The 51,319-nt window shown below is 67.9% G+C and carries 53 protein-coding genes and 1 pseudogene; 34 read left to right on the plus strand and 20 right to left on the minus strand.

The window, feature by feature from the left end:
* From CFP71_RS38525 to CFP71_RS38550, 7 genes are all read left to right on the plus strand, one after another.
* The coding region (locus CFP71_RS38525; protein WP_143267244.1) for a DNA polymerase Y family protein at nucleotides 1-1,565 on the plus strand (1,565 nt) is incomplete at its 5' end.
* A 2-nt stretch (nucleotides 1,566-1,567) separates the two neighbouring features.
* Complete coding sequence (locus CFP71_RS44445) at nucleotides 1,568-1,720, plus strand: hypothetical protein (RefSeq protein ID WP_167406425.1); 153 nt, start codon at nucleotides 1,568-1,570, stop codon at nucleotides 1,718-1,720.
* Between the two features lie 3 nt (nucleotides 1,721-1,723).
* Nucleotides 1,724-5,077: an error-prone DNA polymerase gene (locus CFP71_RS38530; protein WP_093938831.1), complete on the plus strand. Its 3,354-nt coding sequence runs from the start codon at nucleotides 1,724-1,726 to the stop codon at nucleotides 5,075-5,077.
* A 106-nt stretch (nucleotides 5,078-5,183) separates the two neighbouring features.
* The gene (locus CFP71_RS38535; protein ID WP_093938832.1) at nucleotides 5,184-5,693 is read left to right on the plus strand and encodes a hemerythrin domain-containing protein; all 510 of its coding nucleotides are present in this window, start codon (nucleotides 5,184-5,186) and stop codon (nucleotides 5,691-5,693) included.
* Between the two features lie 68 nt (nucleotides 5,694-5,761).
* On the plus strand, nucleotides 5,762-6,244 hold the full coding sequence (locus CFP71_RS38540) for a VOC family protein (RefSeq protein ID WP_093938833.1): 483 nt from the start codon (nucleotides 5,762-5,764) through the stop codon (nucleotides 6,242-6,244).
* A 139-nt stretch (nucleotides 6,245-6,383) separates the two neighbouring features.
* A complete protein-coding gene (locus CFP71_RS38545; protein ID WP_167406426.1) occupies nucleotides 6,384-7,451 on the plus strand; it encodes a reverse transcriptase family protein in 1,068 nt (355 codons plus the stop codon).
* 22 nt (nucleotides 7,452-7,473) lie between these two features.
* On the plus strand, nucleotides 7,474-8,061 hold the full coding sequence (locus CFP71_RS38550; protein WP_093938834.1) for a pentapeptide repeat-containing protein: 588 nt from the start codon (nucleotides 7,474-7,476) through the stop codon (nucleotides 8,059-8,061).
* A gap of 70 nt (nucleotides 8,062-8,131) precedes the next feature.
* Here CFP71_RS38550 and CFP71_RS38555 read toward each other — a convergent pair whose 3' ends face one another.
* Nucleotides 8,132-10,870 (minus strand): TNT domain-containing protein, encoded by a 2,739-nt coding sequence (locus tag CFP71_RS38555; RefSeq protein WP_167406427.1) that lies wholly within the window; start codon nucleotides 10,868-10,870, stop codon nucleotides 8,132-8,134.
* A gap of 153 nt (nucleotides 10,871-11,023) precedes the next feature.
* Between CFP71_RS38555 and CFP71_RS38560 the strand changes: the two genes are divergently transcribed.
* On the plus strand, nucleotides 11,024-11,323 hold the full coding sequence (locus tag CFP71_RS38560; protein WP_007032100.1) for a DUF3017 domain-containing protein: 300 nt from the start codon (nucleotides 11,024-11,026) through the stop codon (nucleotides 11,321-11,323).
* 4 nt (nucleotides 11,324-11,327) lie between these two features.
* Here the strand turns inward: CFP71_RS38560 and CFP71_RS38565 are convergent, their stop codons facing one another.
* Nucleotides 11,328-12,500, minus strand: a complete 1,173-nt coding sequence (locus CFP71_RS38565; protein WP_093938836.1) for an MFS transporter — start codon at nucleotides 12,498-12,500, stop codon at nucleotides 11,328-11,330.
* A 195-nt stretch (nucleotides 12,501-12,695) separates the two neighbouring features.
* Entirely contained in the window at nucleotides 12,696-13,013 is a 318-nt protein-coding gene (locus CFP71_RS38570; protein ID WP_093938837.1) for an ArsR/SmtB family transcription factor, read from the minus strand.
* 223 nt (nucleotides 13,014-13,236) lie between these two features.
* Here CFP71_RS38570 and CFP71_RS38575 point away from each other — a divergent pair, with 223 nt between their 5' ends.
* Nucleotides 13,237-14,406, plus strand: coding sequence for an MFS transporter (locus tag CFP71_RS38575; protein WP_093938838.1), 1,170 nt, complete (start codon nucleotides 13,237-13,239; stop codon nucleotides 14,404-14,406).
* 3 nt (nucleotides 14,407-14,409) lie between these two features.
* On the opposite strand, the gene CFP71_RS38580 is transcribed toward CFP71_RS38575, so the two are convergent.
* The gene (locus CFP71_RS38580) at nucleotides 14,410-14,598 is read right to left on the minus strand and encodes a DUF1918 domain-containing protein (RefSeq protein ID WP_093938839.1); all 189 of its coding nucleotides are present in this window, start codon (nucleotides 14,596-14,598) and stop codon (nucleotides 14,410-14,412) included.
* 103 nt (nucleotides 14,599-14,701) lie between these two features.
* Between CFP71_RS38580 and CFP71_RS38585 the strand changes: the two genes are divergently transcribed.
* From CFP71_RS38585 to CFP71_RS38600, 4 genes are all read left to right on the plus strand, one after another.
* Nucleotides 14,702-15,220, plus strand: a complete 519-nt coding sequence (locus tag CFP71_RS38585) for a TrmH family RNA methyltransferase (protein ID WP_244199993.1) — start codon at nucleotides 14,702-14,704, stop codon at nucleotides 15,218-15,220.
* A gap of 22 nt (nucleotides 15,221-15,242) precedes the next feature.
* A complete protein-coding gene (locus CFP71_RS38590; RefSeq protein WP_093938840.1) occupies nucleotides 15,243-15,887 on the plus strand; it encodes a spermine/spermidine synthase domain-containing protein in 645 nt (214 codons plus the stop codon).
* 113 nt (nucleotides 15,888-16,000) lie between these two features.
* Nucleotides 16,001-16,450: a hypothetical protein gene (locus CFP71_RS38595; protein ID WP_244199994.1), complete on the plus strand. Its 450-nt coding sequence runs from the start codon at nucleotides 16,001-16,003 to the stop codon at nucleotides 16,448-16,450.
* 7 nt (nucleotides 16,451-16,457) lie between these two features.
* Nucleotides 16,458-17,024, plus strand: coding sequence for a GNAT family N-acetyltransferase (locus tag CFP71_RS38600; protein ID WP_093938842.1), 567 nt, complete (start codon nucleotides 16,458-16,460; stop codon nucleotides 17,022-17,024).
* Between the two features lie 74 nt (nucleotides 17,025-17,098).
* Here CFP71_RS38600 and CFP71_RS38605 read toward each other — a convergent pair whose 3' ends face one another.
* The 3 genes from CFP71_RS38605 to CFP71_RS38615 all read right to left on the minus strand — a co-directional run bounded on the left by CFP71_RS38605 (nucleotide 17,099) and on the right by CFP71_RS38615 (nucleotide 20,400).
* The gene (locus tag CFP71_RS38605) at nucleotides 17,099-18,781 is read right to left on the minus strand and encodes a DUF262 domain-containing protein (protein WP_093938843.1); all 1,683 of its coding nucleotides are present in this window, start codon (nucleotides 18,779-18,781) and stop codon (nucleotides 17,099-17,101) included.
* A 114-nt stretch (nucleotides 18,782-18,895) separates the two neighbouring features.
* Nucleotides 18,896-19,483, minus strand: a complete 588-nt coding sequence (locus CFP71_RS38610; RefSeq protein ID WP_093938844.1) for an HhH-GPD-type base excision DNA repair protein — start codon at nucleotides 19,481-19,483, stop codon at nucleotides 18,896-18,898.
* Between the two features lie 38 nt (nucleotides 19,484-19,521).
* Complete coding sequence (locus CFP71_RS38615; protein WP_093938845.1) at nucleotides 19,522-20,400, minus strand: LysR family transcriptional regulator ArgP; 879 nt, start codon at nucleotides 20,398-20,400, stop codon at nucleotides 19,522-19,524.
* A gap of 66 nt (nucleotides 20,401-20,466) precedes the next feature.
* Between CFP71_RS38615 and CFP71_RS38620 the strand changes: the two genes are divergently transcribed.
* Nucleotides 20,467-21,081 (plus strand): LysE/ArgO family amino acid transporter, encoded by a 615-nt coding sequence (locus CFP71_RS38620; protein ID WP_093938846.1) that lies wholly within the window; start codon nucleotides 20,467-20,469, stop codon nucleotides 21,079-21,081.
* 119 nt (nucleotides 21,082-21,200) lie between these two features.
* Nucleotides 21,201-22,088, plus strand: a complete 888-nt coding sequence (locus tag CFP71_RS38625; protein ID WP_093938847.1) for an alpha/beta fold hydrolase — start codon at nucleotides 21,201-21,203, stop codon at nucleotides 22,086-22,088.
* A gap of 13 nt (nucleotides 22,089-22,101) precedes the next feature.
* Here CFP71_RS38625 and CFP71_RS38630 read toward each other — a convergent pair whose 3' ends face one another.
* The 3 genes from CFP71_RS38630 to CFP71_RS38640 form a co-directional block, all read right to left on the minus strand.
* Nucleotides 22,102-23,097, minus strand: coding sequence for a DUF2203 family protein (locus tag CFP71_RS38630; RefSeq protein WP_093938848.1), 996 nt, complete (start codon nucleotides 23,095-23,097; stop codon nucleotides 22,102-22,104).
* 21 nt (nucleotides 23,098-23,118) lie between these two features.
* Nucleotides 23,119-23,709, minus strand: a complete 591-nt coding sequence (locus tag CFP71_RS38635) for a hypothetical protein (protein WP_093938849.1) — start codon at nucleotides 23,707-23,709, stop codon at nucleotides 23,119-23,121.
* An 82-nt stretch (nucleotides 23,710-23,791) separates the two neighbouring features.
* The gene (locus tag CFP71_RS38640) at nucleotides 23,792-24,301 is read right to left on the minus strand and encodes a hypothetical protein (protein ID WP_244199995.1); all 510 of its coding nucleotides are present in this window, start codon (nucleotides 24,299-24,301) and stop codon (nucleotides 23,792-23,794) included.
* Nucleotides 24,302-24,550: 249 nt separating this feature from the next.
* Here CFP71_RS38640 and CFP71_RS38645 point away from each other — a divergent pair, with 249 nt between their 5' ends.
* Together CFP71_RS38645 and CFP71_RS38650 are read left to right on the plus strand one after the other, a co-directional pair.
* Nucleotides 24,551-25,774 carry an NADP-dependent isocitrate dehydrogenase gene (locus tag CFP71_RS38645; protein ID WP_005166487.1) on the plus strand — a complete coding sequence of 408 codons (1,224 nt, stop codon included), beginning with the start codon at nucleotides 24,551-24,553 and terminating at the stop codon, nucleotides 25,772-25,774.
* 191 nt (nucleotides 25,775-25,965) lie between these two features.
* Nucleotides 25,966-26,271 (plus strand): hypothetical protein, encoded by a 306-nt coding sequence (locus tag CFP71_RS38650; RefSeq protein ID WP_093938875.1) that lies wholly within the window; start codon nucleotides 25,966-25,968, stop codon nucleotides 26,269-26,271.
* Nucleotides 26,272-26,330: 59 nt separating this feature from the next.
* Here CFP71_RS38650 and CFP71_RS38655 read toward each other — a convergent pair.
* Nucleotides 26,331-27,073: pseudogene (locus tag CFP71_RS38655) on the minus strand (MBL fold metallo-hydrolase).
* Nucleotides 27,074-27,129: 56 nt separating this feature from the next.
* Here CFP71_RS38655 and CFP71_RS38660 point away from each other — a divergent pair.
* From CFP71_RS38660 to CFP71_RS38675, 4 genes are all read left to right on the plus strand, one after another.
* A complete protein-coding gene (locus CFP71_RS38660; RefSeq protein WP_093938850.1) occupies nucleotides 27,130-27,936 on the plus strand; it encodes an exodeoxyribonuclease III in 807 nt (268 codons plus the stop codon).
* A 66-nt stretch (nucleotides 27,937-28,002) separates the two neighbouring features.
* Nucleotides 28,003-28,311 carry a nucleotidyltransferase family protein gene (locus CFP71_RS38665; protein WP_093938851.1) on the plus strand — a complete coding sequence of 103 codons (309 nt, stop codon included), beginning with the start codon at nucleotides 28,003-28,005 and terminating at the stop codon, nucleotides 28,309-28,311.
* On the plus strand, nucleotides 28,301-28,639 hold the full coding sequence (locus CFP71_RS38670; RefSeq protein ID WP_093938852.1) for a HepT-like ribonuclease domain-containing protein: 339 nt from the start codon (nucleotides 28,301-28,303) through the stop codon (nucleotides 28,637-28,639). The genes CFP71_RS38665 and CFP71_RS38670 overlap by 11 nt, the downstream gene beginning before the upstream one ends.
* An 8-nt stretch (nucleotides 28,640-28,647) precedes the next feature.
* Nucleotides 28,648-29,577, plus strand: a complete 930-nt coding sequence (locus CFP71_RS38675; RefSeq protein ID WP_093938853.1) for a hypothetical protein — start codon at nucleotides 28,648-28,650, stop codon at nucleotides 29,575-29,577.
* Here the strand turns inward: CFP71_RS38675 and CFP71_RS38680 are convergent.
* Nucleotides 29,571-30,071, minus strand: coding sequence for a cupin domain-containing protein (locus CFP71_RS38680; protein WP_093938854.1), 501 nt, complete (start codon nucleotides 30,069-30,071; stop codon nucleotides 29,571-29,573). The genes CFP71_RS38675 and CFP71_RS38680 overlap by 7 nt on opposite strands.
* 65 nt (nucleotides 30,072-30,136) lie before the next feature.
* Here CFP71_RS38680 and CFP71_RS38685 point away from each other — a divergent pair, with 65 nt between their 5' ends.
* On the plus strand, nucleotides 30,137-30,634 hold the full coding sequence (locus CFP71_RS38685; RefSeq protein WP_093938855.1) for a MarR family winged helix-turn-helix transcriptional regulator: 498 nt from the start codon (nucleotides 30,137-30,139) through the stop codon (nucleotides 30,632-30,634).
* 59 nt (nucleotides 30,635-30,693) lie between these two features.
* Here CFP71_RS38685 and CFP71_RS38690 read toward each other — a convergent pair whose 3' ends face one another.
* Entirely contained in the window at nucleotides 30,694-31,581 is an 888-nt protein-coding gene (locus CFP71_RS38690; RefSeq protein WP_093938856.1) for a glycoside hydrolase family 19 protein, read from the minus strand.
* Nucleotides 31,582-31,982: 401 nt separating this feature from the next.
* On the opposite strand from CFP71_RS38690, the gene CFP71_RS38695 reads away from it, so the two are divergent.
* On the plus strand, nucleotides 31,983-32,312 hold the full coding sequence (locus CFP71_RS38695) for a hypothetical protein (RefSeq protein ID WP_093938857.1): 330 nt from the start codon (nucleotides 31,983-31,985) through the stop codon (nucleotides 32,310-32,312).
* A gap of 596 nt (nucleotides 32,313-32,908) precedes the next feature.
* On the opposite strand, the gene CFP71_RS38705 is transcribed toward CFP71_RS38695, so the two are convergent.
* Nucleotides 32,909-33,655: a S1 family peptidase gene (locus tag CFP71_RS38705; RefSeq protein WP_093938858.1), complete on the minus strand. Its 747-nt coding sequence runs from the start codon at nucleotides 33,653-33,655 to the stop codon at nucleotides 32,909-32,911.
* A gap of 163 nt (nucleotides 33,656-33,818) precedes the next feature.
* Here CFP71_RS38705 and trpS point away from each other — a divergent pair, with 163 nt between their 5' ends.
* Both trpS and CFP71_RS38715 read left to right on the plus strand, forming a co-directional pair.
* Complete coding sequence (trpS, locus tag CFP71_RS38710) at nucleotides 33,819-34,838, plus strand: tryptophan--tRNA ligase (protein ID WP_093938859.1); 1,020 nt, start codon at nucleotides 33,819-33,821, stop codon at nucleotides 34,836-34,838.
* A gap of 41 nt (nucleotides 34,839-34,879) precedes the next feature.
* Nucleotides 34,880-35,902: a YhjD/YihY/BrkB family envelope integrity protein gene (locus CFP71_RS38715; protein ID WP_093938860.1), complete on the plus strand. Its 1,023-nt coding sequence runs from the start codon at nucleotides 34,880-34,882 to the stop codon at nucleotides 35,900-35,902.
* 4 nt (nucleotides 35,903-35,906) lie between these two features.
* Here the strand turns inward: CFP71_RS38715 and CFP71_RS38720 are convergent, their stop codons facing one another.
* Nucleotides 35,907-37,145, minus strand: coding sequence for a D-alanyl-D-alanine carboxypeptidase family protein (locus tag CFP71_RS38720; protein ID WP_093938861.1), 1,239 nt, complete (start codon nucleotides 37,143-37,145; stop codon nucleotides 35,907-35,909).
* 43 nt (nucleotides 37,146-37,188) lie between these two features.
* Here CFP71_RS38720 and CFP71_RS38725 point away from each other — a divergent pair, with 43 nt between their 5' ends.
* Both CFP71_RS38725 and CFP71_RS38730 read left to right on the plus strand, forming a co-directional pair.
* Entirely contained in the window at nucleotides 37,189-37,443 is a 255-nt protein-coding gene (locus CFP71_RS38725) for an SCO4848 family membrane protein (protein ID WP_093938862.1), read from the plus strand.
* A 78-nt stretch (nucleotides 37,444-37,521) separates the two neighbouring features.
* Nucleotides 37,522-38,934 carry a S8 family peptidase gene (locus CFP71_RS38730; RefSeq protein ID WP_093938863.1) on the plus strand — a complete coding sequence of 471 codons (1,413 nt, stop codon included), beginning with the start codon at nucleotides 37,522-37,524 and terminating at the stop codon, nucleotides 38,932-38,934.
* 72 nt (nucleotides 38,935-39,006) lie between these two features.
* On the opposite strand, the gene CFP71_RS38735 is transcribed toward CFP71_RS38730, so the two are convergent.
* From CFP71_RS38735 to sdhC, 5 genes are all read right to left on the minus strand, one after another.
* Nucleotides 39,007-39,732, minus strand: coding sequence for a hypothetical protein (locus CFP71_RS38735; protein WP_244199996.1), 726 nt, complete (start codon nucleotides 39,730-39,732; stop codon nucleotides 39,007-39,009).
* Nucleotides 39,733-40,144: 412 nt separating this feature from the next.
* Entirely contained in the window at nucleotides 40,145-40,915 is a 771-nt protein-coding gene (locus tag CFP71_RS38740) for a succinate dehydrogenase iron-sulfur subunit (RefSeq protein ID WP_076163134.1), read from the minus strand.
* Nucleotides 40,915-42,669 (minus strand): succinate dehydrogenase flavoprotein subunit, encoded by a 1,755-nt coding sequence (gene sdhA / locus CFP71_RS38745; protein WP_093938865.1) that lies wholly within the window; start codon nucleotides 42,667-42,669, stop codon nucleotides 40,915-40,917. Before sdhA ends, CFP71_RS38740 begins: the two co-directional genes overlap by 1 nt.
* A 29-nt stretch (nucleotides 42,670-42,698) precedes the next feature.
* Nucleotides 42,699-43,112 carry a succinate dehydrogenase hydrophobic membrane anchor subunit gene (locus CFP71_RS38750; protein WP_005165555.1) on the minus strand — a complete coding sequence of 138 codons (414 nt, stop codon included), beginning with the start codon at nucleotides 43,110-43,112 and terminating at the stop codon, nucleotides 42,699-42,701.
* Between the two features lie 2 nt (nucleotides 43,113-43,114).
* Nucleotides 43,115-43,558 (minus strand): succinate dehydrogenase, cytochrome b556 subunit, encoded by a 444-nt coding sequence (gene sdhC / locus CFP71_RS38755; protein ID WP_073847418.1) that lies wholly within the window; start codon nucleotides 43,556-43,558, stop codon nucleotides 43,115-43,117.
* 328 nt (nucleotides 43,559-43,886) lie between these two features.
* On the opposite strand from sdhC, the gene CFP71_RS44450 reads away from it, so the two are divergent.
* From CFP71_RS44450 to CFP71_RS38785, 7 genes are all read left to right on the plus strand, one after another.
* A complete protein-coding gene (locus tag CFP71_RS44450) occupies nucleotides 43,887-44,033 on the plus strand; it encodes a hypothetical protein (protein ID WP_167406428.1) in 147 nt (48 codons plus the stop codon).
* A 349-nt stretch (nucleotides 44,034-44,382) separates the two neighbouring features.
* Nucleotides 44,383-45,522 carry a BMP family lipoprotein gene (locus CFP71_RS38760; RefSeq protein ID WP_093938866.1) on the plus strand — a complete coding sequence of 380 codons (1,140 nt, stop codon included), beginning with the start codon at nucleotides 44,383-44,385 and terminating at the stop codon, nucleotides 45,520-45,522.
* Between the two features lie 80 nt (nucleotides 45,523-45,602).
* Nucleotides 45,603-47,183: an ABC transporter ATP-binding protein gene (locus tag CFP71_RS38765; RefSeq protein ID WP_093938867.1), complete on the plus strand. Its 1,581-nt coding sequence runs from the start codon at nucleotides 45,603-45,605 to the stop codon at nucleotides 47,181-47,183.
* A complete protein-coding gene (locus tag CFP71_RS38770) occupies nucleotides 47,180-48,268 on the plus strand; it encodes an ABC transporter permease (protein ID WP_093938868.1) in 1,089 nt (362 codons plus the stop codon). The genes CFP71_RS38765 and CFP71_RS38770 overlap by 4 nt, the downstream gene beginning before the upstream one ends.
* Before the next feature lie 38 nt (nucleotides 48,269-48,306).
* Complete coding sequence (locus tag CFP71_RS38775; protein ID WP_167406430.1) at nucleotides 48,307-49,536, plus strand: ABC transporter permease; 1,230 nt, start codon at nucleotides 48,307-48,309, stop codon at nucleotides 49,534-49,536.
* A gap of 1 nt (nucleotide 49,537) precedes the next feature.
* The gene (locus tag CFP71_RS38780) at nucleotides 49,538-49,927 is read left to right on the plus strand and encodes a cytidine deaminase (protein WP_093938870.1); all 390 of its coding nucleotides are present in this window, start codon (nucleotides 49,538-49,540) and stop codon (nucleotides 49,925-49,927) included.
* Nucleotides 49,924-51,204: a thymidine phosphorylase gene (locus CFP71_RS38785; RefSeq protein WP_093938871.1), complete on the plus strand. Its 1,281-nt coding sequence runs from the start codon at nucleotides 49,924-49,926 to the stop codon at nucleotides 51,202-51,204. The genes CFP71_RS38780 and CFP71_RS38785 overlap by 4 nt, the downstream gene beginning before the upstream one ends.
* The last annotated feature ends 115 nt before the right edge of the window (nucleotides 51,205-51,319 follow it).

Below are 51,319 nucleotides of genomic sequence, written 5' to 3' on the forward strand. Positions count from 1 at the left end.
CCGCCGCGGCCGCCGCGGGCGAGCCCGTCGGCCGCCCGGCCGCGGTCTTCTCGGCGAACCGCGTGGTCGCCTGCACCGCGGTCGCCCGAGGGTTCGGTGTCCGTCGCGGGATGCGGCGGCGCGAGGCCCAGTCCTGTTGCCCGGAGCTGGCGGTCTTCGGCGAGGACGACGGCCGTGACGCCCGGCTCTTCGAGTCGGTCGCGCGGGCGGTGGAGGAGCTGGCCGTCGGCGTCGAGGTGGTACGCCCGGGGATCGTCGCCGTCCCGGTCGACGGCGCGGCCGGATACTTCGGCGGCGAGCACGGCCTCCTCGAACGGCTGGTGGACGAGGTGTCCGTGGCGGCGGGAGTGGAATGCCAGGTCGGTGTCGCCGACGGCCTGTTCGCGGCGACGCTCGCCGCCCGTCGTTCGACGATGGTCGATCCCGGTGGGACGGCGGAATTCCTGGCCCCGCTGCCCGTCCGCGAACTCGACCAGCCCGAAGCCGGCCGGACCGAACTGGTCACTTTGCTCAAACAGCTCGGTCTTCGCACGTTGGGCGCCTTCGCGGCGCTCGACGAAAGCGACGTCTCCGCGCGGTTCGGCATGGAAGGCGTGCTCGCGCACCGGCTGGCGCGGGGGTGGTCCGAGCGACCGCCGTCGCGTCGTCGTCCGCCACCGGAGCTCTCGCTCGCGAAGGCGTTCGATCCGCCGATCGACCGGATCGACGCCGCCGCGTTCGTGGCGAAAGGACTCGGCGAACGTTTCCACGCCGGGCTTTCCGCGCACGGCCTGGCCTGTACCCGCCTCGGCATCTACGCCACCACCGAGACCGGGGAACAACTCGGCCGGGTGTGGCGCTGCGCCGAACCGCTCACCCCGCTCGGCGTCGCGGACAGGGTGCGCTGGCAGTTCGAAGGCTGGCTGAAAGTCCGGGACACCTCGGCGCGGCCCCGGTCCGGTGTCGTCCGGCTGCGGCTGGAGCCGGAGGAGACCGTCGAAGGCCGGTCGCTGCAACTCGGGTTGTGGCAATCGGGGGCGACGGGCACGTTGCGCCCGGCCACCGAGGACGAGGGCCTGTCCGGCGAGCGGGCCGGTCGTGCCCTGGTGCGGGTACAGGGGTTGCTCGGCCCGGAGAGCGTCTTCACCGCGGTGCTCGACGGCGGCCGCGGCCCCGCCGAGCGTGTCCGGCTGGTGCCGTGGGGCGACAGACGGGAGAAGTCCGCGCAGGCGGACGCGAACTGGGCGGGGAGGCTCCCGTCACCCTCCCCGGCGACGGTGTTCGCCCGGCCGGTGCCCGCCCAGGTGCTGGACGAGAACGGGCGCGTCGTGGAGATCACCGCGCGGCGCCGGGTCACCGCCGCGCCGTTCCTCGTGGGTTTCGAGGGCGAAGAGCCGCGCGAGGTCCTCGCCTGGGCCGGGCCGTGGCTGGTCGGCGTCCGGGCCGGGGCGGGGCACGCGCGATCGGGGACCCGAGTCCGGTTGCAGGTGCTGCTGGCCGACGGGCGTGACGCGGAGGAGGCGGTGTTGCTCCGCTTCGAAAACCACCGGAATCCGATGTGGACACTGGAAGGGAAGTACGACTGAACATGGACGAGGAGTACACGCGGCTGGTGCGGCGCTGGCTGGAGGAACCGGCCATCCCGGTGCAGCGTGCGGAGCTGGATACGGCCTGGGCGGCGTGCGTCCCGCGGGCGGAAGTGTTCGTCCCCGCGCCGAGACGTTCGATCGAGAACCGGTGACCGATGGGCTGGAACAATCCTCCGCGGCCGTGGAAGGACCTCGCCCGCGAGCTCGCGGGCGAGGTCCAGCCCGGCGACGGCGGTGACAGCCCGGCTTGGAGCGCCAAACGCGAGGGCTATCTGCGGCCCCCGGACCTGGCAGGGCAGATCGGTGAGGACGACGGAGCCACCGCGCGCCGGGTGCCGTACGCCGAATTGCACTGCCATTCGAACTTCAGCTTCCTCGACGGGGCGAGCCATCCCGAGGAACTGGTGGAGGAGGCCGCGCGACTGGGGCTGGACGCGATCGCGCTCACCGACCACGACGGCATGTACGGCGTGGTGCGCTTCGCCGAGGCGGCCAGGGAACTGGGCGTGCACACCGTCTTCGGCACGGAGCTCAGCTTCGGCCTGTCCGGACCGCAGAACGGGTTCGCCGATCCCGAGGGCGAGCACCTTCTCCTGCTGGCCAAGCAGAAGGACGGCTACCTGAGCCTGAACCGCGCGATCACCGCCGGTCAGCTGTACGGCTTCGACAGGGAGTCGTTGTCGCCCAAGGAAAGGGCGGAGAAGGGCAGGCCGGTCTACGACCTGCGCGCGGTCGCCGAAGAGGTCGACGGGAAGTGTGTCGTGCTCACCGGCTGCCGCAAGGGCGCGGTGCGCAAGGCGCTCGTCACCGAAGGCCCCGCCGCGGCCGTCGAGAGGCTGAAGGAGCTCATCGACTGCTTCGGCAGGGAAAACGTCTACGTCGAACTCATCGACCACAGCCTTCCCTTGGACAGTACGCACAACGACCTGTTGAGCGAGATGGCCCGGGAGTTCGGGCTTCCGACGGTGGCGACCACGGCCGCGCACTACGCCCGGCCGGAACGGGCCCCGCTCGCCGACGCGCTCAGCGCCATCCGCGCCCGGCGCGGACTGGAGGACATGGAGGGCTGGCTGCCCGCCGCGGGGACGGCGTTCCTGCGGTCGGGGGAGGAGATGGCCGAGATCTTCAAGCGGTACCCGGGCGCGGTGCAGCGGGCGGCGCTGCTCGGCCGGGAATGCGCGTTCGAACTCCACCACATCGAGCCGAAGCTGCCGCCGTTCGACGTGCCGGAGGGGCACGACGAAGCGTCGTATTTGCGTCATCTCACCAAGGAAGGCGCGAAGGAGCACGAGAAGAACAAGGACGAGGACTACCGCGAGAAGGCCCGGAAGCTGATCGACCACGAACTGGACATCATCGAAGAACTGGGCTTCCCCGGGTACTTCCTGATCGTCTGGGACATCGTGCGGTTCTGCCGGGTGAACAAGATCCTCTGCCAGGGCCGGGGTTCGGCCGCGAACTCGGCGGTCTGCTACGCGCTCGGCATCACCAAGGTCGACGCCGTGCGCTACGGCCTGCTCTTCGAGCGGTTCCTCGCGCCGGATCGCGACGGCTATCCGGACATCGACCTCGACATCGAGTCCGATCGCCGCGAGGAGGCGATCCAGTACGTCTACGGGAAATACGGTCGGCTGAACACCGCGCAGGTGGCGAACGTGATCACCTACCGGGCGCGGTCCGCGGTCCGGGACGCGGCGCGGGGGCTGGGGTACTCGCCCGGCCAGCAGGACGCGTGGAGCAAGCAGATCGACCGCTGGGGCGCGTTGCGGGCCACGGAGAAGGACCACGATCACGACATCCCGGAAGAGGTCGTGGAACTCGCTTGCGCGCTCGAAGACTTCCCCCGGCATCTCGGCATCCATTCCGGCGGGATGGTGATCTGCGAACAGCCGGTGAGCGAGGTCGTGCCGATCGAATGGGCGAGGATGGAGAACCGCAGTGTCGTGCAGTGGGAGAAGGACGACTGCGCCGCCGCGGGATTGGTCAAATTCGATCTGCTCGGGCTCGGGATGTTGTCGGCCCTGCATTATATGATCGACCTCGTCCACGACCACAAAGGGGAAGAGGTCGACATCTCCGAACTGGATCTCAAGGATCAGAACGTCTACGAAATGCTCTGCCGCGCGGACGCGATCGGCGTCTTCCAGGTGGAGAGCCGCGCTCAGCTGGCGACCCTGCCTCGCTTGCGCCCCAGGAAGTTCTACGATCTGGCGGTCGAAGTCGCGCTCATCCGGCCCGGTCCGATCCAGGGTGGTTCGGTGCATCCCTACATCCGGCGCAAGAACGGTCAGGAGAAATGGGATTTCGACCATCCGAAGCTGGCAGGCGCGCTGGAAAAGACCCTCGGCGTCCCGTTGTTCCAGGAACAGATGATGCAGATCGCGCTCGACGTCGCCGATTTCACCCCGGCGGAAGCGGACCAGTTACGGCACGCGATGGGCGCGAAACGTTCCGAACAGAAGATGGAACGGCTCAAACGGAGATTCCTCGAAGGTGCCGCGAAGAACGGCATCGAAGGTGAGCTGGCCGAGAAGATCTTCGGCAAGCTCAAGGCGTTCGCGAATTTCGGCTTCCCGGAAAGCCATGCGCTGAGTTTCGCTTTGCTGGTGTTCGCGAGCGCGTACTTCAAGTACTACCACCCGGACGCGTTCCTGGCGGGTTTGCTGCGTGCCCAGCCGATGGGGTTCTACTCGCCGCAGTCGCTCGTCGCCGACGCGCGGCGGCACGGGGTGCGGGTGCTCGGCCCGGACATCAACGCGAGTCTCCCGCACGCGACGCTGGAACCCTTGCCGGAAGGGGGAGAACTGCTCGCCGTACGGGGCGGTCTGTCCACCGTGCGGATGATCGGCGAGAACCTGGCGAAGGAGATCGTCGGGGAAAGGGATCGCGGCGGCCCGTTCGCGGATCTGCCCGAGGTCGCCCGGCGGGTGCGGCTGACCACGCCGCAGGTCGAGGCGCTGGCCGCGGCCGGCGCGTTCGGGTGTTTCGGTGAGAGCAGGCGAAGCGCGCTCTGGGCCGCGGGCGCGGTCGCCGACGAAAGCCTGGAGAAACTGCCGGGACTCACCACCGGGGCCAAGGCGCCGATGCTGCCGGGGATGGACGCGATCGACGTCGCGGCCGCGGACGTCTGGGCCACCGGGGTGTCGCCGGACAGCTTCCCGACCCAGTTCGTCCGGGAGAACCTCGACGAACTCGGTGTCGTCACGGCGGCGGGCCTGCGCGAAGTCCCGCACGGCACGCGGGTGCTGACCGGCGGCGCGGTGACCCATCGCCAGCGGCCGGCGACCGCGGGCGGCGTCACCTTCATGAACCTCGAGGACGAAACGGGGATGATCAACATCATCTGCACGATGGGTGTGTGGCAGCGCTATCACCGGGTCGCCCGCGGCAGTCCCGCGTTGCTGGTCCGCGGCGTGGTCGAACGCACCGGCGAGGTGGTGAACGTCCTCGCCGAACAGATCCGGCACCTGCCGCTGCGGATCACCGCCAAGTCCCGTGACTTCCACTGAAAACTCTTGACGATCACCCGGGGGCCGTGCTGAAGTTCCCCCAGCGTCGCAGTGCACCCGGCAAAGAGACCGTCGCGGGCATGGAGGCGCCGGACCATGGGAAATCATGGAAACCCCTTCTCGGACGAACGGCCGGTTGACGGCGTTCGGAAAACAACTCGTTCAAGTTCACGACTGGTTGCGTAAAGAGCTGGCCTTGCTGCACGACGACCTCGGGTCGGTCGCGGAGGGGCGTGCCGAGCGGCTGCGCGATCTCCGGGCGCATTGCCTCACCTTCTGCTCGGCGCTGACAAGGCATCACACCGGCGAGGATGGCGGCGCTTTTCTTGTGCTGGCGGACAAATTCCCCGAATTGCGGCCGTCGCTCGAAGAGCTCGCGCACGACCACGGGGTGATGACCGGGATCATCGAACGGCTCGAAGAGCTGGTCGCCGGTGTCGGCCCCGGGTCGACTCAGGACGAGATCCTCGACGTCCAACGAGAACTGGACGGCCTCACCGCGATCATGGAGACGCATTTCCGCTACGAAGAGAAGCGGATCGTCGAGGTGCTCAACTCACTGGACATGCCGGAGTGGCAAGAGGCGAAACCGTCTTTCCTGCTGAAATCGCATTAGGACACGATCTGTCCTATACGGGTTCTAGCGTTCTTCTCATCGCACCAGGACGACTGAGGAGAACTCCGATGACCAACCCGATCCCCGACGGCTACAACTCGGTCACCCCGTGGATCATCTCGCGCGACACCGCGGGCGTGATCGACTTCCTCAAGCGGGTTTTCGACGCCGAGCCGATGGGCGAACCGGTGTACATGGAGAGCGGGAAGATCGGGCACGCCGAGGTCCGGATCGGCGATTCGGTCGTCATGCTGTTCGACGCGCAGGACGACTGGATCGAGACCCCGGCGTACCTGCGGCTCTACGTCGAGGACAGCATCGAGACGCAACGCCGGGCCATCGAGGCGGGCGCCAAGGAGGTCACGAAGCAGACCGAACTCTTCTTCGGCGACCGCGTCGGCCGGGTGCTCGACCCGTTCGGCAACCTGTGGTGGATCCAGACCCGGCTGGTCGACCTCGACTACCCGGAGATGGAGCGCCGGATGAACGACCCGAAGTTCATCGAGGCCATGAACTACGTGGCGAGCGCGAAGATCATCCCGAGCCGCTGAATTCGGTAGGGTGGTGGCCGCGACGCGGAGGTGAGCCGGTGGATCACCACCCACTCCGGGGCAACCCCGGGGAGCACGAAGTCAGCGAGACAAGGCGTCCCGCGCGAGAGCGGCATGCTTCGCGTGCGTGTCCGCGCGGATGACAGGAGAAAGAGTCATCTCCGCGTCGCCCATCGAACCCCTGCCCGTCTGGCGGTGGCAGGTCGTCCGCTGGACGACGTTCGACGAGTGCGCCGCCGCACTCGACCTGACACCCGGCGAACTCTCCTGGTTCGCCGACGCGAAAGGCTGGACCAGGCGCGCGGCCGAACCGATCCGGCACTATGGCTACCGCTGGATCCCGACGGCTTCGGGCGGGGTGCGGCTCATCGAGCGGCCGAAACCGCGGATCGCCGAACTCCAGCGCCGGATCGTGCGGCACGTCGTCGAGGCGCTGCCGGTGCACGAAGCCGCGCACGGGTTCCGGCGCGGACGGTCGCCCCTGACCTGCGCCGCGCCGCACGCCGGCCGGGAGACCGTGGTCAGGATGGACCTCGAAGGGTTCTTCCCAGCGGTGTCCGCGCGCCGGATCTCGGCACTGCTCGCGCTCGCCGGCTATCCGCCCGCCGTGGCGGAGGCGCTGGCGGGCGTGCTCACCACGGCCGTCCCGCCCGACGTTCTCGCCACCGCGCCCGGCGGACGGCGGGATCCGGCCCGCGTGCGGCTGCTGAACAACCTGGCGGCCACGCATCTGCCGCAGGGCGCGCCGTCGTCGCCCGCGGTCGCGAACGCGGTCACGCACCATCTGGACCGGCGGCTCGACGGCCTCGCGCGGGTACTGGGCGCGGCCTACACGCGCTACGCCGACGATCTGGCGTTCTCCGGGGATTCCCTGCCGCTGCACCGGTTGCTGCCCGGCGTCCGGCAAATCGTGACCGACGAGGGCTTCCGGCTGTGTGACGACAAGACCTCGGTCGCCGCCGCGCACCAGCGGCAACGGGTCGCGGGGCTGGTGGTCAACAGCGCACCCGCCGCGGCACGCGCCGACTACGACGCGTTGCGCGCACTGCTCCACAACTGCGTCCGCACCGGCCCGGAGGCGCAGAACCGGGCCGCGCATCCGGACTTCCGTGCCCATCTGCTCGGCCGCATCGGGTGGATCGGCGCGTCCTCGCCGGCACGGGCGGCGAAGCTGCGCGCGTTGTTCGACGGGATCACCTGGCCGTGAGCGGGTGTGCGATCCTGGACGGGTGACTGAGACCGCCGAAGACTATCGAGAAGCCGTCCTTTCCCAGCAATGGTGGGAAAAACGCAGTTTCGTCGGTTGTGATTTCACCGAGGCCGACCTGCGCGGCCTGCGTACCCAGGGCTGCACCTTCGACCAGTGCGACTTCACCAAGGTCGACTTCGAAGGCTCGCGCCACGAGGCGTCCGCGTTCCGCTCGTGCACCTTCGACCGCAGTGTGCTCGCCGGTACCCGATGGAGCTCCTGCTCGATGCTTGGATCGTCCTTTGTGGACTGCCGGTTCCAGAAGATCGCTTTCACCGAATGCGATCTCTCGCTGGTCTCGCTGAGCCGCAATCGACTGTCCAAAGTGGATCTTTCTGGATTGCGGCTGCGCGAGGCCAATCTGACCGAGGCGGACCTCACCGGCGCCGATCTGCGCGGCGCCGACCTCACCGGTGCCCGGCTGGCGGGCGCGAAGCTCGACGGTGCCGACCTGCGGGGAGCGCGGATCGACGCCAACGGCCTGGTGCAGGCGAACCTCTCGGGCGTGCACGTGGACACCGAGACCGCGATCGCCTACGCCGCCGCGCACGGCCTCGTCATCCACTGACCCCCGCGTGCAATGAAGGGGCCTTTCATCGCAAAATTTGCGATGAAAGGCCCCTTCATTGCGGAACCGGCTAGTCGATCGGCGGTTCGCCCGGGTCCAGTTCGATGAGGTCGCCCTCGGCGAGCAACTCCTCGATGGACGCCGGCAGCAGGTACGCCGACCCGCCACCCGGCTGGTTGAACCACGGGATCGCGACACCGGCGAGAGCTTCGAGCGGCCGCTGCACGCGGTACACGTGGTACGGCCGGTTCACCCACTCCGGCACGAGCGAGCGCTCTTCGAACGGCGTCCCGGCCGCGTAGGTCAGGTTGCCGTTCGGGCCGCCGAAGCGGTCCAGTTCGCTGCCCGCGGGCAGCTCGCGCAGCTCCTTGCCGCGGAACAGGGTCAGCGGCGGCTCGCCGTTGAGCGGCGAGATCGGCCAGTTCTGCTTGGCGTCCGGGGCCCCGGCGTTCGCCGCCGCGGCAGGCGGACGGGCCGGTTCCTCACGCCGCATCGGAGGCGGAGGCGGCGGCGTCACCGGCGGTTCGCGGCGCGGCGGCGCGGGCGGCGGGCTCGCCAGCACCGGATTCGGCCGCACCGGGGGCGCGGGCGGGACCGGTGCGGGGGCGGGCTCGTCGTCCAAGTCGTCCCCGAGCAGCTCCTCAGCCGTCGTGAACGCCGTCTGCTCCTGTGCCGGGATCGCCTCCCGCGGCGGCACCGGATGCGAACCGGTCGCGATCTCGGGGGACAACGTCGCCAGCACGGGGCGGGGCGGAGGCACTTCCTCGGCGGGCGGTTCTTCGACGGCGGGCTCGTCGTCGAAGGCCTGATCGTCCAAAGGCCGCTCGTCGACAGGAGGAGCGCCGTTCGGGTTCAGCAGGACCTTGCCGAGCATGAACGCGGCCGCGTCCTCGGCGTCACCGAACACCGCCGGGTTGGTCAGCTTCCCGTCGTACCAGCCGACCCGCCAGCCGCCGCCGTCCACCTCCTCGACGCTCCAGCCGTGGTCGGCCGGGCCCCCGATGCGGTAGACGTCGCCGGGCACGTCGAGGTCGTCGAACTTCGCCTGGAGCTCGTTCAGCACCGGCACCGGGTGCTCGACGCGGCGCGGGGCTTCCTCACGCCGGGGTTCGGGCTCCGGCCGGGGCGGCACGGGAACGGGAGCGGCAGCAAAGGTCCCCCGCTCCTGCTGTGGGGCGTCCACCTGCGTGACCTCGGAGTCCGACGGCGGGGGGACGCTCGGTTCCGCGTCGTGCGTCAGGAGAGGCAGTTCGGGGCCGGCGTCGGCCTGCTCGACCGGTGTGTAGCCGGTGGTCGCCTCCTCCTCGGGAGGCGCGTACGGCTGGCTCTCCTCCTGCCGGATGTACGCGTCCTGCTCCTCGTCGCGAGGCTGCTCGTAGGCGTCGACCCGCGGAGGCCGCGCGTACGTGGTGGCCTCCGGGTCGGCGGTCCGCGGTTCCGGTTCGGGCTCGGCGAGCTGATGCGACGCCTGGTCCTGCCGGTCCTCGTCGGCGTAGACGTCCTGTTCGGACTCGTGGAACTGCGCCTCGTCGTGCGCGTACTGGCCTTCGTAGCCGTCTTCGTACTGCTGCTCGGCGGCGGCCTCGTGGAAGTCCTGCGCCTGGTAGTCCTGGGTGTCGTAGTCCTCTTCGTACCGCTGGGCCTGCTCGGCCTGATCCGGGACCGTCGACTCGACGGCGGGAACGGCCGCCGCGGCGGCGACCGGTGCGGCGGCCGCGGCTGCCGCCACCGCCGGATCCGGACCCTGCTGATGCGGCGGCGGGACGGGCGGCTGAGCGGCCTGGTTCGGACCAGGACCCGCGGGGCCACCGGGACCGTGGGGTCCGGGCTGGTTGACCGCGGCCTGCTGCTGCGGCGGCACGGGACCGTTCTGCGCGGGGCCGTTCGGTACCGGGCCGTTCTGCGGCGGGCCCTGCGGAGGCGGGCCGGCGGGAACGCCGTTGGGTCCACCCGGGCCGTTGGGACGTTGCTGCGGGGGCTGGTTCCCCCTGGTGAGGTACCCCGCCGCGGCCTGCGCCGTCTGGGCGTCGACCTCGGGCAGCGCGAAATCGTTCTGCCGGACATGTTCGATCAGGTCGAGCTCCGGCGAGACGCCGTACTCGCGCAGGTAGAAGTTGACGGCGGCGGGCCAGATCCACTGCCCGTCGCTGTGGAAGGCGACCGGGACGGTGGCCTCGGGGGTCTGCGCGAGCCTGTCGATGTCGTAGCCGCGCTCGGGGACCACCAGCGGGGCGTGGTCGAGATACTCGAGCAGCCTGTCCTGCTCTTCTATCTCCAGGTCGGGCCGGTTGATCACCGGACGCCCGGCCGGGCCGATGGTGTCGAAGATGCGGGCGATGCGGAAGTGCGGTCCGGGCTGCTCCGGGCCGAGGCCGGACATGCGCCGGATCAGCCATTCGGGCACGTTCTCCTCGGAGCGGGGGAACATGCGCAGCTCGTCGGAGAGCGCCTGAGGAGGCGGCGCGAGGCGCCACTGGGGCTCGTCGCGGTTGTACTCGAGGTTGTAGCTGGACGGGTGGTCGAGCTGGTATCGGGCGTTGAACCAGGTGCCGCGGCCGTCGCGATACATGCCGGCACGGAGCCTGCCGAAGAGCGTCGCGATGTCGTGCGTCGCGACCCACTCGTGCGCGGTGCCGTCCTCGGTGATGATCTCGCCGGTCATCTCGTGGTACCTGCCGACGGCTCGGTACTCGGCGGTCACCTTCCGCCAATCGCGCGGCGCGGCCCGCAGCAGGGCGAGGCCGATCTGTTTGACCAGGGTGTCCTGCTCGGTCGCGTTCAACTGAGTCGTCGGTTGTGCCACGGTCACATTTTGACCGTATCCGCGCTTGTGTGCACCCCGCATGTGGGTTTTGCCGCTCTTGACAGCCCGGAATAAGCCCTGACCTGCTGCCGCGTCACTCACCCGGGATACTGACGACGTGAACCGATTTGCCCGCGAGACCCCGAAGGACGAGGACTGATGGCGGTGGCCGGACAGCGGCGTGACCGTGGGGCACTGCTCCATCACCTGCCGTTCCTGCTGGTGATGCTGGTGGTGGCCGTCGCCGCCCTGCGGATCGGGCAGTACCACTGGCGCCAGGGCGCCGCGCTGATCGGCGGGGCGCTGCTGCTCGCGGGCCTGCTCCGGGCGGCGCTGCCCGAAGCCAAGGCCGGCCTGCTGGCGATCCGGGGCAAGCCGGTCGACGTCCTGACCTACGGCGCGCTGTCCGTCTTGATCCTGTTCATCGCCTTCACGATCACCGGCGGCCCACTGTCCTGAGTGGTCAGGAGGCCATGGCGGGGGTGAGTCGGGCTTCGCGGCGGTCCAGGCCGCCGGACACCGCGGCCAGCGAGAGTCCCAGAACGGCCAGCGACGCCCCCACCCAGTTGGGCGCGACCAGGCCGAACCCGCCCGCGATCACCAGTCCGCCCAGGTAGGCGCCGATGGAGTTCGCGATGTTGAACGCCGACTGCACGGCGGCGGAGACCAGCGACGGCGTCCCGCCCGCTTTCTCCATGATCCGGGCCTGCATCATCGGGCCGATCATGAACCCGGCGAGGCCGACGAAGAAGATCGTGACCGCCGCGCCGACCTTGCCGTTCGCGGTGAAGGTGAAGATCGCCAGCACCGTGGCCAGTCCGAACAGCGAGACGTAGAGGCTCGGCATCAGTGCCTTGTCGGCGAGCCTGCCGCCGAGGATGTTGCCGATCGTCATACCGACCCCGGCCAGCGAGAGCAGCAGGGTGACGTTCGACGGCGAGTAGCCGGTGACGTCGGTCAGCATCGGCGCGATGTAGGACAGGCAGGCGAAGACGCCGCCGAGGCCGAACGTGACGATCGCGAGCGCGAGCCACACCTGCGGTCGGCGGAAGGCGCCGAGTTCGCCGCGCAGCGACGGCTCGACCGGTTTGCCCTGGTGGGGGACCAGTTTCGCGATCGCGGCCATGGCGATCAGGCCGATCACGGCGACGACGCCGAAGGTCGCGCGCCAGCCGACCTTCTGGCCGAGCAGCGTCCCCAGCGGCACGCCGACGACGTTGGCCAGGGTCAGGCCCAGGAACATCATCGAGACGGCCTTCGCGCGTTCGCCCGGCTTGGCCAGGCTGGACGCGACGACCGCGCCGGCGCCGAAGAACGCGCCGTGCGGCAGTCCGGCGAGGAAGCGGAAGGCGACGCCGAACTCCTGGTTCGGCGAAAGCGCGAAGAGGGTGTTGCCGAGCGTGAACAGCCCCATCATCGCCAGCAGCATGGTCTTGCGCGGCAGCCGGACGGCGGCGGCGGTGAGCAGCGGGGCGCCGACCACGACGCCGAGGGCGTACCCGGAGATCAGGTAGCCGGCGGAGGGGATCGACACGCCGAAGTCGGCGGCGGCTTCGGGCAGCACGCCCATCATGACGAATTCGGTGGTCCCGATGCCGAAGGCACCGATGGCGAGCGCGAGCAGCGCGACGGGCACGGCTCTCCTTCCGGGGTCGTACGTGAGTAAACGATTACTCGCCCAGCGTCGCGGATGGGAGAGCTGAATCGATTTAGGTCTCGGACACAAAAGAAGACAGCGCGTGTGGCTCCAGCGCCGACGAGCTGTCCTGCGTCCAGTTCAACGGATCGAGGGGGTGTTTGTCATCCCGGTTTCGGGTGAGGCTGCCCACCCTCAGCGGCGGGCGGCGAGCACTCCCTGGAGCAGGCCGGGGAAGAGCTCGTCGAGATCGTTGCGGCGCAAGGAGTTGTAGCGCGCGGTGCCCTGCTGGCGGCCCATGATGATGCCCGCTTCGCGCAGGGTGCGGAGGTGATGGGTGAGTGTGGACTTGGTCACGGCGACGTCGAAACCGCTGCACGAGATCTCGGTGTCGGCGCCGGCCAGCTGGCGGACCATGTCGAGTCGCACCGGGTCCGCGAGCGCGGCGAGGACCGCCTCGATCCGGATCTCGTCCTGATCGGGGTAGACGTACTGCTGGGTCGTCGCGGCCATGGGTCCATAGTACGACGCCCCTCGAACTTCTGGCGAGTTCGTAGTACGGTCTCCATCGAACTACGACAACCATCGAACAACGACCCCACGTCGACTTTCGCGGGCTAAACGCGCTCTGGTCGCCTGCCGCGCCGACCTGCGTTTAGCGGGCTAATCGCGCTCCGGCACCGACTCGCGTTTAGCGGGCTAAACGCGATCGACGGGGGTCTGGAGCTGGGGAGTCATGACTTTCGCACCACCCAGGACCGCGGTGCTGGCGCTCGGCACCTTCGCGGTCGGCACCAGCGGGTACGTCGTCGCCGGGCTGCTGCCCGCGCTGACCGGCGAGCTCGCGGTCTCCGAGACGGCCGCCGCCCAGCTGGTCACCGCCTTCGCCATCGCGTACGCCGTCGGATCGCCGCTGTTCGCCGCCGTCACGGGCCGCTGGGAACGGCGCACGCTCCTGGTCGCCGCCCTCGTCGTCACCGCCATCGGCAACGCCCTCGCCGCCCTCGCGCCCGGCTACGTGACCCTGCTCCTCGCGAGGGTCGTCACGGCGATCGGCGCCGCGGTCTTCACCCCGGCCGCGAGCGCCGTCGCCGCCGAACTCACCTCGCCGGAACGCCGGGGCCGCGCGGTCGCGCTCGTCTTCGGCGGCTTGACCATCGCGACGATCCTGGGCGTCCCGCTCGGCAGCGTCCTTTCGCAGAGCGTCGGCTATCAGGCCGTCTTCGCGCTCGTCGCGGCCTTCTCGCTCCTCGGTGCCTTCGCGGTCCGGCTGGTCCTGCCCGCCGTCCCGGCACCGCCGCCGGTCCCGTTCGCCGAACGGTTCACCGTCGCCAAGGACCCGCGTGTCCTCGCCATGCTCGGCGCGACCGTGCTCGGCTGCCTCGCCGCGTTCTCCGTCTACACCTTCATCTCGCCGGTCCTGTCCGCCACGGCGGGCGTCCACGGCACCACGGTCAGCCTGCTGCTGTTCGTCTACGGCGCGGGCGGCGCGCTCGGCAACGTCCTCGGCGGCCGCGCGACCGACCGCTGGGGCGCCCGCGGCCCGCTGCTGATCGTGTTCGGCGGCATCACCGTGGTGCTCGCCCTGCTGCCGCTGGTCGCGACCAGCGTGGCCGGCGCGGCCGTCATCCTGTTCCTCTGGGGCCTGGCCACCTGGTCGATCAACCCGCCGATCCAGCACCGGCTGATCGAGCTGTCCAAGCAGAACGCGGGGCTCGTCCTCTCGCTCAACGCGTCCGCGATCTACCTCGGCGTCGGACTGTCCGGCCTGGTCGGGGGAGCGGTGCTCAGCGGTGGCGGACCGCTCCTGCTGCCCGAGATCGCGGCGGTGCTGACGGCGCTCGGAGCGGCCGTGGTCGTGGTGGGCTGGCGGAGCCGCGTGAGGCAGCCCGCGCTGGCCGACTGACGCCTATTCGGCGCGAGTCTGGACTTCGCAGTCGGGGCCGGGGAACACCAGCCCTTCGTGTCCGTCCGCGAACCGGACGAGATACGGCGGGCCACCGTGTTCTCCGCGTACCTCGAGGATTTCGCCGCGCTGCCCGGCCGAGCCCACCGTGCGTCCGTGCACGTGGATCTCGTCTCCGACGGTCGCCTGCATGAGAACCACCTCCGACGCTTCAAGGTTAGGAGCGTCGGAGGTGATCCCGCTACAGTGTGGGCATGATCCTCGAAATCCTTGGAGGCGCGACGCCTCACGTCCGGTGAGCCCGTCGATCCGGGTCCGCACGCCCTCGGAACTGCGTGCGGCCAGAAGAAGGAAATCCCACTCCTGCTGGGGACATCTCGTCGCGGCACCGCTGTGGCCGCTGCACGGCGCGAATCTCGGCACGCTTTTGCGGACTTGCGACGCGGTGGGTGCCTGCCTTGCCGTGCCGAGGTTTCCGTGGGTGCCGGAGGCGCTGCGCCGAGGGAACACGTTGCGGCGCCCGGCTTGTGTGCACTGGGTGAACGACCCGCCGGGCTGGCTGACGCGGGAAAAGGCGGCGGGCACCGCGATCGTCGGTGTCGAACTGGCCGACGAATCCGTCCGCCTCGCCGATCTCCCGCCCGCGCGCGGCCGGACGATCGCCGTACTCGGCCATGAGCAGCAAGGCATTCCGCCGGAAGCGCTCGACCTGCTCGACACCGTCGTCGAAATCCCGATGGTGGGCACGGGCGCGAGTCTCAACGTCGCCGTCGCGGGCAGTCTCGTGCTGTACAAATTGGCGGGCTTGCTGTGACCGTCGCCGATAGGCTGCCGGGATGACCGACGTACTCGACACAGTGGCCGGGAAGAGCGGCGAATTGGTACTGCGCCGGGCGGGGGAAGACTTCGAGGTCATCGCCAACGGCGTCTTCCTGATGGACACCCGTAACGGTGAATCGGAACGGTTGCTCGTCTCGGTGGCGGCGGACCTGGTGCCCGGCAAGGCGCGGATGCTGATCGGCGGTCTCGGTGTCGGCTATTCGCTGCGCGCCGCGTTGGACCACCCCGGTGTCGGCGAGATCGTGGTCGTCGAGCGCGAGCCGGCCGTGATCGGGTGGAACCGCGAGGGCCCGCTCAAGGACGTCCACGGCGACGCCCTCGCCGACGAGCGGGTCACCGTCGTGGAGGCCGATCTGGTGAAGTGGTTACGCCGGACGGAAGAGCGGTTCGACGCGTTGTGTCTCGACATCGACAACGGTCCTGAGTGGACGGTCACGGACGGAAACGCGAAGCTGTACCAGGAGGACGGGCTCGACATGCTCGCCACGCGGCTGCGGCCCGGCGGCGTGCTCGGGGTGTGGAGCGCCGAGTCGGTGCCGTCGTTCGCGAAACGGCTGCGAGCGCGGTTCGGTGAGGTCCGGGAGCTGAAGATCCCGGTACCGCAGGGCGAGCCGGACGTGCTGTGGTTCGCGCGGAGGTAGCCGACGCCGCACGGGTCAACGCCCGCTGGTGTCATACGGTCTGCCGGACGGGCGTTTCCACCGCCCGCGTCTGGAAGTCGGCGCGCCGGACACCTCCGCTGTACCCGGACGCCATGACCTTGACACCGGACGCGAAAGCCGAGGACGTTCTGGACGGGATCGACTTGTCGCCGGGCTGCGCGGTGAAGGACAGCTTCGGCAGCCTCGATCTTTCGCGAGCCGGCTTCGAGGTGCTTTTCGAGGCCACGTGGATCACCCGCATGGTCCAGATGCCCCTTGAACCGGGCTGGTCCCGAGTCGACGACGAGTTCGAAGACCCGTTCGTCGAGGTGTGGTCCGACGGAGTTTCGGGCGTGACCGCGAATCGCGACGGCGACTACGCCGGACTGTCCAATTTGTACACACGTGGCGATCTTGACGACGCCTGGCGCGGCGCGACCTCAGCCGTCGCGGCGAGTTTCCCCGGTTTGCCGATCACCGGCTACGAACGCGGCGAAGATCTCGACGCGGCCCTGCGCAACGGCTACACGGCACTGGGGCCGCTGCGGGTCTGGCTGAAATGATCGCAGCATGGAGATCACGACCTGGCACCTCGAACAGACCTCGCCGGACGACCTGAGCGCGGCGAAACCGCCCGCCGTCCCGGTGACGGTCACGCGCTCCGAGCTGGTCAGCCCGGAGCTGAACCGCTACCTCTACACAGCGGTCGGTGGCGACTGGTTCTGGATCGACCGGCTGAGCTGGACGTGGGCACAGTGGATCGAGTGGCTGGGCAGGCCGGGCGTCGAGACCTGGGTGGCCTACGCGCAGGGGACGCCATGCGGCTACTTCGAACTCGACGGCAGCGAAGAAGGCGAAGTCGAACTCGCCTACTTCGGCCTGATGTCGTCCTTCGTCGGGAAGGGCGTCGGCGGGCACCTGCTGACCGTCGCGCTGCGCGAGGCATGGGCGCTCGCGGAGCGCTGGCCCGGCAAGACGACGCCGCGCCGCGTCACGGTCCACACCTGCACCACGGACGGCCCGGCCGCGCTCAAGAACTACCAGGCACGCGGCTTCCGGGTGTTCCGCACCGAGGTCGAGCAGGCCGAGCTGCCCGCCGAGACGCCGGGACCGTGGCCGGGAGCCGCGAAGAAGTAGCTACTTGGTGGTGGCCGCTCGGGCTATTCAGAGGAGTCGGCCGCGAAACCGCGGCCGACTTTCAAGTCGAGCAACTACTCGGCACGGTCCGTCAATTGCCAGGCTTGCGCGAGCCTGGCGACAAGCTCACGCTGTCGTTTCTCCAGTTTATGCGGATTCCAAGTATCCGTTGCCAGGACCTGTGTCGTCAGAGGAAAGTTGGACACGCCTGACTTGGAGGTGAAATAGCGCGCCTTCTTGGTGGTGAAGTCGAAGTTCTGCGCTTCGGAGTTCTTTGTGCGACTGAGCAGCACCAGGTTCGCGAGCCGGTGAGTCCAGTAGGCGCGCTGCTCGTTCGTGAAGAGCCGGCGCCAATCGCTGTCTGCTTTCGGGTTTTGTGGGAGTACATGCTCGACAGTGATGATCTTTGGGGAGTGTTCCAGCATCGGAGGATCGGACAGTAGTTCGTTGAGCCTGATGAGGACGTACTTGCGCACAGCTGTCTGGGTGTAGATCTCCCCCTCAAGCCTGATGATCATTTCGGCTTGTTCTTCGTCGGTCAGATCGAGTTCGGGGCTGTCGCAGCCCATCCCGGCGTCGAGATCGCGAAGGAGCCGTCCGATGCGCTGGCCGCGACCGTGGGTATTGTACCGGCGGATGAGCATCCACGCTCCGAGCCGTTCAAGCCTGCGCAGGAAGTCGACCAGCCAGTCTCGGTCGAATTGATGATGCTTGAGTGCCCACAGTGCCGGCGCTTGCCAGTCGAAATTATCCAACCGGTGGAGGCGCCGCAACCACTTGTTGATCTCGGTGGCGTCGGGCAGCGACTGATAGTCGCAGGTGATGATGTCTCGATAGGCCCGGCCGTACGGCTCGAGTACGGTGTCGACGAATTCGGGCGACCGGTTGGGGAGAAAGTCGTTGAGTACGTGATTATCGAACTCGAGCAAGAGCTGTTCGCGTGCTCGGATCTTCATGTAGATCATCCGGATGTGGGAGAAAAGGTCGGCGAACGCGTCGCGACCGAGATCGGCTTCCAGGTCCTCCCACTTGGTGGCGTACTTCTCCTTGAGATCATCGGGTATCTCCCCGATGACCTTCGACTTGAAGATGTCGGCTGGTGAAAGCTCGACGCCTCGGGAATTCATCACCGAGAAGATCCGGTACGCGCTGGCGAGGTCCGAGGTGCTGACCACGACGAGGAATGTGCGTTGCACGATCGTTTTGGCCAGGGCGAGCCGCTCGCTCGGTGTCTTCTCGCTCAGCAGCTTCTCTAATTCCCGGACATTGGCCGCGATGCGTTCCTGGGCGTCGTTGTCCGGTGCCACGCCTTCCTGTAGTACCGCAAGCCCGCCGCGGTCTTGGACGTGCTTGCGGAAAAAGTCCTCGTCACGGCGCCTCAGCCGTACTCTGGGGCGCGAGGCGAGTTCCTGGATAGTGTCCCCGGGCTCCCAGATCAGTTTGTCGAGGTTGTCAGCATCGGCTGAGTTGTCAGACAGCTCGCGCAGTACCGACAACAGGATGGTCAGCGTGGTGAGTCGCTGCTGACCGTCGATGACTTGTGCCAACGGCGCGCTCGGTTCCTTGACGAGCACGATGGAGCCGAGGAAGTACGGATCTCCCGGAGCACGGCTCATCGCCTCGCCGAGGTCATCGAGCAGCAGAGTGGCCTGCTCCCGGCCCCAGGCATAGGAACGTTGGTAGTCGGGGATGACGAACTCGTAGTCACTCGAGAAAACCTTCGACAAGGGAACTTCATGTGCTTCGAGCTTCTTCATCCACCAGATCCACTCAGGCCGCTGTCAGGACACCATGCGTGTCGGCTGTTAGATGCGGTCCGTTACGACCAAACCACGCCGGGGAGGTTTGGCCCGATCCCAGGGATGAAGTAGCTACTTCGCCGGAGCCTTGGCCGCGGCCTTCGCCGCCTTCTTGAACGCCCGCACCTCGCCGAGGGTCTTCGCGTCGACGACGTCGGCGATCGAACGCCGGGAGCCGCGGTCACCGTAGGGGCCGGTGGCCGCGCGCCAGCCCTTCGGGTGAATACCGAGCTGCTTGCCGAGCAGCGCGAGGAAGATCGCGGCCTTCTGGTCGCCGTAGCCGGGCAGTGCCTTGAGCCGCTTGAGGACCTCCGGGCCGTCTGGTTTGGGGCGCCCGGCGGTCCAGATCCCGGCCGCGTCGCCGTCGTAGCGTTCGACCACGTGCTCCGCGAGATCCTTCACGCGGCGGGCCATCGAGCCGCCGTAGCGGTGGATCGCGGGCGGGACCACGCAGAGCTCGACGAAGGTCTCGGTGTCCATCGCGTGGATCTTCCGGATGTCGAAGCCGTCCATCCGGTCCGCGATCTTCTGCGGGCCGCGGAACGCGTGTTCCATCGGGAACTGCTGGTCGAGGAGCATCCCGACGAGCAGCGCGAACGGGTCCTCGGTCAGCAGCCGGTCCGCTTCCTCGTCCCCGACCAGGTGCAATGCGCGCGTCATGCGCCCAGGATCTCACGACCGGGCCGCCGCGCGCGTCCTCATCCGTGTGGGTCGACGAGCAGGTCCGCGGCCGCGGTGGTGACGGCGGCCGACACCGCGGCCAGCGCGGGGGAGTCGAGTTTCCACTGCTGCCAGAACAGCGGTACGTCGATCGGGTGGTCCGGGTCGAAACCGACCAGCGTGCCGTCACGCAGCCGGTCGCCGATCTGCGCGAGCGGCACCATGCCCCACCCCATCCCGGCGGTGACGGCGTCGAAGAACCCTTCGGACGACGGGACGTAGTGCCGCAGCGAACTCGCGGTCGTGCCGCGTTCGCGAGCGAAGCGGTCCTGAAGGTCGTCACGACGGTCGAAGACGATGACGGGCGCTTCGGCGAGGTCGAGGTCCGTGCCGAGCGCCGGGCTCACGACGGCCAGATAGCGCATGTGCCCGAGCCGGTGCACCGAACATCCCGCGACCGGATCCGGCGACGACGTCACGGCGGCCATCACCAGACCCTCCTTCAGCAACGTCGTGGTGTGGTCCTGATCCTCGCGATGCAGCTCGAAGCAGATCTTCTGCTCGGGCGGTACCCGCGTGAGCGCCGGCAAGAACCACGTCGCCAGCGAATCGGCGTTCACCGCGATCGGCAGCCGGACCGGTTCGTCGCCGGCGGTCAGGCCGAGTTCGGCCCGGGTGTCGGCCTCCAGCAGGGCCAGCTGACGGCCGAAGCGCACGACGGCTTGCCCGGATTCGGTCAGGCGCACCGGTTTCGTGCGGATCAGCAGCACCCGGCCGGTGCGCTGTTCGAGCGCCTTGACGCGCTGGCTGATGGCCGACGGCGTCACGTGCAGCGCCGACGCCGCCGCGTCGAACGTGCCTTCGTCGGCGACGGTCAGCAGCGTGCGGACCAGGTCGAGAGGCAGATCGCTCATCATGAGCGCTAATGTTACGTAAGAATCTTTAGCTGTACTGTTGACGGTCCGCTTCCTAATGTCCTCCGTATGGGAGACGTTCTGTTCAGCGCGGCCGCCGGTTTCGGCGCCACCATGGCCCTCATCGTCGCGATCGGCGCGCAGAACGCGTTCGTGCTGCGGCAGGGGATCCGGCGTGAAGCGGTGCTCGTGGTGGTGCTGATCTGCATCTTTTCGGACGCCATCCTGGTCAGCCTCGGGGTCGGCGGGGTCGGCGCGATCGTGGGGGCGTCGCCCGAAGCACTGACCGTCGTCGCCCTGGTCGGCGGCGCTTTCCTGCTGTGTTACGGCGCCCTCGCGGCCCGTCGCGCGTTCAAGCCTGCCGCGCTGGAAACCGGTGGCCCGGAGACCGGCGGATCGCTGCGCCGCATCGTGCTGACGACGCTGGCGCTCACCTGGCTGAATCCGCACGTCTACCTCGACACCCTGCTCCTGCTCGGCGCCATCGCGGCGGGACACGGCGGCGGCCGGTGGGCCTTCGGCGTCGGTTCGGTGCTGGCCAGCGTGATCTGGTTCCTCGTGCTCGGCTTCGGCGCGCGGCTGCTCAGCGGGTTCTTCCGCAAGCCGTCGTCGTGGCGGGTGCTGGACGGCCTGGTCGCCGCGACGATGATCGCCCTCGGTGTGACACTGGTGGCCACCGCCTGAAGCCCTTGTGATCCGTCACAAGAGGCGGCGCGTAAGTCTGGTTCTTCTCCCGGTCCCGGCCACCAGTTTGTGACGCATGATGACTCGCATCACATACTGACGAGTAACCGGAGGCAGGGATGCGGGCTCGGGTCACCAACGGCGGTGCCACCAAGACCAGGAAGATCCTCACCACGCTTGTCGCGGCTTTGACGTTCACGATCGCCGTCCCGGCGGTGGCGAGCGCGGCGCCTTCGAGCGGCTGGAACGACTGGTCGTGCAAGCCCAGTGCGAACCACCCCGAGCCCGTCGTGCTGGTGCACGGCCTCGGCGGCAACGCGACGACCAACTGGTTCTATCACGCGCCGAAGCTCAAGAACGCGGGCTACTGCGTCTATTCGCTGACCTACGGCGGCACCGTCCTGGGTGGACAGTTGTTCGGCGGAATGGCCTCGATGCGGAAGAGCGCCGTCGAACTCGGCGCGTTCGTGGACCGCGTGCGGTCGAGCACCGGCGCGGGCAAGGTCGACATCGTCGGGCACTCCGAGGGCACGACGATGCCCGCGTACTACCTCAAGTTCGAGGGCGGCGCGGAGAAGGTGAAGCACTTCGTCGGCTTCGGCTCGAACTTCAAGGGCACGTCGCTTAACGGCCTTTCCGGGCTGGCCAAGGCCGTGCTTTCGCTGCCCGGCATCGACCTGCTCGCCGACGGGGTGTGCGGGGCGTGCCGTGAATACCTCGCGCCGTCGGACTTCCTCGACGATCTGGCCCGCGGCGGGGTGACCGTGTCGGGGCCGACCTACACGAGCATCGTGAGCCGCCACGATCGAGTGGTCACGCCGTACACCAGCGGCGTGCTGAACGAGCCGGGTGCGACCGACATCGTGTTGCAGGACAGGTGTGGCGTGGACGTCTCCGGGCATCTGAGCCAGGCGATCGACCCGAATGTGACGGGCCTGATCCTCAAGGCGCTCGACCCGGAAGGCGCGCCCGCGCCGAAGTGCGTGCCGTTCTTCGCACCGCTGTAGGACACTGTAGGGATCAGGGTTTGGTCGCGTGCACCACGAACACCGACCGGACCCTGTCCTCGGACTCGACGTCGAGGCGCTTCACGGTCACCTCGGTGAAGCCCGCTTCGGAGGCCAGTTCCGCCGCGTCGTCCTCGGTTTCCGGCAGCTTCAGGTCGGCGGGGACGATCGCGGCGAACGCCTCCGACGGCCGGAACGCCGACGCCAGCGGCAGGCTGAAGCCGACCCGTCCGCCCGGGCGCAGCGCCCGCAGCCAGTCGCGAAGCGCGGCCGCGCCGAGGAAGTGCAGCGAGGACGCGCAGAGCACGGCGTCGGCGCCCTCGTCCTCCACCGGCGACGGAACCGCCGAGGCGACCTGCCAGGTGATGACCTTGCCGGGATCGAGTGTCGCCGCCTTCGTCTCGGCCTGGGCGATCATGCCCGGCGAGATGTCGATCGCGAGCACCTCGCCCGGCTCCAGGCGCAGCGCGGCGAACGCGGCCACGCCGGTACCGGTCGCGACGTCGAGAACGCGTTCGGGAGCCGTGCGGCCGAGGCCGTCGACGAGCGCTTCGGCGACCAGGCCGTGAAAGGTGTCTTCGTCGTAGTGGGCGGCCATGCCGTCGAACAGTCCGGCCGCGATCTCCTCGGTCACGACGGTGACCCTATCCGGGAGGCGGCGGCGCCCGGCGAAACCCAGGTCGGCGCGGTGATACCAGCACAGTTCGGGATCGCCTTCGAGCCAGCACAGCAGGACGTCGACGCCGTCGAGTTCGGCGGGGAAGTCGATCAGGAGCGGGGCGAACCCCTTCAGCTCCGCGCCGGTCCGCTGGACGGTGGTCATCAGATCGTCCAGCCTGGCCTGCGCGGCTTTCCATTCCGGCATCCCGCCGAGCGTGGTCTCCCGGCCGCCCGGGCGCAGGGACGCGGCGAGTTCGGCCGCGTCGGCGCGGAGGCGGACGAGCTCGTCGAGCACGGGGCGTAGCCGGGCGAGCTCGGCGCGGGCTTCAGGAACGGTGAACAATCCCATGCGCCGATGGTCCCAGCCCGCTCAGCGGCGCCGCCGGGCGAGTCTCGACGCGAGGCCGGCACCGATCAGGAGGAAGCCCGTCCCGAGTAGCCCGCCGATGAACAGCCAGCTCGTGACGCCGTAGGTGACGTCGTTCTGCGGCAGGTACTTCATGAGCCGGAAGCCCCATTCGGGGACCGCCGCGGCGGCCAGGCCGGGCGCGACACCCCAGACGAGACCGCCGAGGATCGGCCCGGTCGCCGAGAGCGCGCCGAGCAGTCCGACCGCCAGCAGCAGGATCCCGCCGCCCACCAGCAGGCTGATGCCGAGGACGTCACGTTGGGTGCTCAGCGTCGCCTGGATGAGCATCTGCTGCCGCAGGCCGCCCCACGACAGCAGGCCGAGGGCGACCGGCGTCAGGATCAGCCCGCCTGCGCCGCTGAGGACGCGACGCACGCCCCGGCCCGCGCGGGGGTCTTCGGTGCCCAGGTCGTCCTCGAAGGGCTCGTACGGCTCATACGACTCGACGTCCTCGTACGGCCTTCGCGGGTCTTTGGGCTTCTCTTGCTCGTACTCGCCGTACTCCTGGTAGTCCTCGTCGTCGTACTCCGCGACGTACCGGTGCGATGACATGGGCGGGCCACCTCCCTGACCCGGACTACGGACGCGAAGCCCCTTCGGTTCACTTCGATCTCCGCAGAGCGCGTTTAGCCCGCTAAACGCGATTCGAGCGGCGCCGGGTCAGTGTCCCGACCAGGCCGGCCCCGACCAGGAGGAAACCGCTCCCGAACAGGGCGCCCAGCACCAGCCAGGACACCAGGCCGACGCCGAGTTCGCGGCCGCCGAAGTCGTACAGGCTGCTCATGACGCTCGTCCCGCCCAGGAGCGTGGTCAGTCCGGGGATCACTCCCCAGATCAGCCCGCCGAGGACCGGCCCGAGTCCGGACAGCGCGCCGAGGAGCGCGACGCCGAGAAGGAAGAAGCCGCCGACGATCAGCAGGATCATGCCCAGCGGGTCTTCGCCGACGGTGTAGGCCTGCGCGTACATCCCCTGCAGGCGCGAGCCGCTGTAGATCACCAGCCCGAGCGCGACCGGCGTGAGGAGGACCCCGCCGAGCGCGCTGATCACACGAGGCACGGCACGGCCGCTTTGCCTAGGCTGGAGATAAGGCTCCGGCACCGACGGCTGCTCGTGCGGCGGCACGGCGTAGGGGTTGGTGGACATGGGGACCGCCCTTCCGGTGGGCCTGCTGCGCCGAAAATGGAGTGCGGTTCGATGATGGCGCGGTCTCCGGGGATCCCGTGACGGCCGGATGGCCGTCGTCCGACCGGGTGACGTCGGTCACAACGGCCTCGTGGAGACTTGATACCGACCACTACTGGAACCATCCAGGACCGTAAAGCAGTACGCTTGTACCGCTACCGGAGAGACTGAAGAAGAACGCGAAGATCCGCGGAAGGAGCACCGCTGCTCATGGCCAAGATCAAGGTCCAGGGCACCGTCGTCGAGCTCGACGGCGATGAGATGACCCGCATCATTTGGCAGTTCATCAAGGACAGGCTGATCCACCCGTACCTGGACGTGGACCTGGAGTACTACGACCTGGGCATCGAGGAGCGGGATCGCACCGACGACCAGATCACCATCGACTCCGCCAACGCGATCAAGAAGCACGGCGTCGGCGTCAAGTGCGCCACGATCACGCCGGACGAGGCGCGCGTCGAAGAGTTCGGCCTGAAGAAGATGTGGCTCTCGCCGAACGGCACGATCCGCAACATCCTCGGCGGCGTGATCTTCCGCGAGCCGATCGTCATCCAGAACATCCCGCGCCTGGTGCCCGGCTGGACCAAGCCGATCATCATCGGCCGTCACGCGCACGGTGACCAGTACAAGGCGACCAACTTCAAGGTCCCCGGTCCCGGCACGCTGACCATCAGCTACACCCCGGACGACGGCTCCGAGCCGATGCAGTTCGACGTCGCGAAGTTCCCCGAGGGCGGCGGCGTCGCCATGGGCATGTACAACTACCGCAAGTCCATCGAGGACTTCGCGCGCGCCTCGCTGCAGTACGGCCTCGACCGTGAGTACCCGGTCTACATGTCGACCAAGAACACCATCCTCAAGGCCTACGACGGCATGTTCAAGGACGTGTTCGAGGAGATCTACCAGGCCGAGTTCAAGGCCGACTTCGACGCCAAGGGCATCTCCTACGAGCACCGCCTGATCGACGACATGGTCGCCGCGGCGATGAAGTGGGAGGGCGGCTACGTCTGGGCCTGCAAGAACTACGACGGTGACGTGCAGTCCGACACGGTCGCGCAGGGCTTCGGCTCGCTGGGCCTGATGACCTCGGTGCTGCGCACCCCGGACGGCAAGACCGTCGAGGCCGAGGCCGCGCACGGCACGGTCACCCGGCACTACCGCCAGCACCAGCAGGGCAAGCCGACCTCGACCAACCCGATCGCGTCGATCTTCGCGTGGACCCGGGGCCTCGAGCACCGCGGCAAGCTGGACTCGAACCCGGAGCTGATCGGGTTCGCGAACAAGCTGGAGCAGGTCGTCATCGAGACCGTCGAGAGCGGCAAGATGACCAAGGACCTCGCGCTGCTGATCAGCAAGGAGCAGGCGTTCCAGACCACCGAGGAGTTCCTCGCGACGCTGGACGAGAACCTGGCCAAGAAGATCGCCCAGGGCTGAGTCTCGCTGTAGTACGACGAAGGCCCCCTTCCTCGCGGAAGGGGGCCTTTCGCGTTGTGACCCTGGGTAGCCCGGCGACTTTCCGGTTGGCGCCTCCGGGTGGTTGGCAATCCGGGATCTGGGCGACCGTCCCGGTTTCTGCCACTCTGGACCGGACAGAAAACGATTCCCTTGTTCGAGGAGTGACCATCATGGCCATCTCGAAACCGGTCTTGTTCATCGGCGGCGGACTGGCGCTGATCGTCGTCGTCGCCATCTCGGGACAGGACCGGGAGTCGAGCGCGTCGAGCCCGACCGGTTGCCAGGTCGTGGTGACGGCCGACGTACTCAACGCGCGCGACGTCCCCGGTGGGCAGAAGATCGTCGGCAAGTACGTCAAGGACGCGAAGATCGACGCGCAGCCGGTGGTCGAGAACGGCTTCCGCAAGATCGCCGAAGGCAAGTGGGTCTCGGCGGAGTTCGCGCCCCCGGTCCAGGGCGCCAAATGCGGCCCGTGACCTGCGGCTTCGCGTTTAGCCCGCTAAACGCGACGTGTCCCTGACCTGGGGGATCGCGTTTAGCCCGCTAAACGCAAGTGGGCGCCTTCCTCGGCCGCCAGTACCTCGCCCCTGAACTCCTCGCGCGCCTCGGTCACCGAGATCTCGCGGTCGGAACCGGGCCAGAAATGGGTCAGCAGCAGCCGCCGGGCGCCCCCGCGCTCGGCCCAGTAACCGGCTTCGCCCGCCGTCGACACGAGCCGCGGCGTCTCGTCGGGAGACGGGCCCTGCAACGTGGCGTCGGCGATGAGCAGATCGGCGTCGCGCGCCAGCTCGGCCAGGATCGGGCTCGGCCCGCTGTCGCCGGTGTACGCGACGGTGAGCCCGGGCGCGCTCAGCCGGATCCCGTAGTTCGGCACGTGGTGCGGCAGCAGGAACGTCGTCATCCGGAACGGCCCGACCTCGCGCGGCGGGCCGAGGTCGGACACGTCGAAGATCGTCGTCGGATGCGGCCGCGGTTCCATCGCTTCGAGCCGTCGCACCGTGCCCGGCGTGCAGTGCAGCGGGATCCTGGGCTCGTCCGGCAGCCCGTAGGCGCGGGCACGGCCGAGCGCGCTCACGTCGGCGCAGTGATCGGGATGTTCATGCGTCACCACCACCGCGTCGACCCGGCCGCCGGGGGCGTGTTCGAAAAGCCGTGACGCGGCCCGTAACCGAGGTCGAGCACCAGCTTGAAACCCTCGTGGACCAGGAGGAATCCGGCGCAGGCGCGTCCCGGTTCAGGCCAGGCGCCGCAGCTGCCCAGCACGGTCAGCTCGCTCATGCGCGCAGTCTCGCAGACCGAACTCACTGACGGTTCTGTCGGACCCTCCGGGTAGCGTGCGGATCGTGCTGACCGTCTCCACTGTGAATGTCAACGGCCTCCGTGCCGCCGCGAAAAAGGGCTTCGTCGAGTGGCTGGGCTCGACGAAGGCCGATGTCGTCGCCTGCCAGGAGGTCCGGGCCGAGCTCAAGGAGCTGCCGGCCGGTGCCGCCGCGCCCGAAGGCTGGCACGTGGTGCACGCGCCGTCCGCGCAGAAGGGGCGCAACGGCGTCATGCTCTTCAGCCGCGCCGAGCCGGACGAGGTCCGCATCGGTTTCGGCGAGCCCGAATTCGAGGACAGCGGCCGCTACGCCGAGATCCACCTGCCGAATGTCGTGGTCGCGAGCCTGTACCTGCCCAGCGGTGACGTCGGCACCCCGCGCCAGGACGAGAAGGAGCGCTTCATGGCGGCGTTCCTGCCGTACCTCGTCGACCTGCGCGCCAAGGCCGAGGCCGGCGGCCGCGAGGTCGTCGTCGTGGGTGACTGGAACATCGCCTACGAGAAGACCGACCTGAAGAACTGGCGCGGGAATCAGAAGAGCTCGGGTTTCCTGCCGGAGGAGCGGGAGTGGCTCGGCCGCGTGTTCACCGAGGCCGGTTACGTCGACGTGCAGCGCAAACTCGATCCGGAAGGTCCCGGCCCGTACACCTGGTGGTCGTACCGCGGGAAGGCGTTCGACAACGACTCGGGCTGGCGCATCGACTGCCAGATCGCCACCCCCGGGCTGGCCGAGCGGTGCACGTCCGTCGTGGTCGAACGCGCCGAGTCCTACGACCAGCGCTGGTCGGATCACGCGCCGGTGACGGCGACCTATTCCGGCTGACCTGAGGCCGGTCACCGTGACCTCCGGGACTAGGTCGGGCACAATCAGGCTCAGGAGGTGGCGGCCGTGCACGAGTCGATCGAACTCAAGAAGCGCGAGATCGAGGATCTTTGCCGAACACACTCGGTGCGTCGCCTCGATCTGTTCGGCTCTGCCGTGAGTGACAGGTTCGACTCGGTGTCCAGCGATGTCGACGTGCTCGTCGAGTTCGACGCGGGGCCGGGGTTCGATCACTTCGGTACTTATTTCGACCTGAAAGAGGGCCTCGAGCAGGTGCTGGGACGTCCGGTCGACCTCATCAGCGTAACCAGCATCCGCAATCCTTACTTCAAGCAGCAGGTGCTGGAGACTCGGGAGCTTCTTTATGCAGCGTGATGCTCGCGCCTACCTTTGGGAGGCGTTGAGGGCAGCAGAACTGCTGACTGAGTTCAGTGAGGGCGAAGACTTCGATGGCTACCGGTCGAACGCCATGCTGCGCTCGGCGGTCGAGCGCCAGTTCGAGATCATCGGTGAGGCGCTGAACCAGCTGTCCAAAGTGGATAGCGTTCTCGCTGGGCAGGTTCCCGACCTCGGTCGTATCGTTGCCTTTCGCAACATTCTCATCCATGGATACGCGACCGTCGACGATGCCTTGGTGTGGCAGGTGCTCACCGAGAGGCTTCCTGGATTGATCGGTGTTCTTCGGCGCTTGCAAAAGACCTGAGGCCGGTAATGGAAACGAACGAAGCCAGGCGGATCGAGGCGACGAACGCTGAGCGCTACGCGATGTCCGCCCAGTACGGGTGGGAGTTCAGCCCGGACGCGCCGAACCTCCTGGAGCGCTGGACGGTGCTGCCGTTCAACCAGCGCGGTGACAAGCGGATGGCGTTCGGCGCGCTGAGCGGCGCGTACAACGGGCTCCAGTTCAGCGTCTTCGACTACCACCGCCGCCCGACGGTCACGAGCGTGCACACGCGGTGGACCAACAAGAAGGTCAACGAGCTGGACACGATCTCGATCGACACGGTCTGGGTGATCACGCTGCCCACGCCGATGCCGAACTTCCAGATCGTGTCGAGCATCGAAGCCGCCTGGGACGTAGATCAGTACCCCGAGCCCGCCACGGCGGACCGGAAGTTCAATCGCTGGTACAAACTGATCGACACCGATCCGAAGATCGCGGTCGGGGTGCTGACGCCGCAGGTCGCCGCCACGATGCGGTCGTCGAAGCTGCACACCTGGTCGCTGGTGGGCGCGGAACTGGTCTACGTCGAGAACCCGACGTTCGGCCGGACGAAGCCGGACGACGTGCTCTTGACACTGGCGCACCTCGGGAACCTGGTGTCGCTTCTGCCGTTCCATCTCGGTGGCGGGCAGGCCGCCGCGCCACCGCCGCAACAACACCAGCAACCGCCGTATCCGCCGCAGAATCCCGGGTATCCGCAGCAATACCCGCCTCCGCCGCAGTACGGCCGGCCGCCGTATCCGCAGCAGCCGGGATATCCGCCGCCGCAGTACCCGGCGCCGCACTATCCCCAACCCCAGTACCCGCACCCTCAATACCCGCCGCCGCCGTATCCGCAGCCCGGGTACCCACCGCAGGGTCATCCGCAGCCGGGCCCGTACGGTCCGCCGCCGGGGTATCCGCCACGCGGTTACTGACGGGACTTCGCGCTCTCCGTCCATACTGGACTTTCGACGAAGTGATTGTCGAATTTTTCCTGGCTGTCCAAGAGATCTTGGACGGTCGCGTCGCCGTGGCCGACTTTTTCCAGCAGGCGAAAGTAGTCGAACCGTTCCACGCCGGGGATGAACACGATCAGTACGTCCGCCGCTGAGTCCACGACCGTGCGGAAAGCGTGCGTGGTCAAGGGTGGAACGAGGAGCATGTCGCCCTCGGAAACGGTGACGATCTCTTCTCCCACAAGGACTTCCAGCTTTCCTCCCAGCATGAAGAACATCTCGGAGGAGCCCGTGTGGTAGTGCGGCGCCGCTCCGTCGGCACCGACGCCGAGTTGTGTTCTCGCGCTGCTCATGACTCCGCCTGTCGTGGAGACGTCGGCGAGCAGGGTGACGAGGGTGGGGGCCGCGCCGACGGTCTCGGCTTCGGCGGCGCGGACGAGGACGGGTTCGTGGGTTTGGATGCTCTGTGACATGTCCAGATAGTTCCATCACTGATAGTTCGCTGTCAAACTATCTCCTGTCGAATAGACTCGCGGACGTGAGTGAAGAGCGGAACGTCGACGCGATCGACGACGTGGTCGGCGCCTGGCGGCGGGAACGACCGGAACTGGACTTGACCGCGATCGGGGTCGCCGGCCGCCTCGGCCGCGTGACGATGCTGACCACGCCGATGGTGGAGGCCGTGTTCGCGAAGCACGGCTTGAAGCAAGGCGAGTTCGACGTGCTCGCGGCGCTCAGACGGTCCGGGAAGCCGTACACGCTGATCCCGTCCGAGCTGTCCGCGACGCTGATGATGTCCCGGGCGGGGATGACCAGCCGGATCGACCGGCTGGAGTCGGCGGGCCTGGTCGAGCGGGCGCTCGATCCCGAGGACCGGCGCAGCTTCCGGGTCACGCTGACCGAGCGCGGGTTCGAAGTCGTCGACGCCGCGATGACCGAGCACACGGCGAACGTCGCGAAGCTGCTTTCGCCGCTGGGTGGTGACCTCGAAGTCCTGGACAGGGCGCTGCGCCGACTTCTGGGCTCTCTCGAATGACGAAGGGGCTCTTCGTCGCGTCAACAGCGGCGAAGAGCCCCTTCAGCTGCCTGGACGGATCAGCAGGAAAGGTTGCCGCCGGGGGCGACGCCGAGGATCCCGGTGAACTGCTGGTACTTGCTCACGCGGCTCTGCACCTGGCCGGGGTTGCCGCCGTTGCATTCGATGCTGCCGTTGATGCTGCGGATGGTCTCGCCGAAGCCGCGGCTGTTGACCATCGCGTCGTGCGGGGTCATCGTGCCCGGACCGTTCTGGGTCATCCAGTACCAGATACCGGTCTTCCAGGCGACCGCCGCGTCGTTCTGCACCAGCCACGGGTTGGTCAGCAGCGGCAGGCCCAGCGCGTCGCCGGCGGCCTTGTAGTTGAAGTTCCAGCTCAGCTGGATCGGGCCGCGGCCGTAGTAGGCGGCGTTGCCCGCCGGGCAACCGTAAGACTGGCTCGTGTCGCAGTAGTGCGGATAGTTGGCCTGGTTCTGCTCGACGATGTGGACCAGGCCGCCGGTCTCGTGGCTGACGTTCGCCAGGAAAGCCGCCGCTTCCTGCTTCTTCACGGTGTCGCTGCCCGTGCCCGCGAAGGCCGGGTACGCGCTGAGGGCGGTGACCAGGCCGTTGTAGGTGTAGAAGGCGTTCCGGCTCGGGAACATCTGGTTGAACTGGGCCTCGCTGACCACGAAACCGGACGGGTTCGGCGGGTTGGTCGTGCCGCCGCCGCAGGCGCCCTGATCAGCCCAAACCTGCGCCGTACCCGGGGTTTCGTTCTGCGTCCACCACTTGGCGGACCAGTTGTGTCCGTTGTGCGAGGCGGTGTTGCCGCCCCAGTAGACCGAGCTCGCGTTCCACGGTGCCACGCAGTCCGCGGCGGAGGCGGTCTGGGCCGGGACGACCACGGCGACCGTGGTGGCGGCGAAGGTGGCGGCGACCGCCGCGAGAATACGTCGAAGAGACATCGGTGGCTCCTTCGTACGAGGGGACCATGCAGGGAGATATTGGTCTATACCTTTTAAGGGGTATGGCCAACAGGTATAGACCATTGCGGACAAGAAACCAACCGATGAAAGTCGGATCGTGCCTGTTCGGCCCCGTGGTGACAGCCGAATGGCCTAGCCCTGTCCGGTTTTGTCAGAAACCCTTTGTGTGCGCGGCAACTCTGAGAAGAGGGGTGCTCGAAAGATCCCCCCTGTGAGGGGCTAGTCTCGTGCCCCGAGTTGATCAGAACCCACAGGTCTTGACACGCTCGGTAGTTTTTTGACCAGCAGCCTGGAAATGCTCACTCGTTCGGGTTAGCGTTCCGGTTCGGCAAAGTCACGTCACGGGAGGCACTCCGGTGCGGAACCCAGCTCATCTCCTGATGCGCTCGGCCCTGCCCGCGGCCAGGGCCGCGGCGGTCATCGCGATCCCGGTCGCGCTGCTCGTCGCGGGCGCTGTCCCGGCTTCGGCCGCGGAGGCGACGTCACGCTCGGAGATGGCGTTCGGTCTTCTGGGCCCGGTCGGCCTGATCGCCGTCGCGCTCGGCGTCGTCGGCATGGCCTTCGGCGTGTTCCGTCAGCGTCGGAAGGCCCGCTCGGCCGCTGCCGCCCCCGCTCCCGTCGCTCCGGCCCAGCCCGCCACCCCACACGTCGCCGCGATGGCGGAGGCCGTCCTCACCGACGACGCCCTCGCCCGCCAGCAGCGCCGCTGACCTGCGCCTCCCCGCCCCGGATCGCGTTTAGGGGGCGAAACGCAACGCGGCCCCGGATCGCGTTTAGCCCGCTAAAGTCGCTCTGGCCTCAGGCCCCGGCGGATCGCGATTAGCCCGCTAAAGTCGCCTGGGGCTCTGGCGCGCACGGATCGCGTTTAGCCCGCTAAACGCAGGTCGGCGCGCAAGGGGGCGGAGCGCGATTAGCCCGCGAAAGGCGAAGTGCCGGATTTCTTGGGTAGGGACACCTAGTCCCGCCCGGATTGTTTAGGGGCGCGCCGGTCGCCACGCTCGGGTGCATGACGGTGACGCAACGTCGCAACCGGCCCGGTGATCCTTTCCCCCGGGCCCTGGACCAGGCGATCGCGGACAGCGGTCTCGGACTCGACCGGATCCGCCACCGGCTCGCCCAACAAGGCGTCCGGGTCAGTGTCGCGACCTTGAGCTACTGGCGGACAGGAAGAAGCCGCCCCGAGCGATGCGACTCCCTGAAGGCGGTCGCGCTGCTGGAGCGGCTCTTCGAACTTCCGCACGGTTCCTTGCTGAACCGGCTGGGACCGCGTCGCCCCAGGGGACGGTGGGGCGACGCGGGAACCGGATCAGACTCCGGAGTTGCTGCGGATCCAGCTGCGGAAGTAGGGGACGTCCACGTAGATCGACGGCCCGGTCGCGCAGGTGCTGCTGTTGTTCCCGGCGCGGCTGGTGGCGCCGACCAGCTGCCAGACACCGTTGACCTGCTTCACCTGCGGGCCGCCCGAGTCGCCGTAGCAGGCGCCCTTGTTCCCGCCGGGGTTGTTGGTGCAGATCTCGCTCGCGCCGCTGATGCCGAGGCACTTGTTGTCGGCGACGATCGAGGTGTCCAGCTGCTGCAGGGTGATCGGGGCACCGCAGCCGCCCTGCGGGGCACAGGTCTGGCCCCAGCCGATGATCCGCGTCGCGGTGCCGACGGCCCCGGACGCGTCGGCGATCGTGACCGGCGCCTGCGAAACCGCCGTCGAGAGCCGCAGCAGCGCCAGGTCGGCGCTCGGGTGGGCGATCCGCTGGGCCACGCGGGCCACGGTGCCACCGCTGGTGCGGTTCGTGGTGCCGACGCGCACCTGGTACGGCGTGCCACAGTGCTTCGCGGTGACCACCCAGGTCGAGCTGATCAGTGAGCCACCACACTGGTGCCCACCGGAGCTCGACTGCTGGGACACCATGAACGAGTAGACCTGGGTCGCGTTGCCGCCGCCGACGATGTTCGGCTGGACGCCGCCGGTGGGCTCGGCAGCCGTGGCGACGCCGGGGAGGGTGAACACGGCCGCAGCCGCGATGGCCAAGCCCATCAGCAGGGATCGTGCCTTCATCTGGGTTCTCCTTCGGTGTGGCCGGAAGATCCGGTGCCATGAACGCTAGGAATCGGACAACGCGCCCAGAACCGTCGGAAGTATGTGGCGTTTAACCGTTTAGACCGTTCGTCGGGGGCGACCTCCGATGACCTGCCGAGACGCGGCCTGACAGAATCCGGGCGTGTCCGACGAACTGAAGCGCCCGCGGGTGCTCTCCGGGATCCAGCCGACCGCCGACTCGTTCCACCTGGGCAACTACCTGGGTGCGCTGCGGCAATGGGTGCGGCTGCAGGACACCCACGAGACCTTCTACATGGTCGTCGACCTGCACGCGATCACCGTCGAGCAGGACCCGAAGGTGCTGCGCGAGCGCACGCGCCGTTCGGCCGCGCAGTTGCTCGCGCTCGGCGTCGACCCGGCCCGCAGCGCGCTGTTCGTCCAGAGCCAGGTGCCCGAGCACGCCCAGTTGAGCTGGGTGCTGGAATGCCAGACCGGGTTCGGCGAGGCGAGCCGGATGACGCAGTTCAAGGACAAGGCCGCGAAGCAGGGCACGGATCGCGCCAGCGTCGGCCTGTTCACCTACCCGGTCCTGCAGGCCGCGGACATCCTGCTGTACCAGGCGAACGAGGTCCCCGTCGGCGAGGACCAGCGCCAGCACCTGGAGCTGACGCGCAACCTCGCGCAGCGGTTCAACAACCGCTACGGCAAGACGTTCACCGTGCCGGAGCCGCATATCGTCAAGGACACGGCGAAGATCTACGACCTGCAGGACCCGACCGCGAAGATGAGCAAGTCCTCGTCGACCGGCAACGGCCTCATCGAGCTGCTCGAAGACCCGAAGAAGTCGGCGAAGAAGGTCCGGTCGGCGGTCACCGACACCGGCCGCGAGATCGTCTTCGACGCCGAGAACAAGCCCGGTGTCTCGAACCTGCTGACGATCCTCTCCGCGCTGACCGACCAGTCGGTCGACGAACTCGTCACCGCCTACGAAGGCAAGGGCTACGGCGACCTGAAGAAGGGTGTCGCCGAGGCGTTCGTCGAGTGGGTCACGCCGGTGCAGGAACGCGTCCAGTCCTACATGGACGACGTCGCCGAGCTCGACAAGGCGCTGGCCCTCGGCGCGCAACGGGCGCGGGAAGTCGCTTCGGTGACGTTGCGGAACGTCTACGACAACATCGGGTTCCTTCCCCCGGCAGGCTGATTCGCGCTGCGATGTCGCCGCCGCGTGGTTAGCGTTTCAAGGTGGCGAAAGATGACGGCGCGAAGCCGGAAGAGGACAAGCTGTTACCGCGCTTGAGGCGGAAGTACGGCTGGCTCGATCACCTCATCCGGGCGAACGACGCCTTCACCGAGCGCTACGGGAACCACTACGCCGCCGCGATCACCTACTTCAGTGTGCTTTCGGTGATCCCGATCCTGATGGTCGCCTTCGCGATCATCGGGATCGTGCTCCGCGGCGACACCGCGGTGACGAACCAGCTCGTCGACGGCATCAAGAAGTCGGTCCCGGAGGGACTGAGCGATCTGGTCGGCAGCATCATCCAGGCGGCGCTGGACTCCGGCGGCGGTATCGGCGTGTTCGGCCTGCTGCTCGCCCTGTACTCCGGCGTCGGCTGGATGACGAACCTGCGGGACGCGCTGACGGCCCAATGGGGGCAGGAAAAGCAACAGTTGCCGTTGGTGTCGACGACGATCAAGGATCTGCTGTCGCTGGTCGGACTGGGTCTCGCGCTAGTGGTGTCCTTCGGCCTCACCGCGGCGGGCAGTGGCGTCGGGCGGTTCCTGCTCGAACTGGTCGGCCTGGAGGAGCAGAGCTGGGCCAAGTTCCTGCTGAAGGTCGCCACGATCCTGCTCGGCCTGCTCGCGAACACCCTGGTGTTCCTGTGGGTCATCGCGAGGCTGCCCCGTGAGCACGTCGCGCTGCGCAGCGCGGTCAAGGGCGCGATCTTCGCCGCCGTCGGGTTCATCGTGCTCCAGCAGGCCGCGACCGTTTACCTCGGCAGCGTCACGAAATCACCGGCGTTCACGTTGTTCGGCCCGGTGATCGGCCTGCTCGTGTTCGCGAACCTCGTTTCGCGGTTCCTGTTGTTCGTCACCGCGTGGACGGCGACGGCCAAGGAGAACATGCAGACGGTCATCGAGCCGCCGGCCCCGGTGCTGATCCATCCGAGGGTGACCGTTCAGCAGGGGCCGGGACTCGGCGCCGTCGGCGGGGCTTTCGCGACCGGAGCGCTTCTGGGCTGGTTCGGCCGCCGGAAGTCCTGATCCGTTACTCGCCCGCCATGGCCTTCTTGCGCTGGTGGCCGATGACGAACGACGCCACGATGATCAGGAAGACGACCAGCGTGATGATCCAGCCGGTCACGCCGAACGGGTCTTCCGCCGCGGCCGCGGCGCCGCTGTTCGACGTGCCGTCGGCGTTCGGCGCGGCCGATGCCTGGCCCGCTTCCACGGCCTCCGTCGCCTTGTATTCGATGCGCCCGACCGATTCGGCCTTGGCCTCACGCAGCGCGATGCCGTAATCGAGGAGCTTCGCCGCCTGTTCGACGACCCGCGTCGGACGCTGTTCGGCACGGAGCATCACGACCGCGACCCGATGACCGTTCTGGAGCGCGCCGCCGACGTAGGTGTGCCGGGCGTCGTCGGTGAAGCCGGTCTTCCCGCCGATGAATCCGGGGTAGGTCCCGAGGAGCTTGTTGTCGTTGTAGATCGTGATGACCGGTTTTCCCGCGGTGGGCGGGATTTCGAAGCTCTTGGTCTTGACCACCCGCGCGAATTCCGGCTTCTTCATCGCGTAGTGGAAGATCAGGCTCATGTCGTAGGCCGAGGTCGACATGCCCGGGCCGTCAAGCCCGGACGGTGTCGCGGCCCGGGTGTCGGTGGCGCCGACGCGGATGGCCAGCTCGTTCATCTTCGCGACGGTGGCGTCGACCCCGCCGAGCACGGTGGAGAGCGCGTGCGCCGCGTCGTTTCCCGAGTGCATCAGCAGCCCGTGCAGCAGCTGGTCCACTGTGTACTGACCGCCCGCGGCGATGCCCATGCAGGTGCACTCCTGCTCGGCGTCCTCCTTGGTCGGGGTGATGACCGTTTCCGGCTTGAGTTCGGTGACCACGACCAGTCCCAGCAGGACCTTGATCAGCGACGCCGGCCGCTGACGGGCGTGCGGATCCTTCGCGGCGATGACGTCGCCGGTTTCGAGGTCCTGAAGCACCCAGGACGCGGCGGTGCTCCCGTCGGGCGGGTTCAGCGCGCGCTTCGGGAGCACGAGCCCGCATTCGGCCATCCGGTCGCCGCCGACCGGGACCGGCGGGACCGGCAACGGGGCGGGCACGGCCTCGCCGGGGCGCGGCTTCTCGGAGGTGTCGATCGGCGCGGGAGGTGTCGTCTTGTTCGCGCACGGCTGCGCCTGGGCTGGTGGCTTCGGAGCGGCTGTGGCCACCGGCGTCACCGCGAGGGCGAGCACACCGGAAACGAGGACCAGGAGCGACCGGGAGATAGCGCTGTGCACCCGAGCAATGTAGCGTCGCCGGGCTCGCTGCATACTCAGGGGCATGCGCATTTCGCGAGGTACTTCGATGTTCCTGCTGGGTTTCGGCGTGTGGTCGTGGATCATCTGGATCACGTTCGCCAAGAACCTCTGGGACAGCGACCGCGCCTGGGCCGCCGACGGCTCGCCCACCGCTTACTTCATCGTGCACGCGGTGCTGACGGTCGTCTCGTTCGTGCTCGGCACCATCATCGGCCTGATCGGTCTGCGCACGCTTCGTGGCGCCAAGTCACGGGAGGCCGAAAAGGCTGACGCCTGATCCGGTTTGTCGTCCTTTTGTCGGTGGTGGCCGGGCTTCGGCTCGCTTACGTTCACTCCACCGAATCATGGAGGTGGAATGTCCCGGATCAGACGCCTGCTCGTCCCCGCGCTCGTCGCGGCGGCGGCGGGAAGTGTGTTCGCGGCCCCGTCGGCGAGCGCCGCGCCCGCGCCGCAGTGCGACACCGCGAGCGCGCCGTTCAACTACGTGGTGCTCTACAACCCGCGTACCCCGGAGCGCAAGGTCGACAGCGAGCTGCGCGCCAAGTGCGGCGAGAAGGTCGCGTACTACCCGGAGATCGGGGTCGCGGTCGCGACCTCGCGCAACGCCGACTTCCAGGCGAAGATCGGTGTCTTCCGCGCCTACTCGGGCGGCCGTGACGTGGCGTTCCCGCCGGCGGCGTCGGCCCGTTCGACCCGCTCCGCCGTGGTCGACACCAAGGAGAGCGAAGAGACCACCAGCGTCGCGGCCGAAGAAGACCTCTCGGCCCAGCAGTGGGACATGCGGGCGATCCAGGCTCCCGAGGCGAACAAGGTCTCCGGTGGCAGCCGCTCGGTGACCGTCGGCGTGCTGGACTCGGGCATCGAGCCCACCCACCCCGCGCTGAAGGCCGCCATCGACCCGAAGACCTCCGCGGGCTGCAACACGGGTGCGCCCGACACGACGCCCGCCGCCTGGGCGCCCACGAACTCCGACCACGGCACGCACGTCGCCGGCACCATCGCGGGCAAGGACAGCGCGCGCGGCTTCACGGGCATCGCGCCCGGCGTCAAGCTGGCGTCGGTGAAGGTCGTGAACGACGACGGCCTGATCCTCCCCGAAGCCGCCGTGTGCGGGTTCATGTGGGCGGCGAAGCACCGCTTCCCGGTCACGAACAACAGCTACTACATCGACCCGGGCATGTTCTACTGCACGAAGGAGCCGGGCGACGCGGCCGCGTTCGAGGCCGTCCGCCGCGCGGTGACCTACTCGACCGGCCGTGGCGTGCTGAACGTCGCCGCCGCCGGCAACAGCGGCTTCGACCCGGACAAGCAGACCGTCGACCCGAACCGTCCGCACCCCGTCGACTCGAGCTGCGGGATCCTGCCCAAGGCCATCGACGGCGTCGTCAACGTCTCGGCCATCGGCTACGCGGGCACGAAGTCGTCGTACAGCAACTACGGCAACGACGTTTCGGTCACCGCGCCCGGCGGCGACCGGGCCCAGCTGCCGCCCGCCGGACAGGGTGCCGGTTGCCCGCTGTCGACGATCTTCAACGGCGCGTACGGCACCAAGTGCGGTACGTCGATGGCGTCGCCGCACGCCGCCGGTGTCGCCGCGCTGCTGGCTTCCCGTTACCGCCACGCTCCGCCTGTGGCGCTGAGGTGGCTGCTGGAGCACCAGGCCGACACGGTCGCCTGTGGTTCCGCGGCGCCGGTCTGTGAAGGCCCGGCGAAGGACAACTCTTACTACGGGCACGGGCGCGTCAACGCCCTGGACGCTGTTAAGTAAGTCCTTTCTCTGCCAAGTCCGTGAAGGCCTCCTTTCCTACCCTCAAGGTAGGAAAGGAGGCCTTCACGGTCATCAAGCAGCGACGGCGAGGCGTACCTGGGGACGAGGGCGAGAGGCCGCGATCCGCCAGGCAGCCTCCAGATCCGCGACCACGCCGGCCGGATCGTTCAGCAGTTGTGAAGGCAAGGTCTGCACGACGATGAGCCCGGAAGTCGCGTACCGGGTGTTCCGATCCACGGTCCGCTGGTATCCGGCGCGGTGGAAATGGAAGTCGAACGAATCGATTTCCCAGATGAGGCCGACGTCGTCCCACCACGCGTCCGGTCGTCCCAGGTACTTGCCTGAGACGTCGAAGAGCTCGGCATTCCAATGACTGGGTGGTGTCGTCAGGCGTCGACTGAGCACTTTCGCCCGGGACTCCGCCATCGACCGGATGTCCACCCAGTCGGTCAAAAGCCGCCTCGGTATCGCGGTTCCTCGCTGAGTCCCGTGATTCAGTTCCCAGAGGAGCGCCTTGGGATGGCATCTGCCTTGCTGGATCGCCTCGATGAGCAGTTCTTCGGACGCCAGCGGGTCGGCGAGCTGCCGGACGGCGTCGGTCGTGGCGCGAACCAGCGGCGCGAGTGGTACGTCGTTTCTGATCGCCGGGGCGGGTAGCCGCACTGTCCGCTCCGTGGTCACGAAGCCGACGCTTCGGATCTTCCGGTCGTGCGGTATCAGCAGATGAAGTCCCGGATCGGCAGGGAGCGAGGCCGGACGTAGCCCCTGGAGGCGGCAGGCTTCGATGCCAGTGATCATCGCTTTCGCTCCTGCGTAAAGGAGCGCCGCGGTCACCGATTCCGACGAGGTCGGTTTCTGATCATGCAGCAGAACGATTCCGGGAAGAATCCGTTGCCATGGCCCACCGGGCAGGCACCGTTGATAGATCGTCTTGCTTGGCATCTCCAGTGATTCCAGGTCGGCGACCCGGATGACGCCATTGCGGCTCCGCGCCAGCAGCAGTTCGGGATGCTGTGCCCATCTACCCCTCTTGACCACGTGATCCAGCCTGTCCGCCTGAACCCGGCTGCGACAGCCCTATTTCGCGAACCTGTGGATAACTGGGGGGTTGTGGATAACTTCCGGAAAGCCGTGAAGGCCTCCTTTCCTACCTTGAGGGTAGGGAAGGAGGCCTTCACGGACTTTCGTAGTGCAGCGGAAGCAGGAGGGGTTAGACGCGCTTGAAGAGCAGGGCGCGCTTAACCTCTTGGATTGCTTTGGTGACCTGGATGCCGCGCGGGCAAGCGTCGGTGCAGTTGAACGTGGTCCGGCAGCGCCAAACGCCCTCGGAGTCGTTCAGGATGTCCAGACGCTCTTCGGCGCCTTCGTCACGCGAGTCGAAGATGAACCGGTGCGCGTTGACGATCGCGGCCGGGCCGAAGTACGAGCCGTCGTTCCAGTACACCGGGCACGAGGACGTGCAGCAGGCGCACAGGATGCACTTGGTCGTGTCGTCGAACCGGTCGCGGTCGGCCTGCGACTGGATCCGCTCGCGCGTGGGCTCGTTCCCGTAGGCGATCAGGTACGGCTTCACCGCACGGTACGCCTCGAAGAACGGGTCCATGTCGACGTAAAGGTCCTTGAGCGTGGTCAGACCCTTGATCGGCGCGATGGTGATGGTCGTCTTCTTGCCGCCGGTCTCCAACAGGTCCTTCATCAGGACCTTGCACGCCAGCCGGTTGATGCCGTTGATCTGCATCGCGTCGGACCCGCAGACACCGTGGGCGCACGAGCGGCGGAACGAGAACGTCCCGTCGATGTAGTCCTTCACGTAGAAAAGCAGGTTCAGCAGCCGGTCGGTGCGCTGCGCCGGGACGTCGTAGGACTCCCAGTGCGGCTCGGTGTCGACCTCGGGGTTGAACCGCAGGATCTTCAGCGTGACGGTGATCGGCGTGTGGTCGGAGGACACGGCCTCCGACTTCTCGGGGGTGGCCGTGGTCATCAGTACTTCCGCTCCATCGGTTCGTAGCGGGTGAAGGTCACCGGCTTGTAGTCCAGTCGGATGTCGGCGGACAGCGCGGCACCCTCCTTGTAGGCCATGGTGTGCCGCATGAAGTTCGTGTCGTCGCGGTTCGGGTAGTCCTCGCGCGCGTGCCCGCCGCGGGACTCCTTGCGCGCCAGGGCGCCGACGACCAGGACCTCGGCGAGTTCGAGCAGGAAGCCCAGCTCGACGGCTTCGAGGACGTCGGTGTTGTACCGCTTCCCCTTGTCCGACACGGTGATCCGCTCGTACCGCTCCTTCAGCGCCTGCACGTCGGTCAGCGCCTGCTTCAGCGTGTCCTCCGTGCGGTACACCGAAGCGTGCGAGTCCATCGTCTTCTGCAGCTCGGTGCGGATGTCGGCGACGCGCTCGTCACCGTGCTCCGAAAGCAGCAGCGACAGCTGGTCCTCGACGACCTTGGTCGGGTTCTCCGGCAGCTCGATGTGCTCGTGCGCCAGCGCGTACTCGGCGGCCGCGATGCCGGCGCGACGGCCGAACACGTTGATGTCCAGCAGCGAGTTGGTGCCGAGGCGGTTCGAGCCGTGCACCGAAACACACGCGACCTCGCCCGCGGCGTACAGGCCGGGGATGACGTTTTCGTTGTCCCGCAACGCTTCACCGTGGATGTTGGTCGGGATTCCGCCCATCACGTAGTGACAGGTCGGGAACACCGGCACCGGCTCGGTGACCGGGTCGACACCCAGGTACGTCCGCGAGAACTCCATGATGTCCGGGAGTTTCGCGTTCAGGGTCTCTTCCGGGATGTGCGTGACGTCGAGGACGACGTAGTCCTTGTTCGGCCCGCAACCGCGGCCCTGCAGCACTTCCTGCACCATCGACCGGGCGACGATGTCACGCGGCGCGAGGTCCTTGATGGTGGGGGCGTAGCGCTCCATGAACCGCTCGCCGTCGGCGTTGCGGAGGATGCCGCCTTCACCGCGCACGGCCTCGGAGATGAGGATGCCGAGCCCGGCGAGACCTGTCGGGTGGAACTGGAAGAACTCCATGTCCTCCAGCGGCAGGCCCTTGCGGAAGATGATGCCGAGGCCGTCACCGGTGAGGGTGTGCGCGTTCGACGTCGTCTTGAAGATCTTGCCCGCGCCGCCGGTGGCGAACACGATCGACTTCGCCTGGAAGACGTGCAGCTCGCCGGTCGCCAGCTCGTAGGCGACGACGCCGGAAGCGGCCGGGTTGCCGTCCTCGTCCGGGGTCAGGACCAGGTCGAGCACGTAGAACTCGTTGAAGAACTCGGTGCCGTGCTTGACGCAGTTTTGGTACAGCGTCTGCAGGATCATGTGCCCGGTGCGGTCCGCGGCGTAGCAGGCGCGGCGCACCGCGGCCTTGCCGTGGTCACGGGTGTGCCCGCCGAAGCGGCGCTGGTCGATCTTGCCCTCGGGCGTCCGGTTGAACGGCAGGCCCATCTTCTCCAGGTCGAGGACCGCGTCGATGGCTTCCTTCGCCATGATCTCGGCGGCGTCCTGGTCGACCAGATAGTCGCCGCCCTTGATCGTGTCGAAGGTGTGCCACTCCCAGTTGTCCTCTTCGACGTTCGCCAGCGCGGCGCACATGCCGCCCTGCGCCGCGCCGGTGTGCGAACGCGTCGGGTAGAGCTTGGTGAGGACCGCGGTGCGGGCACGCTGGCCGGACTCGATGGCCGCGCGCATGCCGGCGCCACCGGCGCCGACGATCACCACGTCGTACTTGTGGAACTGCATGGAGGACTCCGCTTAACGTGTGGTGGGCGTCAGTTGGCCGAGATACCTGGGTCGAAGGTGAAGATCACCATCGTGCCGACGGCGAGGATCAGCACCATCGAGACGTAGAGCACGATCTTCAGCCAGAACCGGGTGCTGTCCTTGCGGGCGTAGTCGTCGATGATCGTGCGCAGCCCGTTGCCGCCGTGGATCTCGGCGAGCCACAGCATCGACAGGTCCCAGAACTGCCAGAACGGCGAGGCCCAGCGGCCGGCGACGAAGCCCCAGTTGATGCGGTGCACGCCGCCGTCGAGGATGTTCATGATGAACAGGTGGCCGAGCACCAGCACGATCAGGGCGAGGCCCGAGATGCGCATGAACAGCCAGCTGTAGAGCTCGAAGTTGCTGCGGCGGGCGGCGGCGCGCTTCGGGGCGCGCGGGCGCTCGAGAGCGAGTTCAGCCATGGTCAGTTACCCCCGAACAGCGTCTCGACGGTGCGCTTCATCATGAAGAAGGCGCCCGGAATCATCACCACGACCCAGATGGCCAGGATCGTCCAGAGCATCGGCTTCTGGAACTTGGGACCCTTCTCCCAGAAGTCGACCAGCATGACCCGGATGCCGTTGAGCGCGTGGAACAGCACCGCGCCGACGAGGCCGACCTCGAGGAGGTTGACCAGCGGGGTCTTGTAGGTCTCGATGACCTCGTTGTACGTGTCGGGCGACACGCGCACGAGCGCGGTGTCGAGCACGTGCACGAAGAGGAAGAAGAATGTCAGCACGCCGGTGATGCGGTGCAGCACCCAGGACCACATACCGGGGTCTCCCCGGTAGAACGTCCCTTGCCGGCGTGAGGCACCCGCCCGATCGCTCGCGGCCGCCTCAGTGGCGGTGCTAGCCGTGGTGGACATCGGTGAACGGCCTCCAACGTCATGGCTTGGGCCCGCTGACCGCTGGTTTCCGCGCCTGCCGCCGGGACGTCCACCTGGGGACGGCTCCGGCGACGGTGCCGAGATCATGGTCATCGAGCGTGGATAAAAGGATGCTAGACCCGCACCTCACGGTGGGCTCACCTCCGGGTTCCTCTGTGTGATGGACCAGACATCGGGGGCCTCGCACGATGGGGTGACGCGGGCCGGTAACTCACCGGTTCGTCCACTGTGGACCCCATGCCGGTGGCCAGCGATCTCTCGGCCCCGGCGTGCTCGCTCAGGGCATTCGTCCAAGGCCAAGGTGTTCGTGTGGACGTTCGAATCGTTCGGCCCGTCGACACCTGGTTCACGACGGCCGGCGCGGATGCTGTGGATGTCGTCCAGCCTGACCGGGGCGAAGTCGCACCAGCCGTCGAGCCTGCCGGCGAACACGGGCGAATATCTCACCGGATAGTGGCCGATCGCCTGGTCGAGAGCTCGCCGGGATTGTTCACTGTGGGTAGTGGCAACGGTGGGCGCGCCAGGCGCTGCTCCGCTTCCGCCGATGACGCCTCGGATCGGCCGGTTTTCGCGCGACGGGCGCCAGGCACGCGGTCCCGATTGCTCCGTCACGATCACCGTGAGTACTCCATTCGTCGCAATTACGACTCATGAGTAAACGTTTGTGTTACGTAGCGTGCCTTTCCTATGGCAGCAAAGCGGCCGTTAGGTACCGTCTCCCGGTCGAACCCGGCAGTGTCGCCGGGTCGCTTTCTTCGGACCATCCGCTGGATCAGCGGGGAGGGAGACACACGTTGCGTCGCATGCGTGGAACCGCGCTGGCCGCCGCCGCCATGGCCGGTGCACTGGTACTGGCCGGGTGCGCGAAGGATTCGGGTGCGGGGAACAACAACAACGCGAGCTCTGGGGACCAGTCCGCCAGCTGCGTGACGGCACCCAAGCCGCCCGCCGCTGCCGCCGCCTCCACCAGCTCCGCGCAGACCGGTGAGAAGGTCGACGGCAGCAAGCTGAAGGTCGCGCTGGCCTTCGACGTCGGCGGCCGTGGCGACGCGTCGTTCAACGACTCCGCCGCCGCCGGTACCGACAAGGCCAAGACCGATCTCGGCGTCACCGCGGTCACCGAAAGCACCGCCGCGGCGACCGAGGACGAGGCCGCCAAGTCGCAGCGTCTCGACCAGCTCGCTTCGCAGGGCTTCAGCCCGGTCATCGCGGTCGGCTTCGCCTACGCCAAGGCCGTCGGCGCCATCGCGCCGAAGTACCCGAACACCCAGTTCGCGATCGTCGACGACGACTCGGTCAAGGCGCCGAACGTCACCCCGCTGGTCTTCGCCGAGGAGCAGGGCTCGTTCCTGGCCGGTGTCGCCGCCGCCTACAAGTCGAAGAAGTGCCACGTCGGCTTCGTCGGTGGCGTGAACACGCCGCTGATCCAGAAGTTCGAGGCCGGCTTCCTCCAGGGTGTGAAGGCCGCTTCGAACAAGGCCAAGATCGAGGACGAGTACCTCACCCCGGCCGGTGACTTCTCCGGGTTCCAGGACCCGGCGAAGGGCAACGTGAAGGCCGCCGCGCAGATCGCCAAGGGCGCGGACGTCGTCTACCACGCCGCCGGCGCCTCCGGTAAGGGCGTTTTCGAGGCCGCGAAGTCGAACAACGCGCTCGCCATCGGCGTCGACTCCGACCAGTACAACCAGAAGACGGTCGAGGCGTCGAAGGACGTCATCATCACCTCGATGCTCAAGCGCGTCGACGTGGCGGTGTTCGACTACCTGCGCGCGCTGGCCAAGGGCGACCTGACGTCGCTGCCGAAGCGTTTCGACCTGAAGGTCGACGGCATCGGTTACGCCACCTCCGGCGGCAAGGTCGACGACATCAAGGACGTCCTCGACGGCTACAAGGCGCAGATCGTCTCCGGGGCGATCACCGTCTCGGACAAGCCGCAGAAGTAAGGTTCGTCTGACAGCGGGGCTCGGGAGGGTAACCCCTTCCGAGCCCCCACCTGTTTACTCCCAGACTGGATGGCTTTTTCATGAGCGCTCCCCAGGCCGAGGTCACCGACGCCCCCGACCGGGGTGAACCGGCCGTGCAGCTGACCGGGATCACGAAGCGATTCCCCGGTGTCGTGGCCAACTCCGACGTCAACCTCACCGTCACCAAGGGCGAGGTGCACGCCGTCTGCGGCGAGAACGGCGCGGGCAAATCGACCCTGATGAAGATCCTCTACGGCATGCAACAGCCGGACGAGGGCGACATCGCGATCAACGGCGAACCGGTGAAACTGCGCAACCCGCAGGACGCCATCAAGACCGGGATCGGGATGGTCCACCAGCACTTCATGCTGGCCGACAACCTGACCGTCGGGGAGAACGTCTTCCTCGGCGCGGAGAACCTGCACGGCATCGGCCGCGCGGCGCGGGCCAAGCTGGCGGAACTCGCCGGACGCGTCGGCCTGCACGCCCGCCCGGACGCGCTGCTGGAAGAACTCGGCGTCGCCGACCGCCAGCGCGTGGAGATCGTCAAGGTGCTCTACCGCGGCGCGCGGATCATCATCCTCGACGAGCCCACCGCGGTGCTCGTCCCGCAGGAGGTCGACGCGCTGTTCGAGACCGTCCGTGCCATGCAGAAGGACGGGTTCACCTTCATCTTCATCTCGCACAAGCTCGACGAGGTGCGCGCGATCGCCGACACGGTCACCGTGATCCGGCGCGGCACCACGGTCGGCACGGCGGATCCGAAGACGATCACCTCGCGCCAGCTGGCCGAGATGATGGTCGGTTCGGAGCTGCCCAGCCCCGAGACCCGCGAGTCGACCGTGACCGATCGGGACGTCCTGCGCCTGGAGGACGTGTGTTTGAAGGTCGAGGGTTCCGAGCGGAACGTGCTCGACCACATCTCCTTCACCGTGCACGCGGGTGAGGTGCTCGGCATCGCCGGCGTCGAGGGCAACGGCCAGACCGAGCTCGTCGAGACGATCATGGGCATGCGCAAGGGCGGCGGCCGCATCGAGCTGACCGAGGCCGACGGCACGGTCGTCGAACTGCACAAACTGGGGACGCTCGCCCGTCGAGAGGCCGGGATCGGGTACATCGCCGAAGACCGCACGCGGCACAGCCTCCTGCTCACGCAACCGTTGTGGGTCAACCGGATCCTCGGTTACCAGACGCGCAAGCCGGTCGCGAAAGGACAGTTGCTCGACATCGACGGCGCGCGGGAGGACACCCGCCGCATCGTCGAGGAGTACGACGTCCGCACGCCCGGCATCGACGTCCCCGCCGCCGCGCTTTCCGGTGGCAACCAGCAGAAGCTGATCGTCGGACGCGAGCTTTCCGGCGACCCGGTCCTGCTGATCGCTTCGCATCCGACCCGCGGTGTCGACGTCGGCGCGCAGGCGCTGATCTGGGAACAGATCCGCCAGGCCCGCGCCGCCGGGCTGGCCGTGCTGCTGATTTCGGCCGACCTCGACGAGCTGATCGGGCTGTCGGACACCATCCAGGTCATGCTCCGCGGACGGCTGGTCGGCGAGGCCGATCCCGCGACCGTGACCCCGCAGCAACTGGGCTCCGCGATGACGGGTGCTTCCGAAGACTCCGAAGAAGAAGGTGCATCGTGAGTTCCTGGCGTACGAGGCTGCTGCCGCCTCTGCTCGCGATCGTTTTCGCCGTCATCCTGACCGCGATCGCGCTGATCATCTCGGGCGCTGATCCGCTCCAGGCCTACGGCACGATGATCGGGCAGCTCTTCAAGGGCTCGACAGCCGTCGACACGGTGAACCTCGCGACGGTCTACTACCTGTCCGGGCTCGCGGTGGCCATCGGCTTCCAGATGAACCTCTTCAACATCGGTGTCGAGGGCCAGTACCGGTTCGCCGCCATCATCACCGCCATCATCGGCGGGGCGTTGAAGCTGCCGCCGGTGATCCACGTGCTCGCGATCCTGGTCGTCGCTGTCTTGAGCGGCATGCTCTACGCGGCGATCCCCGCCGTGCTGAAGGTGACCCGAGGGGTTTCCGAGGTCATCTCGACGATCATGTTGAACGCGATCGTCGGCGGCATCGTGGCGTTCCTGGTCAACGCCGACCAGTTCGGCGTGCAGACCGGCAACAACATCGCCACCCGCGAGATCGCCGAAACCGGCCGCATCCCCGGAATCCCGATCGGTTCGGGTGAGCTGTTCGGCTTCGTGCTCATCGCGGCGCTGATCGGCGCGGCCTACTGGTTCATGCTCAACCGGACCCGGTTCGGGTTCGAGCTGAAGGCCTCCGGCGAATCGACGACGGCCGCCGCGGCGGGCGGGGTCAACGCCAAGAAGATGACGCTGATCGCGATGCTGCTTTCCGGCGGTGTCGCCGGGCTGATCGCGATGCCGGAACTGCTCGGCCGCGACTTCACCTACGGCATCACCTCGACCCAGATGTACGGCTTCACCGGCATCGCGGTCGCGCTGCTCGGCCGCAACCACCCGGCCGGGATCGCGCTGGGCGCCCTGCTGTGGGCTTTCCTCGACCGGTCCGCGGTGTCGCTTGAGCAGATCAACGTGTCCAAAGAGATCGCCACGATCATGCAGGGCGTGATCGTGCTGTCGGTCGTCATCGCGTACGAGATCGTGCGCCGCGCGGACCTGGCCGCCGAACAGCGTCGCGTGGGTCGCGCGCTGGCGGGCAAGGGTTCCAGCGTTTCCGAGGGAGGTGCGGTGTGAGCACGGATGTTCTTTCGTCCAACGCGGGCGGGACGACCATGCCGGTGAAACGGCAGAAGCGCCGCATTCCCGGCTGGGCCAAGGGCGCCATCTGGGGTCTGCTGGCGGTCGGGGTGCTCGCGATCGCGTCGTACGCCACCGGCGTCAACACGCTGACCTCGACCAACACCGCGCACACCGCGCTGCGGCTGGCCCTGCCGATCCTGCTGTGCGCGCTCGGCGGGCTCTGGGCCGAACGCGCGGGCGTGATCAACATCGGCCTCGAAGGCATGATGATCCTCGGCACCTGGGGTGCCGCATGGGGCGCGTACCACGGCGGGGTCTGGGCCGGGTTGATCTCGGCGGTCGTGTTCGGCGCGCTCGGCGGTCTGCTGCACGCCGTCGCGACGGTGACCTTCAACGTCAACCACATCGTCTCCGGTGTGGCGATCAACCTGCTGGGTCTCGGTGTCGCGAAGTACCTGGCGAACCTGGTGTTCACCCCGCTTTCGGGGAACCCGCGCCAGTCGCCGCCGGTCCCGAAGTTCGACACCTATTCGGCGACGTTCCTCTCGGACTGGTTGTCGGACCTGGAAAAGATGCAGCGCGTCTTCATCTCCGACCTCGCCGGGATCCTCAACGGCCTGGTCACCGAGGTCGCGCCGCTGACGATGATCGCGATCGCGCTGGTCCCGATCAGCTACCTGGTGCTGTGGCGCACGCGGTTCGGCCTGCGCCTGCGGTCCTGCGGTGAGAACCCGGTCGCGGCCGAATCCCTCGGCGTGAACGTCTACCTGCACAAGTACATCGCCATGATCATCTCCGGCGGGCTCGCCGGGATGGGTGGCGCGTCGCTCGTGCTGCTCGCCGGTGGCGCGGACTACCTGGAGAACCAGACCAACAACCGCGGGTACATCGGCCTCGCGGCGATGATCTTCGGCAACTGGCGGCCGGGTGGCCTGCTCGGCGGCGCGGCGCTGTTCGGGTACGCGGACGGTCTCCAGCTCGCCGGTGGCGGTACCGCGGTGCTCGCGCTGCTGTACGGCGCGGTGATCCTGCTGGCCGTGATCGTGGCCGTGCAGCTGTTCCGCCGTCAGTGGATCGCCGCCGCGCTCGGTGTCGTCGGCGCCGGCGCGCTGTACGCGATCTACTGGACCAACGACGACCTGCCCAGCGACCTCATCCCGTACACGGCGCACTTCGTGACGCTGATCGTGCTGGCGGTGGCTTCGCAGCGGCTGCGGCCGCCCAAGGCCGACGGCGCGCTGTACCGACGAGGTGAGGACTGACATGGCTAAGTACGACTGGGAAGCTCTGCGGGCTCAAGCCGTCGAAGCGGCGAAGTCGGCGTACGCGCCGTACTCGGGTCTGCACGTCGGTGTCGCGGCTGTGGTGGACGACGGCCGGATCGTCGTCGGCTGCAACGTCGAAAACGCTTCGTACGGCTTGGGAATGTGCGCGGAATGCACGATGGCGGGGCAGCTGCGGCTGACCGGCGGCGGCAAGCTCGTCGCCGTCGCGTGCCGCAGCGGCGCCGGTGATCTGCTGATGCCGTGCGGGCGTTGTCGTCAGATCCTGTTCGAGCACGGCGGTTCCGACTGCCTGGTGGACACCCCGAGCGGCATCCTGCCGATGTCCTCGGTGCTGCCGGACGCTTTCGGACCGGACGATCTGCCATGAGCGCGTTCGCCGCCGTCGACGTCATCCGCGCGAAGCGGGACGGTGGACGGCTGTCCGACGAGCAGATCGACTGGACGATCGACGCGTACACGCGCGGCGACATCGCCGAGGAACAGATGGCCGCGCTCGCGATGGCCATCTTCCTGCGGGGGATGGATTCCGGCGAGATCGCGCGCTGGACCGGCGCGATGATCGAATCGGGGGAGCGGCTGGACCTGAAGGTCAGCCGTCCGACGATCGACAAGCATTCGACGGGCGGGGTCGGCGACAAGATCACGCTGCCGCTGGCGCCGCTCGTCGCGGCCTGTGGCGCGGCCGTGCCGCAGCTGTCCGGGCGCGGGCTCGGGCACACCGGCGGGACGCTGGACAAACTGGAGTCGATTCCGGGCTGGCGTGCCTCTTTGTCGACATCGGAGATCATCCGGCAGCTCGACGAGGTCGGCGCGGTGGTCTGCGCGGCCACTTCCGGTTTGGCGCCCGCGGACAAGAAGCTGTACGCGCTGCGCGATGTGACGTCGACGGTGGAGTCGATCCCGCTGATCGCGAGCTCGATCATGAGCAAGAAGATCGCCGAGGGTTCGGCCGGGCTGGTCCTCGACGTGAAGACCGGTTCGGGCGCGTTCATGAAGACGCTTCCGCAGGCGCGGGAGCTCGCGCGGACGCTGGTGGAGATCGGGACCGCGCACGGCGTCGCGACGACGGCGCTGATCACGGACATGAACGTGCCGTTGGGGCGCGCCGTCGGGAACGCGATCGAGATCGCGGAGTCGGTCGAGGTGCTGCGCGGCGGCGGCCCTTCGGACGTCGTCGAGCTGACGGTGGCTTTGGCGCGGGAGATGTTGGCGCTGGCCGGGCTGTCCGATGTGGACCCGGCGGCGGTGTTGGCTTCTGGTCGCGCTTACGAGACTTGGTGCCGGATGATCGCCGCTCAGGGCGGGGATCCGGAGGCCGCTCTTCCGCGGCCTCGGCACGTCCATGTCGTTCCGGCGCCTTCGTCCGGCGTCTTGGCTTCGCTGGACGCGTATTCGGTCGGGGTCGCAGCTTGGCGGCTCGGGGCCGGGCGGGCGCGCAAGGAGGATCCGGTGCAGGCCGCGGCCGGCGTGCTGTGCCTGGCGAAGCCGGGCGACACGGTGTCGGCCGGGCAGCCGCTGCTGGAGCTGCACACCGACACTCCGGACGCCGTCCCGTCGGCTCTCGCCGCGCTCGAAGGTGCCTACGCTGTCGGCGCCTCGGCTCCGGCGCCTGCGCCTTTAGTGCTGGAGACCGTGCGCGCGTGACCTGCGTTTAGCCCCCTAATCGCGATCCTTGCTCGCCGCCCTGGACCCCTGCGTTTCGTCCTCTGGATGCGGTAGTTGCACGCGCAAGTACCGCATCCAGAGGACGAAACGCGGG

The organism is Amycolatopsis thailandensis (genome assembly GCF_002234405.1).
Classification (GTDB): Bacteria; Actinomycetota; Actinomycetes; order Mycobacteriales; family Pseudonocardiaceae; genus Amycolatopsis; species Amycolatopsis thailandensis.

Coding starts and splice junctions, on each gene's coding strand:
- CFP71_RS38615 (WP_093938845.1), bottom strand. CDS start 20,400: ATGATGAGCGATCTGCCTCTCGACCTGGTCCGCACGCTGCTGACCGTC.
- CFP71_RS38730 (WP_093938863.1), top strand. CDS start 37,522: ATGTCCCGGATCAGACGCCTGCTCGTCCCCGCGCTCGTCGCGGCGGCG.
- CFP71_RS38780 (WP_093938870.1), top strand. CDS start 49,538: ATGGCTAAGTACGACTGGGAAGCTCTGCGGGCTCAAGCCGTCGAAGCG.
- CFP71_RS38640 (WP_244199995.1), bottom strand. CDS start 24,301: ATGTCCACCAACCCCTACGCCGTGCCGCCGCACGAGCAGCCGTCGGTG.
- CFP71_RS38530 (WP_093938831.1), top strand. CDS start 1,724: ATGGGCTGGAACAATCCTCCGCGGCCGTGGAAGGACCTCGCCCGCGAG.
- CFP71_RS38560 (WP_007032100.1), top strand. CDS start 11,024: ATGGCGGTGGCCGGACAGCGGCGTGACCGTGGGGCACTGCTCCATCAC.
- CFP71_RS38680 (WP_093938854.1), bottom strand. CDS start 30,071: ATGTCACAGAGCATCCAAACCCACGAACCCGTCCTCGTCCGCGCCGCC.
- sdhC (WP_073847418.1), bottom strand. CDS start 43,558: ATGTCCACCACGGCTAGCACCGCCACTGAGGCGGCCGCGAGCGATCGG.
- CFP71_RS38690 (WP_093938856.1), bottom strand. CDS start 31,581: ATGTCTCTTCGACGTATTCTCGCGGCGGTCGCCGCCACCTTCGCCGCC.
- CFP71_RS38570 (WP_093938837.1), bottom strand. CDS start 13,013: ATGGCCGCGACGACCCAGCAGTACGTCTACCCCGATCAGGACGAGATC.
- CFP71_RS38695 (WP_093938857.1), top strand. CDS start 31,983: ATGCGCTCGGCCCTGCCCGCGGCCAGGGCCGCGGCGGTCATCGCGATC.
- CFP71_RS38750 (WP_005165555.1), bottom strand. CDS start 43,112: ATGGCTGAACTCGCTCTCGAGCGCCCGCGCGCCCCGAAGCGCGCCGCC.
- CFP71_RS38650 (WP_093938875.1), top strand. CDS start 25,966: ATGGCCATCTCGAAACCGGTCTTGTTCATCGGCGGCGGACTGGCGCTG.
- CFP71_RS38775 (WP_167406430.1), top strand. CDS start 48,307: ATGCCGGTGAAACGGCAGAAGCGCCGCATTCCCGGCTGGGCCAAGGGC.
- CFP71_RS38630 (WP_093938848.1), bottom strand. CDS start 23,097: ATGGGATTGTTCACCGTTCCTGAAGCCCGCGCCGAGCTCGCCCGGCTA.
- CFP71_RS38705 (WP_093938858.1), bottom strand. CDS start 33,655: ATGAAGGCACGATCCCTGCTGATGGGCTTGGCCATCGCGGCTGCGGCC.
- CFP71_RS38595 (WP_244199994.1), top strand. CDS start 16,001: ATGACCTTGACACCGGACGCGAAAGCCGAGGACGTTCTGGACGGGATC.
- CFP71_RS38545 (WP_167406426.1), top strand. CDS start 6,384: ATGACAGGAGAAAGAGTCATCTCCGCGTCGCCCATCGAACCCCTGCCC.
- CFP71_RS38645 (WP_005166487.1), top strand. CDS start 24,551: ATGGCCAAGATCAAGGTCCAGGGCACCGTCGTCGAGCTCGACGGCGAT.
- CFP71_RS38760 (WP_093938866.1), top strand. CDS start 44,383: ATGCGTGGAACCGCGCTGGCCGCCGCCGCCATGGCCGGTGCACTGGTA.
- CFP71_RS38735 (WP_244199996.1), bottom strand. CDS start 39,732: ATGATCACTGGCATCGAAGCCTGCCGCCTCCAGGGGCTACGTCCGGCC.
- CFP71_RS38610 (WP_093938844.1), bottom strand. CDS start 19,483: ATGACGCGCGCATTGCACCTGGTCGGGGACGAGGAAGCGGACCGGCTG.
- CFP71_RS38725 (WP_093938862.1), top strand. CDS start 37,189: ATGCGCATTTCGCGAGGTACTTCGATGTTCCTGCTGGGTTTCGGCGTG.
- CFP71_RS38740 (WP_076163134.1), bottom strand. CDS start 40,915: ATGACCACGGCCACCCCCGAGAAGTCGGAGGCCGTGTCCTCCGACCAC.
- CFP71_RS38620 (WP_093938846.1), top strand. CDS start 20,467: ATGGGAGACGTTCTGTTCAGCGCGGCCGCCGGTTTCGGCGCCACCATG.
- CFP71_RS38605 (WP_093938843.1), bottom strand. CDS start 18,781: ATGAAGAAGCTCGAAGCACATGAAGTTCCCTTGTCGAAGGTTTTCTCG.
- CFP71_RS38540 (WP_093938833.1), top strand. CDS start 5,762: ATGACCAACCCGATCCCCGACGGCTACAACTCGGTCACCCCGTGGATC.
- CFP71_RS38535 (WP_093938832.1), top strand. CDS start 5,184: ATGGAAACCCCTTCTCGGACGAACGGCCGGTTGACGGCGTTCGGAAAA.
- CFP71_RS38670 (WP_093938852.1), top strand. CDS start 28,301: ATGCAGCGTGATGCTCGCGCCTACCTTTGGGAGGCGTTGAGGGCAGCA.
- CFP71_RS44445 (WP_167406425.1), top strand. CDS start 1,568: ATGGACGAGGAGTACACGCGGCTGGTGCGGCGCTGGCTGGAGGAACCG.
- CFP71_RS38590 (WP_093938840.1), top strand. CDS start 15,243: ATGACCGACGTACTCGACACAGTGGCCGGGAAGAGCGGCGAATTGGTA.
- CFP71_RS38625 (WP_093938847.1), top strand. CDS start 21,201: ATGCGGGCTCGGGTCACCAACGGCGGTGCCACCAAGACCAGGAAGATC.
- CFP71_RS38785 (WP_093938871.1), top strand. CDS start 49,924: ATGAGCGCGTTCGCCGCCGTCGACGTCATCCGCGCGAAGCGGGACGGT.
- CFP71_RS38765 (WP_093938867.1), top strand. CDS start 45,603: ATGAGCGCTCCCCAGGCCGAGGTCACCGACGCCCCCGACCGGGGTGAA.
- CFP71_RS38575 (WP_093938838.1), top strand. CDS start 13,237: ATGACTTTCGCACCACCCAGGACCGCGGTGCTGGCGCTCGGCACCTTC.
- CFP71_RS38580 (WP_093938839.1), bottom strand. CDS start 14,598: ATGCAGGCGACCGTCGGAGACGAGATCCACGTGCACGGACGCACGGTG.
- sdhA (WP_093938865.1), bottom strand. CDS start 42,669: ATGCAGTTCCACAAGTACGACGTGGTGATCGTCGGCGCCGGTGGCGCC.
- CFP71_RS38600 (WP_093938842.1), top strand. CDS start 16,458: ATGGAGATCACGACCTGGCACCTCGAACAGACCTCGCCGGACGACCTG.
- CFP71_RS38635 (WP_093938849.1), bottom strand. CDS start 23,709: ATGTCATCGCACCGGTACGTCGCGGAGTACGACGACGAGGACTACCAG.
- CFP71_RS38675 (WP_093938853.1), top strand. CDS start 28,648: ATGGAAACGAACGAAGCCAGGCGGATCGAGGCGACGAACGCTGAGCGC.